General features: G+C 37.1%; 55 protein-coding genes and 1 tRNA gene (1 of these 56 running past the window's edge). 49 read left to right on the top strand and 7 right to left on the bottom strand.

What is annotated here, in order from left to right; all coding sequences use genetic code 11:
- The 8 genes from ftsA to ileS form a co-directional block, all read left to right on the top strand.
- A protein-coding gene (gene ftsA, locus ESP02_RS00280) for a cell division protein FtsA (protein ID WP_002291855.1) crosses the window boundary here: on the top strand, nucleotides 1-402 show its end. It extends 924 nt beyond the left edge of the window; the window shows 402 of its 1,326 coding nt (coding positions 925-1,326); its start codon lies beyond the left edge, outside the window; the stop codon is at nucleotides 400-402.
- A gap of 22 nt (nucleotides 403-424) precedes the next feature.
- Nucleotides 425-1,666: a cell division protein FtsZ gene (gene ftsZ / locus ESP02_RS00275; RefSeq protein ID WP_002291854.1), complete on the top strand. Its 1,242-nt coding sequence runs from the start codon at nucleotides 425-427 to the stop codon at nucleotides 1,664-1,666.
- Nucleotides 1,667-1,682: 16 nt separating this feature from the next.
- On the top strand, nucleotides 1,683-2,360 hold the full coding sequence (locus ESP02_RS00270) for a YggS family pyridoxal phosphate-dependent enzyme (protein WP_002310280.1): 678 nt from the start codon (nucleotides 1,683-1,685) through the stop codon (nucleotides 2,358-2,360).
- A 13-nt stretch (nucleotides 2,361-2,373) separates the two neighbouring features.
- Complete coding sequence (locus ESP02_RS00265; protein WP_002375266.1) at nucleotides 2,374-2,973, top strand: cell division protein SepF; 600 nt, start codon at nucleotides 2,374-2,376, stop codon at nucleotides 2,971-2,973.
- 23 nt (nucleotides 2,974-2,996) lie between these two features.
- Nucleotides 2,997-3,275, top strand: a complete 279-nt coding sequence (locus ESP02_RS00260; protein WP_033583228.1) for a YggT family protein — start codon at nucleotides 2,997-2,999, stop codon at nucleotides 3,273-3,275.
- 48 nt (nucleotides 3,276-3,323) lie between these two features.
- Complete coding sequence (locus tag ESP02_RS00255; protein ID WP_002375265.1) at nucleotides 3,324-4,106, top strand: RNA-binding protein; 783 nt, start codon at nucleotides 3,324-3,326, stop codon at nucleotides 4,104-4,106.
- 20 nt (nucleotides 4,107-4,126) lie between these two features.
- On the top strand, nucleotides 4,127-4,834 hold the full coding sequence (locus ESP02_RS00250; RefSeq protein WP_002286622.1) for a DivIVA domain-containing protein: 708 nt from the start codon (nucleotides 4,127-4,129) through the stop codon (nucleotides 4,832-4,834).
- Between the two features lie 260 nt (nucleotides 4,835-5,094).
- Entirely contained in the window at nucleotides 5,095-7,893 is a 2,799-nt protein-coding gene (gene ileS / locus ESP02_RS00245) for an isoleucine--tRNA ligase (RefSeq protein WP_002375264.1), read from the top strand.
- A 48-nt stretch (nucleotides 7,894-7,941) separates the two neighbouring features.
- Here ileS and zwf read toward each other — a convergent pair whose 3' ends face one another.
- The 3 genes from zwf to ESP02_RS00230 all read right to left on the bottom strand — a co-directional run bounded on the left by zwf (nucleotide 7,942) and on the right by ESP02_RS00230 (nucleotide 10,633).
- The gene (gene zwf, locus ESP02_RS00240) at nucleotides 7,942-9,468 is read right to left on the bottom strand and encodes a glucose-6-phosphate dehydrogenase (protein ID WP_002291842.1); all 1,527 of its coding nucleotides are present in this window, start codon (nucleotides 9,466-9,468) and stop codon (nucleotides 7,942-7,944) included.
- A 14-nt stretch (nucleotides 9,469-9,482) separates the two neighbouring features.
- Nucleotides 9,483-10,130 carry a metal-dependent transcriptional regulator gene (locus tag ESP02_RS00235; RefSeq protein ID WP_002286616.1) on the bottom strand — a complete coding sequence of 216 codons (648 nt, stop codon included), beginning with the start codon at nucleotides 10,128-10,130 and terminating at the stop codon, nucleotides 9,483-9,485.
- Between the two features lie 173 nt (nucleotides 10,131-10,303).
- Nucleotides 10,304-10,633 (bottom strand): DUF4828 domain-containing protein, encoded by a 330-nt coding sequence (locus ESP02_RS00230; protein WP_002375263.1) that lies wholly within the window; start codon nucleotides 10,631-10,633, stop codon nucleotides 10,304-10,306.
- A gap of 176 nt (nucleotides 10,634-10,809) precedes the next feature.
- Between ESP02_RS00230 and sfsA the strand changes: the two genes are divergently transcribed.
- The 11 genes from sfsA (at nucleotide 10,810) to eis (ending at nucleotide 21,215) form a co-directional block, all read left to right on the top strand.
- Nucleotides 10,810-11,538 (top strand): DNA/RNA nuclease SfsA, encoded by a 729-nt coding sequence (gene sfsA / locus ESP02_RS00225; RefSeq protein ID WP_025478575.1) that lies wholly within the window; start codon nucleotides 10,810-10,812, stop codon nucleotides 11,536-11,538.
- Between the two features lie 15 nt (nucleotides 11,539-11,553).
- On the top strand, nucleotides 11,554-12,567 hold the full coding sequence (locus ESP02_RS00220; protein WP_002375260.1) for a Gfo/Idh/MocA family protein: 1,014 nt from the start codon (nucleotides 11,554-11,556) through the stop codon (nucleotides 12,565-12,567).
- Nucleotides 12,567-13,844, top strand: coding sequence for a DEAD/DEAH box helicase (locus tag ESP02_RS00215; protein ID WP_002375258.1), 1,278 nt, complete (start codon nucleotides 12,567-12,569; stop codon nucleotides 13,842-13,844). Before ESP02_RS00220 ends, ESP02_RS00215 begins: the two co-directional genes overlap by 1 nt.
- Nucleotides 13,845-13,906: 62 nt before the next feature.
- Entirely contained in the window at nucleotides 13,907-16,618 is a 2,712-nt protein-coding gene (locus ESP02_RS00210) for a sigma 54-interacting transcriptional regulator (RefSeq protein ID WP_002375256.1), read from the top strand.
- A 141-nt stretch (nucleotides 16,619-16,759) separates the two neighbouring features.
- Nucleotides 16,760-17,077 carry a PTS sugar transporter subunit IIB gene (locus ESP02_RS00205; protein ID WP_002375255.1) on the top strand — a complete coding sequence of 106 codons (318 nt, stop codon included), beginning with the start codon at nucleotides 16,760-16,762 and terminating at the stop codon, nucleotides 17,075-17,077.
- 28 nt (nucleotides 17,078-17,105) lie between these two features.
- Entirely contained in the window at nucleotides 17,106-17,426 is a 321-nt protein-coding gene (locus ESP02_RS00200; protein ID WP_002286604.1) for a PTS lactose/cellobiose transporter subunit IIA, read from the top strand.
- Nucleotides 17,427-17,533: 107 nt separating this feature from the next.
- The gene (locus tag ESP02_RS00195; RefSeq protein WP_002375253.1) at nucleotides 17,534-18,994 is read left to right on the top strand and encodes a PTS sugar transporter subunit IIC; all 1,461 of its coding nucleotides are present in this window, start codon (nucleotides 17,534-17,536) and stop codon (nucleotides 18,992-18,994) included.
- A 67-nt stretch (nucleotides 18,995-19,061) separates the two neighbouring features.
- Nucleotides 19,062-19,283 (top strand): hypothetical protein, encoded by a 222-nt coding sequence (locus ESP02_RS00190; RefSeq protein ID WP_002292901.1) that lies wholly within the window; start codon nucleotides 19,062-19,064, stop codon nucleotides 19,281-19,283.
- Nucleotides 19,284-19,314: 31 nt separating this feature from the next.
- Nucleotides 19,315-19,497 carry a DUF3188 domain-containing protein gene (locus tag ESP02_RS00185; protein WP_002286596.1) on the top strand — a complete coding sequence of 61 codons (183 nt, stop codon included), beginning with the start codon at nucleotides 19,315-19,317 and terminating at the stop codon, nucleotides 19,495-19,497.
- A complete protein-coding gene (locus tag ESP02_RS00180; RefSeq protein ID WP_002315398.1) occupies nucleotides 19,497-19,910 on the top strand; it encodes a DUF3284 domain-containing protein in 414 nt (137 codons plus the stop codon). The genes ESP02_RS00185 and ESP02_RS00180 overlap by 1 nt, the downstream gene beginning before the upstream one ends.
- A gap of 123 nt (nucleotides 19,911-20,033) precedes the next feature.
- Nucleotides 20,034-21,215, top strand: coding sequence for an enhanced intracellular survival protein Eis (gene eis / locus ESP02_RS00175; RefSeq protein WP_002375249.1), 1,182 nt, complete (start codon nucleotides 20,034-20,036; stop codon nucleotides 21,213-21,215).
- 71 nt (nucleotides 21,216-21,286) lie between these two features.
- Here eis and ESP02_RS13240 read toward each other — a convergent pair whose 3' ends face one another.
- Nucleotides 21,287-21,451, bottom strand: a complete 165-nt coding sequence (locus ESP02_RS13240; protein ID WP_002375247.1) for a hypothetical protein — start codon at nucleotides 21,449-21,451, stop codon at nucleotides 21,287-21,289.
- Nucleotides 21,452-21,604: 153 nt separating this feature from the next.
- On the opposite strand from ESP02_RS13240, the gene ESP02_RS00170 reads away from it, so the two are divergent.
- Both ESP02_RS00170 and ESP02_RS00165 read left to right on the top strand, forming a co-directional pair.
- Nucleotides 21,605-21,678, top strand: a tRNA-Arg gene (locus tag ESP02_RS00170).
- A gap of 622 nt (nucleotides 21,679-22,300) precedes the next feature.
- The gene (locus ESP02_RS00165; protein ID WP_002375244.1) at nucleotides 22,301-22,846 is read left to right on the top strand and encodes a hypothetical protein; all 546 of its coding nucleotides are present in this window, start codon (nucleotides 22,301-22,303) and stop codon (nucleotides 22,844-22,846) included.
- A 329-nt stretch (nucleotides 22,847-23,175) separates the two neighbouring features.
- On the opposite strand, the gene ESP02_RS00155 is transcribed toward ESP02_RS00165, so the two are convergent.
- Entirely contained in the window at nucleotides 23,176-24,408 is a 1,233-nt protein-coding gene (locus ESP02_RS00155) for an aminopeptidase (protein ID WP_002375242.1), read from the bottom strand.
- A gap of 254 nt (nucleotides 24,409-24,662) precedes the next feature.
- Here ESP02_RS00155 and ESP02_RS00150 point away from each other — a divergent pair, with 254 nt between their 5' ends.
- Complete coding sequence (locus ESP02_RS00150) at nucleotides 24,663-25,232, top strand: TetR/AcrR family transcriptional regulator (protein WP_002292894.1); 570 nt, start codon at nucleotides 24,663-24,665, stop codon at nucleotides 25,230-25,232.
- Nucleotides 25,233-25,407: 175 nt separating this feature from the next.
- Here the strand turns inward: ESP02_RS00150 and ESP02_RS00145 are convergent, their stop codons facing one another.
- Nucleotides 25,408-25,848 carry a flavodoxin gene (locus ESP02_RS00145; RefSeq protein WP_002292892.1) on the bottom strand — a complete coding sequence of 147 codons (441 nt, stop codon included), beginning with the start codon at nucleotides 25,846-25,848 and terminating at the stop codon, nucleotides 25,408-25,410.
- Between the two features lie 157 nt (nucleotides 25,849-26,005).
- Between ESP02_RS00145 and map the strand changes: the two genes are divergently transcribed.
- The 27 genes from map (at nucleotide 26,006) to ESP02_RS00010 (ending at nucleotide 56,396) form a co-directional block, all read left to right on the top strand.
- Complete coding sequence (map, locus tag ESP02_RS00140; RefSeq protein WP_002292891.1) at nucleotides 26,006-26,770, top strand: type I methionyl aminopeptidase; 765 nt, start codon at nucleotides 26,006-26,008, stop codon at nucleotides 26,768-26,770.
- A gap of 31 nt (nucleotides 26,771-26,801) precedes the next feature.
- Nucleotides 26,802-27,725: a YihY/virulence factor BrkB family protein gene (locus tag ESP02_RS00135; RefSeq protein WP_002292890.1), complete on the top strand. Its 924-nt coding sequence runs from the start codon at nucleotides 26,802-26,804 to the stop codon at nucleotides 27,723-27,725.
- Between the two features lie 75 nt (nucleotides 27,726-27,800).
- A complete protein-coding gene (locus tag ESP02_RS00130; protein WP_002329034.1) occupies nucleotides 27,801-28,940 on the top strand; it encodes an MraY family glycosyltransferase in 1,140 nt (379 codons plus the stop codon).
- Complete coding sequence (locus tag ESP02_RS00125) at nucleotides 28,933-29,733, top strand: glycosyltransferase (RefSeq protein ID WP_002375235.1); 801 nt, start codon at nucleotides 28,933-28,935, stop codon at nucleotides 29,731-29,733. Before ESP02_RS00130 ends, ESP02_RS00125 begins: the two co-directional genes overlap by 8 nt.
- Nucleotides 29,733-30,560: a glycosyltransferase gene (locus ESP02_RS00120; RefSeq protein ID WP_002375232.1), complete on the top strand. Its 828-nt coding sequence runs from the start codon at nucleotides 29,733-29,735 to the stop codon at nucleotides 30,558-30,560. Before ESP02_RS00125 ends, ESP02_RS00120 begins: the two co-directional genes overlap by 1 nt.
- 4 nt (nucleotides 30,561-30,564) lie before the next feature.
- A complete protein-coding gene (locus tag ESP02_RS00115) occupies nucleotides 30,565-31,272 on the top strand; it encodes a glycosyltransferase family 2 protein (RefSeq protein ID WP_002292885.1) in 708 nt (235 codons plus the stop codon).
- Nucleotides 31,273-31,371: 99 nt separating this feature from the next.
- Entirely contained in the window at nucleotides 31,372-32,238 is an 867-nt protein-coding gene (rfbA, locus tag ESP02_RS00110) for a glucose-1-phosphate thymidylyltransferase RfbA (RefSeq protein WP_002292884.1), read from the top strand.
- Nucleotides 32,239-32,251: 13 nt separating this feature from the next.
- A complete protein-coding gene (gene rfbC, locus ESP02_RS00105) occupies nucleotides 32,252-32,824 on the top strand; it encodes a dTDP-4-dehydrorhamnose 3,5-epimerase (protein ID WP_002292883.1) in 573 nt (190 codons plus the stop codon).
- Nucleotides 32,825-32,845: 21 nt separating this feature from the next.
- Entirely contained in the window at nucleotides 32,846-33,874 is a 1,029-nt protein-coding gene (gene rfbB, locus ESP02_RS00100; RefSeq protein WP_002292882.1) for a dTDP-glucose 4,6-dehydratase, read from the top strand.
- A gap of 97 nt (nucleotides 33,875-33,971) precedes the next feature.
- Nucleotides 33,972-34,823 carry a dTDP-4-dehydrorhamnose reductase gene (gene rfbD, locus ESP02_RS00095; RefSeq protein WP_002375230.1) on the top strand — a complete coding sequence of 284 codons (852 nt, stop codon included), beginning with the start codon at nucleotides 33,972-33,974 and terminating at the stop codon, nucleotides 34,821-34,823.
- Between the two features lie 34 nt (nucleotides 34,824-34,857).
- Entirely contained in the window at nucleotides 34,858-36,891 is a 2,034-nt protein-coding gene (locus ESP02_RS00090; RefSeq protein ID WP_038398977.1) for a hypothetical protein, read from the top strand.
- 43 nt (nucleotides 36,892-36,934) lie between these two features.
- Nucleotides 36,935-38,215 carry an EpaQ family protein gene (locus ESP02_RS00085; RefSeq protein WP_002375226.1) on the top strand — a complete coding sequence of 427 codons (1,281 nt, stop codon included), beginning with the start codon at nucleotides 36,935-36,937 and terminating at the stop codon, nucleotides 38,213-38,215.
- Nucleotides 38,216-38,423: 208 nt separating this feature from the next.
- Nucleotides 38,424-39,230, top strand: a complete 807-nt coding sequence (locus ESP02_RS00080; protein ID WP_002289081.1) for an ABC transporter permease — start codon at nucleotides 38,424-38,426, stop codon at nucleotides 39,228-39,230.
- Nucleotides 39,231-39,241: 11 nt separating this feature from the next.
- Nucleotides 39,242-40,462, top strand: coding sequence for an ABC transporter ATP-binding protein (locus tag ESP02_RS00075; protein ID WP_002289079.1), 1,221 nt, complete (start codon nucleotides 39,242-39,244; stop codon nucleotides 40,460-40,462).
- Nucleotides 40,452-42,038 (top strand): bifunctional 2-polyprenyl-6-hydroxyphenol methylase/3-demethylubiquinol 3-O-methyltransferase UbiG, encoded by a 1,587-nt coding sequence (locus ESP02_RS00070; RefSeq protein WP_002375224.1) that lies wholly within the window; start codon nucleotides 40,452-40,454, stop codon nucleotides 42,036-42,038. The genes ESP02_RS00075 and ESP02_RS00070 overlap by 11 nt, the downstream gene beginning before the upstream one ends.
- A 38-nt stretch (nucleotides 42,039-42,076) precedes the next feature.
- Nucleotides 42,077-44,215 (top strand): glycosyltransferase family 2 protein, encoded by a 2,139-nt coding sequence (locus tag ESP02_RS00065; protein ID WP_038398976.1) that lies wholly within the window; start codon nucleotides 42,077-42,079, stop codon nucleotides 44,213-44,215.
- A gap of 292 nt (nucleotides 44,216-44,507) precedes the next feature.
- Complete coding sequence (locus ESP02_RS00060; protein WP_002322621.1) at nucleotides 44,508-45,899, top strand: sugar transferase; 1,392 nt, start codon at nucleotides 44,508-44,510, stop codon at nucleotides 45,897-45,899.
- 19 nt (nucleotides 45,900-45,918) lie between these two features.
- Nucleotides 45,919-46,959 carry a glycosyltransferase family A protein gene (locus ESP02_RS00055; protein WP_038398974.1) on the top strand — a complete coding sequence of 347 codons (1,041 nt, stop codon included), beginning with the start codon at nucleotides 45,919-45,921 and terminating at the stop codon, nucleotides 46,957-46,959.
- A gap of 179 nt (nucleotides 46,960-47,138) precedes the next feature.
- A complete protein-coding gene (locus ESP02_RS00050; RefSeq protein WP_010733399.1) occupies nucleotides 47,139-48,011 on the top strand; it encodes a phosphorylcholine transferase LicD in 873 nt (290 codons plus the stop codon).
- The gene (locus tag ESP02_RS00045; RefSeq protein WP_002310302.1) at nucleotides 48,008-48,709 is read left to right on the top strand and encodes a 2-C-methyl-D-erythritol 4-phosphate cytidylyltransferase; all 702 of its coding nucleotides are present in this window, start codon (nucleotides 48,008-48,010) and stop codon (nucleotides 48,707-48,709) included. The genes ESP02_RS00050 and ESP02_RS00045 overlap by 4 nt, the downstream gene beginning before the upstream one ends.
- 7 nt (nucleotides 48,710-48,716) lie before the next feature.
- The gene (locus ESP02_RS00040; RefSeq protein ID WP_080283912.1) at nucleotides 48,717-49,784 is read left to right on the top strand and encodes an NAD-dependent epimerase/dehydratase family protein; all 1,068 of its coding nucleotides are present in this window, start codon (nucleotides 48,717-48,719) and stop codon (nucleotides 49,782-49,784) included.
- A complete protein-coding gene (locus ESP02_RS00035) occupies nucleotides 49,777-50,754 on the top strand; it encodes a glycosyltransferase family 2 protein (protein WP_038398972.1) in 978 nt (325 codons plus the stop codon). Before ESP02_RS00040 ends, ESP02_RS00035 begins: the two co-directional genes overlap by 8 nt.
- A 15-nt stretch (nucleotides 50,755-50,769) precedes the next feature.
- Complete coding sequence (locus tag ESP02_RS00030) at nucleotides 50,770-52,152, top strand: O-antigen ligase (protein ID WP_038398971.1); 1,383 nt, start codon at nucleotides 50,770-50,772, stop codon at nucleotides 52,150-52,152.
- Between the two features lie 8 nt (nucleotides 52,153-52,160).
- A complete protein-coding gene (locus ESP02_RS00025; RefSeq protein ID WP_038398969.1) occupies nucleotides 52,161-52,985 on the top strand; it encodes a phosphorylcholine transferase LicD in 825 nt (274 codons plus the stop codon).
- A 12-nt stretch (nucleotides 52,986-52,997) separates the two neighbouring features.
- Entirely contained in the window at nucleotides 52,998-53,933 is a 936-nt protein-coding gene (locus ESP02_RS00020) for a hypothetical protein (protein WP_038398967.1), read from the top strand.
- A gap of 33 nt (nucleotides 53,934-53,966) precedes the next feature.
- Nucleotides 53,967-55,397 (top strand): lipopolysaccharide biosynthesis protein, encoded by a 1,431-nt coding sequence (locus ESP02_RS00015; RefSeq protein WP_038398966.1) that lies wholly within the window; start codon nucleotides 53,967-53,969, stop codon nucleotides 55,395-55,397.
- Between the two features lie 51 nt (nucleotides 55,398-55,448).
- Complete coding sequence (locus tag ESP02_RS00010; protein ID WP_146925954.1) at nucleotides 55,449-56,396, top strand: NAD-dependent epimerase/dehydratase family protein; 948 nt, start codon at nucleotides 55,449-55,451, stop codon at nucleotides 56,394-56,396.
- A 38-nt stretch (nucleotides 56,397-56,434) separates the two neighbouring features.
- Here the strand turns inward: ESP02_RS00010 and ESP02_RS00005 are convergent, their stop codons facing one another.
- Entirely contained in the window at nucleotides 56,435-57,595 is a 1,161-nt protein-coding gene (locus ESP02_RS00005) for a serine hydrolase (RefSeq protein WP_038398962.1), read from the bottom strand.
- Nucleotides 57,596-57,671 lie beyond the last annotated feature (76 nt).

Below are 57,671 nucleotides of genomic sequence, written 5' to 3'. Positions count from 1 at the left end.
GCATTGGACCAAATCGAAGCATTAGAGTTGCCAGGTGGCGTCGTATTGACAGGCGGAGCTGCTAGTCTTCCAGGTGTTGTGGACTTGGCACAAGAAATCTTCGGCGTAAATGTGAAACTGTATGTTCCAAATCACATGGGACTGAGAAACCCGGTATTTACAAATGTAATAAGTATCGTTGATTATTCAGCAAACTTGAGCGAAGTGTATCAATTGGCAAAAATTGCTGTTACAGGTGAAACCTCAGCAGCTCGCCAAATGGTAGTTGAACAAGAAACAACAAACACATATGAAAGCTATGAAGCACCTGAAGAAACAGTCTACGATGAGCCGGAACCAAAAGAATCCGGAGAAAATGTAAAAAATAAAATCAAGGGTTTCTTTACAAATATTTTTGATTAATTCATCCTGGGAGGAATAAGATATGGAATTCTCAATTGATAATAATATCAATGACGGCGCAGTAATCAAAGTCATCGGAGTCGGCGGTGGCGGTGGAAATGCTGTGAACCGAATGATTGAAGAAAACGTCAAAGGTGTTGAATTCATTACAGCCAACACAGACGTGCAAGCATTAAAAAATTCAAAAGCTGAAACAGTTATCCAATTAGGACCAAAATATACTCGTGGTTTAGGTGCTGGTTCTCAACCAGAAGTTGGACAAAAAGCGGCAGAAGAAAGTGAACAATCCTTACGCGAAGCTTTAGACGGTGCAGATATGATTTTCATCACTGCAGGAATGGGTGGAGGAACTGGTACAGGTGCTGCACCAATCGTTGCAGGGATCGCTAGAGAACTGGGCGCATTGACTGTTGGTGTCGTTACACGTCCATTCACTTTTGAAGGACCTAAACGTGGCCGTTTTGCTGCAGAAGGTATCGCTCGTTTGAAAGAAAATGTGGATACATTATTGATTATCTCAAATAACCGTTTACTGGAAGTTGTAGATAAAAAGACACCAATGCTTGAAGCTTTCCGTGAAGCAGATAACGTTTTACGTCAAGGTGTACAAGGTATCTCTGACTTGATTACGGCACCAGGTTACGTTAACCTTGACTTTGCTGACGTGAAAACAGTGATGGAAAACCAAGGTACAGCATTGATGGGGATCGGTGTAGCTAGTGGAGAAGATCGCGTAGTAGAAGCAACGAAAAAAGCAATCTCCTCTCCATTGCTTGAAACATCTATTGATGGAGCGGAACAAGTACTTCTTAACATCACAGGCGGTTTGGATATGACATTGTTTGAAGCACAAGATGCTTCAGATATCGTAGCAAATGCAGCAACTGGTGATGTAAATATTATTCTAGGTACATCTATCAATGAAGAAATGGGCGATGAAATCCGCGTGACGGTCATCGCAACAGGTATCGATGAATCAAAAAAGGAGCGCAAGTCTAGCCGTCCAGCTAGACAAGCACAAATGCAATCACCTGCTCAAAAGACTGTATTAGATATGGATCAAGCTAAACCAACTTCTGCAGAAGAAGAAAACAGTTTTGGCGATTGGGATATCAGACGTGAACAAAATGTTCGTCCTAGAGTTGATGATTCCAATTTTGACAATATCGAAAAAAAAGAATTTGATACATTCAACCGCGAAGAAACAAAATCTCATGGCGATGATGAATTAAATACGCCACCGTTTTTCCGTCGTAAAAAATAAAGGAGAGGAAGAGCACATGATTGCTGACAACTTGCAGAAAATCAAGCAAGAAATTCAGGATTCGTGTGCTCTTGTTCATCGTGATCCGAAAGAAGTTACATTAGTAGCTGTAACAAAATCTGTTGAATCAGCTCAAGCTGAAGAATTGGTCAGAGCTGGCGTTATGAATTGTGCAGAAAACCGAGTAGATAAACTATTACAAAAGAAACAAGATTTATTTGATTTTCCCGAAATAAAGTGGCATTTAATTGGTAATTTACAGCGCAGAAAGGTAAAATTGATTGTAAATGAAATTGATTACTTTCATGCGTTGGACAGTTTAAGATTAGCAGAAGAAATCCAGAAGCGGTTAGAGAAAGAATTATCCTGTTTTATTGAAGTAAATGTTTCTGGTGAGGAATCAAAACATGGAATTTCACCAGATGAGCTTTTACCGTTTGTGGAATCTTTAGCTGCCTGCACAAAAATCAAGGTTGTTGGGTTAATGACTATGGCGCCTAAAGAAGCTTCTGATGAGCAAATCCATAAAGTGTTTGGTACGCTGAAAGAATTGCGTGATCTTGTTCAAGCAAAAGGTTATGCCCATGCACCATGTAATGAATTAAGCATGGGGATGAGTCAGGATTTTCAAATTGCGATTGAAGAAGGTGCAACATTTATCCGTGTAGGAACAGCGCTATTCAAAGACGAATAAAGGAGGAACAAAAATGCCGCTTTTAAACAGAGGAGCAATTGCTAATTTTTTCGGATTAGCTGATGAGGAAGAGTACGAATACCAAGATTATCCTGAAACAACAAAAAAGGCTGTACAGCCAACTAAAAAAAATACAACACAGAATCAACCATCTCATTCTGTATCTGCTGCGAATACTCATGAGAAACAAAAAACGGCGACTTCACGTCCTGTAACGCATGAAAGTATTCAGCCGGCTGAAAAGAAAAAAGTAATTGAACTACATCAATCACCTACAAAAACTGTAGCAAAAGAAAGAACAGCTTCAAGAACGGCTACACAACCTAAAGCAAATCTTGCGGGAAAAATCACTGTGATGGAACCAAGAGCTTATTCTGAAGCGATGGCGATTGCTAAACGAATCATCGCTGGTGAAGCAACCTTAGTGAATTTTCATTTAGTGGAAGAAAAGCAAGCGAGAAGAATCGTTGATTTTCTAACAGGAACAGTTTATGCATTAGATGGAGATATCAAACGCGTTGGAGATGAGATTTTTCTTTGTACACCGACAGGGATGGAGATTGACAGTTCAACCGCTCAATCTTTTGCAGATGCGAATTTGTTTGATCTGTAAGAGGAGGAACTACGATTTATATTATTGCGCTATTACTTCATTTAATTCAACGGGCAGCCTATTTCTATAGCATTATCTTGATGGTATATGCTTTGCTTTCTTGGTTTCCAGGCGGTTATCAATCAGGGTTAGGACGGTTTTTAGCTAAGATCTGTGAACCGTATATCAGTTTATTCGATCGTCTGCCTTTAAGAATCGGTCCTTTGGATTTCACGATTTTAGGGGCCATTCTAATCTTGAACTTAGCCGTACAAGGATTAGCACAGATCGTTATATGGATAACTATCCATTTAGTTTATTGATTCAAGCAACAAAATCTTTATTCTCAGAATAGATAGGAGGGGAAAGTTTTGGATGCAAATGTATACCAGCACTTTCGGGCAGATGAACGTACATTTATCGACTCAGTAGGTGATTGGATTGAACAAGTTCAAGGACAATATGCGCCATATCTGACTGAATTTCTTGACCCCAGACAATCCTATATTTTAGAAACACTGATTCGGCAAAGTAGTGATTTGCGTTTCATGTTTTATGGTGGATATGAACAGGCAGAAAGAAAAAGATGTTTGATTTTCCCCGATTATTACGAACCTGTAGAGGAAGATTTTGAAACAGCATTGTATGAAATCCATTATCCTAGCAAATTTGCCAGTCTAAGTCATGGGAAAATCCTTGGGACTTTAGTGGGAACGGGTATCAAACGCTCTTACTTTGGCGATATCATCTCAGATGGCGATCGCTGGCAAGTATTTATTGCAAATGAGGTGGATCATTTTGTTGCTACACAAGTAACAAAGATTGGAAAAGTTGCTGTACGCTTGGAACCAATCAAATACACAGAAATGATTTTGCCGAAAGACAGCTGGACACAAGAAAGAGGAACAGTTAGTTCCATGCGACTGGACAGTGTGATCTCTGAGATTTATAATATTTCCAGACAGCGGTCCAAGCAGCTAATTGAAGCTGGTAAAGTAAAAGTGAATTGGACAGAAAATACAAGACCTGATTTTGTACTTGAACTATTAGATATTATTTCAGTCAGGGGTTACGGCAGAGTCCAGATCCAAGAACTTGAGGGGAAGACGAAAAAAGAAAAGTACAGGGTGTTGTTCGGTGTATTACGTAAATAAAATAAAAAGGTGGTTTACTCATGGCTTTAACTCCATTAGATATCCAAAATAAGACATTCCCAACAAAAATGCGGGGATATAATCAAGACGAAGTAGATGATTTCTTAGATTTAGTTGTTCGTGACTACGAAGAATTGACTCAAAGAAACCGTGAATTAGAAAAAGCAGTCAAACATTCAGAAGAAAAACTTGAGTATTTCAATGAATTGAAAGATGCATTGAACCAATCGATCATCGTAGCTCAAGACACAGCGGATAAAGTAAAAACAAGTGCAAGTAAAGAATCTGAAGTGATCGTTACTTCTGCACAAAACAAAGCAGATGAGTTAGTTGCGAATGCTGAAAAACGTGCACACCAATTAACAACTGATGCAGAAGAAAAAGCAAGAAAAATCTTGACAGATGCAACAGAAAAAGCAAGACAGCTTGCGACAGAAACAGAAGATCTTAAGAAAAAGACACGAGTATTCCATCAACGTATCAGCTTGATGCTTGAATCTCAATTGGAACAAGTGAAAAGCCCAGAATGGGACGAAATTTTACAACCATTCTCTAGCTATGTGACTGACAGCCACGAAGTGATCAAAGAAGTTTTAGCAAAACAGCTTGACAACGAAAATGATACTGATGTAAACTCAGACACAGGAGTCATAGAAGCACCTATGACGGCATTTGATACACAGGCTATCGATATCTCAATCGTACCTGGTGAAAATGAAAACGAGTAGAACAGAAAAGCACTTTGTTATTCTTAAAGCGAGCCGATGAGAGTGGAAGATCGGTAAGACACTGCATCGTGAAAGATCCTCTACTTGAGACTGCTTTTCTGAAACTAGAGTAAGAAGCAGCGGCTGACCTCGTTATTGGTCACAGAGAGTTTGCATTAGATAGATGCAACTAAATTTGGGTGGTACCACGGCATGTTCGTCCCTTGCGGCTGAACATGCCTTTTTGTGTCCGGAAAATAAACGAAGGAGTGAATGGTTGAATGAAAATGAAAGAAACCTTGCAATTAGGAAAAACAAAATTCCCTATGCGTGGTAATTTGCCAAACCGAGAAGGCGAATGGCAAAAAGAATGGGAAAAAAATCAAATCTACCAAAAAAGACAAGAATTGAACGAAGGAAAACCTAGCTTTGTTCTTCATGATGGACCTCCTTATGCCAATGGTAATATCCATTTAGGGCACTCATTGAATAAAATCAGTAAAGACATTATCATTCGTTCAAAATCAATGTCTGGCTATCGCGCACCATATGTTCCAGGCTGGGATACACATGGATTGCCAATCGAACAAGTGTTGGCTAATAAAGGCGTGAAACGTAAAGAAATGTCCATGGCAGAATATTTGGAAAAATGTCGTGAATATGCACTTTCCCAAGTAGATAAGCAACGAGAAGATTTCAAACGCCTAGGGGTTGCAGGAGATTGGGAACATCCCTATGTCACATTAGACCCTTCGTATGAAGCTGCACAAGTACGCGTATTTGGTAAAATGGCTGAAAAAGGCTATATTTACAAAGGATTGAAACCCATTTACTGGTCTCCGTCAAGTGAGTCTTCTTTAGCGGAAGCTGAAATTGAATATAAAGATGTAAAATCCCCATCTATTTTTGTAGCTTTCAATGTCAAAGACGGCAAAGGCATCCTTGATGAAGATACAGCTTTCGTCATTTGGACGACAACGCCATGGACATTGCCAGCAAACCAAGGTATTGCTGTAAATCCCAAATTTACGTATGTACTGGTCGAAGCTGATGGCCGTAAGTTTGTTGTAGCAAAAGATTTGCTAGAAACAGTTCAAACAGAAATCGGTTGGGAAAATGTAACGGTTCTAAAAGAATTTGCTGGCCAAGAAATGGAATATATGACTGCAAGTCATCCATTCTATGACCGTGAATCGCTCGTAATTTTAGGTGACCATGTTACTTTAGACGCTGGTACTGGATTAGTCCATACTGCTCCAGGACACGGGGAAGATGACTATATCGCCGGTAGCAAATATAAACTATCTGTAGTGTCACCTGTAGACTCAAAAGGGTTGTTTACAGAAGAAGCTCCTGGATTTGAAGGAATCTTTTATGATAAAGCAAATCCTATGATTACTGATTTATTAAAGGAAAAAGGAGCTTTGCTGAAACTAGATTTCTTTACCCATAGTTATCCTCATGATTGGCGGACGAAAAAACCTGTGATTTATCGTGCAACTCCACAATGGTTTGCATCTATCGATAAATTCCGTCAGAATATTTTGGATGAAGTAGAAAAAGTAGATTGGGTTATTCCATGGGGAAAAACACGTTTATATAATATGATCCGTGATCGCGGCGACTGGGTCATTTCTCGTCAACGTGCATGGGGAGTGCCGCTTCCGATTTTCTATGCTGAAAATGGTGAAGCAATCATCACGCCAGAAACAATCGAACATGTAGCAAAATTATTCGCTGAACATGGATCAATCATCTGGTTTGAAAAAGAAGCAAAAGAACTTCTTCCTGAAGGATTTACTCACCCAGGTTCTCCTAATGGCGAATTTACAAAAGAAAAAGATATCATGGATGTCTGGTTTGATTCTGGTTCTTCTCATGAAGCTGTTTTACGTCAACGACCAGAATTATCATTCCCAGCAGATATGTACTTAGAAGGATCAGACCAATATCGTGGCTGGTTCAACTCAAGTATCACGACAAGTGTGGCTATCAATGGCGTAGCACCATATAAATCAGTTATTTCGCAAGGATTTGCTTTAGATGGCGAAGGCCGTAAGATGAGTAAATCTTTAGGAAATATCATTGCACCAGAAAAAGTGATCAAACAATTTGGTGCAGATATCCTTCGCTTGTGGGTATCTAGTGTCGATTATGAAGCAGATGTTCGTGTATCTATGGATATCTTAAGTCAAGTGGCAGAGGTATATCGTAAGATCAGAAATACGATGCGTTTCTTATTAGCGAATACAGAAGATTTCGATCCTAAAAAAGATACTGTTTCGTACAATGATTTACGCTCTGTAGACAAATACATGACCGTACGATTGAACCAAGTAATCAAAGAAATCAGAGAAGAAGGATATGACAAATATAATTTCATGCATATTTACCGTACAGTTATGAACTTCTTGACTGTTGATCTATCGTCCTTCTACCTGGATTTTGCTAAAGATGTGGTTTATATTGAAGCAGAAGATGATTATCAACGTCGTTGCATGCAAACTGTTTTCTATCAAACAGCTGTAGCTTTGACGAAACTATTGACGCCTATCATTCCACATACGGCGGAAGAAATCTGGTCATTCCTGAAAGAAGAAGAAGCATATGTTCAGTTAAGCGAGCTTCCTGGCTATGAAGAGTTTGCAAACCAAGAGGAATTGATGGACACTTGGGCTGCTTTCATGGATTTCCGTGACAAGGTCTTAAAATCATTGGAAGAAGCAAGAAATAGCAAATTGATTGGTAAATCATTGGAAGCAAAACTAACTGTTTATCCAAAACAACAAGTTCGTGAAATGTTAAAAGCTTTGGATGCAGATATTGCACAATTGCTGATTGTTTCCCCAGACTACTTTGAAGTAATGGAAGCAGATGTACAAGTGCCAGATAATGCTGTGGTATTTGATGATGTTGCTATTACAGTGGAAAAAGCAGACGGAGAAACGTGCGATCGCTGTCGTCAAGTTCGTAAAGATGTAGGAGTAGATGAAAAACTTCCTCATCTATGCGGTCGTTGTGCAAAAATCGTTGAAGACTTCTATCCCGAAGCTGTAGCTGAAGGATTCGAAGAAAAGTAAAATGGAAAAGGGGTTGTGACATGTTTTTTGTCACAACCCCTTTTGTTATCAATCGATTAATTTTCCACGTTCGCGATACCAGTTATCTGGTTGCCAGATCCATTCGAATCCGTCTTTTTCAAGTAGTTCGAAAGCTGCTTTAGGCCCCATTGATCCGGCTTTGTAGTTTGGAAAGTCCGGTTGTGTTTGGTCCCAAGCTTTGCGAATGACATCCACGATATGCCAAGATTGAGCGACTTCTTCCCAATGAGAGAAATTGGTTCCATCACCATTCAACGCATCTAGCAGTAATTTTTCGTAAGCTTCTGGGCTATTTTCAACCATTTCTGCACTATTTCGAAATTCTAATTTGATTGGTTCCGTTTCAAACCCCTGACCTACTTCTTTTCCATTCAGGGATAAAGAAAATCCTTCAGTTGGCTGGATATAGATCGTTAGAACATTCGGTGGGAGTGTCGTATCGTCACATGGTTCATCGACAGATGTTTTGAATACATTAACAGGAACCTGTTTGAACACGATATTGATCCGAGTACCTTTTTCAGTCAAACGTTTGCCTGTACGCACATAGAAGGGAACACCAGACCAACGGAAGTTGTCGATAGTGAATTTTCCTGCGACGAAGGTTTCGGTCTCTGATTGAGCATCCACTTTGTCTTCTTCTCGATAACCTTTGAATTGTACGCCATCTAATTCACCTTGAGCATATTGTCCACGAACGAAGTTTTCTAACACTTCTTCTTCGTTGTAGATGCGGATTGCTTTCAATGCTTTGATTTTTTCTGTACGGATTTCTTTTTCGGAAAATGCTACTGGTGGTTCCATTGCAAGTAATGCTACAACTTGCAGAATATGATTTTGCACCATGTCTTTCAGTGCGCCACTATGATCGTAGTAGCCCCCGCGATCTTCTACACCAAGGTTTTCACCAAAAGTGATTTGGATATTATCGATATAACGATTATTCCATTGAGCCTCAAAAATATTATTGGCAAAACGGATAGCTGAGATATTTTGGATCATTTCTTTCCCTAAATAATGATCGATCCTGAAAATATCTTGCTCTGGGAATACTTCTCTGATTTGCTGATTCAATTCGAAAGCAGATTGGTAATCCGATCCAAATGGTTTTTCTATAATCAAACGATTGAAGCCATTTTTTGTCATAATGTTTTGTGATTTTAAATGAGAAACGATCGTTCCAAAAAATTGAGGTGCCATGGCCAAATAATAGACGCGATTGCCGTTTAACTGATAGTGTCCATCTAATCGGTCAGACAATTCTTTTAATGTTTGATAATGTGTTGAATCATTTACATCATGGGATTGGTAGTAAAAATGACTAGCAAAAGTAGTTGCTTCTTCATCAGAAGGATTCAATGCACGGATCGTTTCTTTGACAACTTCACGGTAGTGTTCATCGCTCCAAGGACGGCGAGCGGTCCCGATCACGGCAAAATGCTCGCCTAAATTTCCTTTTCTGTAAAGGCGGAACAAAGACGGGTACAATTTACGTTGGGCTAGGTCACCTGTGCCGCCGAATATCGTAAACAATACATTTTTTTCATTAGACATGTAGATACACTCCTTTATATTTTATCGACAAAAATCGTGCTGGCCGCCTTGAAGCTGACGGGTATTTTCTTTCTATCATTTTGGATAGTGATTGGTCCTTCATAAGCTGCGATATCAACGATCTCATACTCTTCGTTGATATTCAGGTCAATTGTGACTAAGTAATCCAACAATTCTTTTTCATCAAGCACTCGTGCAATACGCACTTTTGTACCGACAGGATAGGATTCTAGTGTTTGCCGGCGTTCTTCATGGACGACTTCCTCTTTTTTAGGAATCGATCCTCCATGAGGACAATGTTCAGGATGATTCAAATAGTTTTCTAAATGATCTGCAAGATGTTCCGAAGTCACATGTTCCAATACTTCAGCATCATCGTGGACTTCATTCCAGCTATAGTCTAAATGTTCAACTAAAAAAACTTCCCATAAACGATGTTTGCGAATCAAACTGCTAGCTTTTTGCAGTCCGCTTGCAGTCAATTGTACACCTTGATAAGGGGAATGTTCTACAAGCTCTTCTTTCACAAGTTTAGAAATCATTTCACTGACAGATGCAGCTGAGACATCTAGGCTAGATACGATTTGTTTATTGTTGACTTTCGTTGTATCTCCGCCTAGTTCTAAAATGATTTTCAAATAATCTTCTCGATTTGGTGTCATATTCGATCATCCTTTCATGGTAAAAACCATCATTAGTAAGTGTAACAAAAAAAACGTTAATTGACTATTTTTCTAAATAAAAAACAAAGGATTTTTGGACGTTTTTACAACAAAAAACGAAAGATGAGAAAGAAGACTCATACTTTCGTTTATAGATATATATTGGGAGGTGTCTATTTTTCAGATGTCAACTTATACGAGACATCTGCAGATTCATCATAAAGAGTTTGTTCGGGATAAGAAAAGACAAGATAAAAACCGTATTGATCACGTACGACTAAACGCTGTTCATCTATTTCTACCACAGATGTGCCAAGTGACTGACCGTTGATCAAAAACGTGTAATCAGATGTAATCTGTAATTGTTGTTTTTGCTGGCTATCACTGAAGAACCATGTACCTTGATACCTCGAGAGTCTTTCAGATTTTTCTGCTTGTTTTTTCTTTTTCAAGTAAATCCAACTTGAGAGAACGGCAACGAGTGAACCAAGAAAATAGATCATTTTTTTTATCACCAAATCACTCCTTTATGAGAAAATCATCGTATAGAAACATTCTTCCTTCTTTATTCCATTGTACCGAATAAAAACTAAAATTTCTCTAAGACTTTCGACTGGTTTTTTTACTGTTTTTCCACAAATTATGATAGGATACATAGTAGGAAGACAGGTGACAGAATTTGAAGTATCAGCAAGTTGAAACAGCTTTTTTTATTGACCGCCCGAATCGGTTTATTGCACATTGTATGAAAAAAGACGGAGAAATGATTATCGCGCATGTCAAAAATACAGGCAGAGGAAAAGAGGTCCTGATACCGGGCGCTGAAGTGGCTATTGTATTTGCTCCTGGACCTAAAAGGAAAACCGACTATGATTTGATTGCTGTAAAAAAGAAGGGTGATTGGTTCAATATCGATAGTCAATTGCCTAATCAGTTGGCAACTGATGGTATTTTAGACGGCACGATCCTTTTACCAGGATTAACTGGTCCATTTACAGCATACAAGCGTGAAGTAACTTATCTTCACTCCAAATTTGATATTTATTTGGAGACGGCGGCCGGACAAAAAGCATTTGTTGAAGTCAAAGGTATGACGCTTGAAAATAAAGCAATTGGTGCTTTTCCTGATGCGCCTACACTCAGAGGATTGAAACATGTTGGAGAATTAGCGTATGCCGCACAAGATGGTTATGCCGCTTATGTCTTGTTTATTGCTCAATTCGAACATCTTCATTTCGCAACGATCCATGAAGAAATGCAACCAGCGCTAGCTGATATGGTTCGACATGCGCAGCAAAGTGGAGTTCAAATCCTCGCCTATAATTGTCAAGTAACGGCAGATGAGGTAACTGTCAAGCAAGCTATCCCGTTTGATGTAGCTATCCCGTTTGAAGATCCTATACAATAGAAAGAAGGTAAAAAAATGATCAACTTAGGTATTATTGGAACAAATTGGATCACTCATCAATTTGTCCAAGCAGCTTTGAGCACAAAAAAATATGAATTGACAGCGGTATATTCTAGACATTTGGAAAAAGCACAGGAATTTGGTTCTCATTATGAAGGGGATATCGAATTTGCAACAGATTTGAAGACTTTTTTCAATATTGCTCATATGGACACTATTTATATTGCTTCTCCAAATAGTCTTCATTTTAGTCAGACTAAGCAAGCAATTTTGGCAGGTAAAAATGTGATAGTGGAAAAGCCAGCTTTTTCGACGCCAAAAGAAATGGATGAAATCATCCATTTAGCAAATGAACACAATGTGTATTTTTTTGAAGCAGCAAGAAATATCCATGAATCAGGTTTTAAAAAGATTGCCGATTACTTACCATTAAAAGACGAGATAATCGGTGCAAATTTCAGCTATATGAAATATTCTTCGCGTTATGACCAAGTATTAGATGGAGAAGAACCAAATATCTTCTCGACTCATTTCTCAGGTGGTGCATTGATGGATTTAGGTGTTTACCTTGTATATGCAACTGTCGCTTGGTTTGGAATGCCAAAAGAAGTCCATTATTTTCCAAGAAAGATTTCTACTGGTGTGGATGGTCTTGGATGGGGAATCTTGCGTTATGATACTTTTGATGTATCGATCCAACCAGGTAAAATCGGTGATTCTTATCTGCCATCAGAGATCTATTTTGACTCAGGAACACTAGTGATGAATGGCGTCAATGCAATCGAACAAGCAGAGTTTCATGATCGGGTACACGAAGAAATCATTGACTTAGCAGTAACAGCTGCAGAAAATCCAATGGCAGATGAAGCAGAGGATTTTGCCAATGTCATGACTCATCCGAAAGATCCAGCGTGGGGATTATTGTATGAAGAGTGGATCGAGCTGGCTAGAAATGTGAACCAAGTGATTTATGATTTAAGAAAAAATGGTGGCATCAAATTCGATGCAGATAATGAGGAAGATTTTTAATGAACGAATTTGTACAAGTATTTCCCGAAAATTGGCAGAAAAATTATGAGAATAAAGGATTTATTACACCTTCTCTTATTCAACAGGCAGTTTTTCAGCCATTAAGCAATAAACAAAGCATAGTAGCTATCTCTCCAACAGGTTCAGGTAAAACACTGGCTTATCTTTGGCCGTTACTACTAAACGTGAAACCAGGTGAAGCAAGTGCGTTGGTTATCTTTGCATCTTCTCAAGAACTAGCTATTCAAGTAGCAGATGTTGCACGTGAATGGGGAAAAGACAAAGAATTGAAAGTCCAATCTTTGGTGGGCGGAGCAAACGTTAAACGACAAATTGAAGGTTTGAAGAAAAAACCAGAAATCTTGATTGGTACACCAGGAAGAATATTGGAATTGATGAAAGCTAAAAAAATAAAAGCACATCAAGTGAAAACAATGGTATTTGATGAAGCAGACCAGCTATTTGATGCGGGTAACAGCCAAATCATTGATCAGATTCTTCATCAAGCTCCGACAGAATATCAGCTAGCCTTTTTTTCAGCAACAGCAGATCGTTCCCTTGAAAGCATTGAAAAAATCACTGGGAAAACGTTTGAGACGATCGACGTGACAGCAGAAGATGATTCTCGAAAAGGCTTGAGACATTACTTTTTACGAGTGCCAATACGAAAGAAAGATGAATATTTAAGACGTCTCACTCACATAGAAGATTTTCAAGGTCTGATTTTCTTTAATCAACTGACTGAATTAGGTGTGATGGAAGAAAAATTGCTGTATAGAGGGGTACCGGTAGGAAGCCTGGCCTCTGATCAAAACAAGCTGCTCCGAAAAGCGGCGTTGGAACAATTCAAAAAGAAAAAGATCAGCGCACTTTTGACCACAGATGTGGCGGCTAGAGGTTTAGATATTACAGGACTTCCTTATGTCGTGAATGCAGAAGTGCCGTTAAGTGAAGAAGCTTACTTGCATCGTTCTGGAAGAACTGGTCGAATGGGCAATGAAGGAACAGTGATCACACTCGTACAAGATAACAATTTAAGAGATTTGAAACGACTTTTACGTCCGACAAACATAACACTTGAAGAGATTTTTCTGCACGGAGGAAAGTTACAGACGGATCAACCAATCAAAGAAGATGTAGCTACTGCAGCGAATAACAAGTATACGAAATCTTTTCCTGGGAAAGAACAAAATCCAGAGCATAACAAAAACAAATCAAGAAAAAAAGTTAAAAATAAATCAAAAAAAGAGAGAAATAAAGGAGCAAGGCGCAAATAAGCGCCTTTTTATGCTATGATTATGAAAACGGGAACAAAATTGGTTGCCAGAGGAGGGATTATGTGAAAGAACGTCAAGAAGAGATCTTGCATCTATTGACAGAAAACCAACAAGGATTGACAGCAAGCGATGTAGCTGAGCGTTTGAATATTGATCGAAGCAATGCAAGCCGATATTTAAGCGAACTGTATAAGGCTCATCATATTGTAAAAACCGCTGGCCGACCAGTCGTTTACTCCTTGCCAACGGAAAAATCAAAATCTGATGAAGTACATGTCGACTCTTCTACGCAAGTGACTTTTGAAACGCTCGTTGGAGAAAATGATTCTTTAAAAGTCAGCATACAGCAGGCAAAAGCAGCGATTCTTTATCCGCCGCGGGGGCTGCATACCATTATTTTTGGAGAAACTGGTACAGGGAAGTCGATGTTTGCGGAATGTATGTATCATTTTGCAATCGAATCTGAAATGCTTTCAGCCGATGCGCCATTTGTTTCTTTCAATTGTGCGGATTATGCTCAAAATCCGCAACTGCTCTTTGGACACATCTTTGGGATCAAAAAAGGGGCTTACACAGGAGCAGCGCAAGATAATCCTGGTCTAATCGCCAAAGCAGACGGCGGTATATTGTTTTTAGATGAGATCCACCGTTTACCACCGGAAGGGCAGGAAATGCTGTTTACTTTCATCGATAAAGGTATCTATCGTCCACTTGGAGAAAGTGCACAAGTACATGAAGCATCAGTTCAGATCATTGGGGCAACGACTGAATCTTCAGAAAGCTTCTTGACTACCTTCAACCGACGGATCCCTATGGCTATCACCTTGCCAAACCTTGCTTCTCGATCATTGGATGAGCGTTATGAGATCATCTCTCTTTTCATCAAACAAGAAGCGAACCGTTTGAATCAACGTATCGATATCGAAAAAGAAGCGATTCTTGCCTTCATGCTTTATGATGCGGAAGGGAATATCGGTCAAGTGAAACGAGACCTGAAATTAGTCTGTGCAAAATCTTTTTTACATTACCGAACGCATCATGAGAAAAAGCTGATCATTCGAAAAGAAGAACTTTCCCTTCAAGTACAAAAAGGACTACTGAAAATCAAAGAAATACCAGAACGCCTCGACCGATTCATGGACAGCAAGAGCCAGTATTTGACATTTGAACCAGGATTTGCTGATGTTGTCTGGTCACAAGATCCAGAAAGAAACATGCAAGTCTACAACGATATTGAGGAAAAAGTTACTTCTCTTTCTGAAACCGGTGTGGAGAACATCGATTTGGAGACGCTCATTTCAAAAGATGTGGATGCTTATTTTCAGACATATGTCAAAGAATTGACTAAAAGTTCAATCCCAAAAGATCTTTTGCCAGATGAAATCTGGCGGTTAACCAATCAATTGTATGATGTGGCTGAAAAACGGTTAGACCGTATTTATAATGAAAAAGCGCGTTTTGCTTTTGCTTTGCATCTGCAAAGTACATTGGATCGTGTGAGAGAAGGACATATGATTGTCCATCCAGATTTGAATAACGTACGAAAAAATTTTAAGAGGGAATTCCAGGTAGCAATCGATCTTTCGACAATCATTGAAGAAGAAGAACAAGTCGAGATTCCTTTTGATGAAATTGGCTTTATCAGTATGTTTCTTTCTATCAACTTAGGAGAAAGTGAGCCTGTTAAAGAAAACAAAGTAGATGTTCTCGTACTGATGCACGGCAGACAGACCGCTTCAAGTATGTTGGAGATGGCGCAAGAACTATTAGGAACAAAAGTAGGGAAAGCTTTTAATATGCCACTGGTTATGGAAGTTCAAACAATGTATGAAGAGGTCCTACAATATGTTAAAAATTATCAGGGGCATTTGACGAATGGGCTGCTTTTGTTAACAGATATGGGATCTTTAAACACCTTCAGTGATTTGATTTATGAAGAGACTGGCATTCGGACGAAAGCTATCACAATGACAAGTACGATGATTGTGATAGAAGCGATACGGATGGCAAGTGTTGGAAGAAGCTTAGAAGACATCTATCAAAATATTCAGCTCTCCTTTGAATCAATCGTACGTGATCAGTTCAAAGCGGAAAAATCTGAAACTTTACAGCGTAAAAAAGCCGTCATCGTGACATGTTTTACTGGTGAGGGAGTAGCTGCCAAATTGTATCAACGGATTATGCCGGTGATTAATCAAAACAAAGTAGAACTGATCCAGATGCAGTTTTTAGAACGCGAATCATTCAAAAAACACATTGATGCCTTATTGGAAGAATATGAGATCAAAGCAATTGCAGGAACGGTTGACGTTGATTATCAAAATATCCCATTTTTTTCCGCCTATGACGTTTTTGATGATGAAAAATTGAATGTTTTAAAGCGTATAGCTGATGATGAGGTTCCAACAGCTAAAATTGTTGATTCGCTTTCAGGATCATTAAGTGATGTCTTTTCTATTGATGAATTGATCCGCTCATTGCAAAAAACAGTTCAGCAGATCCAGACAGATTTGTCGATTATCGTAGAACCAGGAGTAGATACCGGGATCGTCATCCATTTAGCCTTCATGCTAGACGGATTGATCAAAAAAGAAACGCATCGGCAATTTGAGAAACTATCTATTTTCTCAAAAATTTACCGTTTGGAAATGGATATCGTTCGAGCAAACTTGATGGCACTGGAACGAAAATATCAGGTAAAAATTTCAGAAGATGATATCGCGTTTCTTACACAAATGTTTCTTGAAAACAAAATAAAAAAACAAACACACTAATCATACTGTTTACACACTGAATACCAGTGTGCGCACTATATAAAAGAGCTAAAAAGCATGAAAACGCTATTTTAGCTCTTTTTTTCTTGGCATGCTTCTTGCATTATATAAAAGTGTAAAAAAATAAAAGGAGTGTTAAAAATGGCAAAAAAAACAATTATGTTAGTTTGTTCAGCAGGGATGAGTACGAGTTTATTGGTCACAAAAATGCAAAAAGTAGCAGAAGAAAAAGGAATGGAAGCCGATATTTTTGCTGTCTCTGCCTCAGATGCAGATAATAATTTAGAATCTAAGAATGTCGATGTTTTATTATTAGGTCCTCAAGTACGTTTCATGAAAGCTCAATTCGAACAAAAACTTGCGCCTAAAGGTATTCCGTTAGATGTCATCAATATGCAAGACTATGGCATGATGAATGGAGAAAAAGTACTTGCACAAGCAGAAAATCTAATGAAATAAATCAAGTATGCAGTTGGGGGATAACAACGTGGAAGATCAACAAAATCTAGAAGCCATCATGGGACTAATCATGTTTGGCGGTAATGCAAAGAGCGACGCGATGGAAGCGATTGCGGCTGCTAAAATCGGTGATTTCGAGTTAGCGGATAGAAAAATCGCTGATGCAGAAGAATCACTTATACAAGCACATCATGCACAAACAGACATGTTGACACAAGAAGCACAAGGAAATCATATGCAAGTGACGTTATTGACTGTTCATAGTCAAGATCATTTAATGACGTCTATTGCGTTTACTGATTTAGCAAAAGAAATCATCGAACTTTATCGTCGCGTATACAGCGAATAAATACAACTTCTTTTTTGAACGGAAGAAGAAAAATTTTTGAACGGATTTTTTATTTTGTTATAAAGAAAACTCTCTTTATATAAAAAACTTATAGGAGGAAGTAAAAAATGAACGGACTAACAAGTTGGATGGAGAAATACATCCTGCCGGTTGCCGCAAAAATCGGAGCGCAAAAACATCTAGTTGCTTTGCGCGATGCTTTTATCGGCACACTGCCCGCAACAATGGCGGGATCAGTCGCTGTAATGATCAATGCAATTATTCGAGATTTACCGCAACAGTTTAACAGTACCTACGCTGACAGTTTAGCAGCAGACAAAGGAATCTTTGCCGTATTGAATGTCATCATCGGAATCAATGGTTTTGTCTGGAATGGTACACTAGCAATCGCCGGATTGATCTTTGCCTTTTCTTGGGGGTATAATCTTGCCCGAGCTTATGGAGTAAATGATCTAGCTGGGGGGATCGTTGGTCTAGCTACCTTGATCCAAGGTATTTCCTTTGGTCCAGCATTATCAGCAGCATTAGATGTGAATGTCCCTTCAAATGTCGCAGATGCAATCAATAGTTCTGAGATTGGTGCAACGATTGCAGATGGCACACTGTCAGTTGGATTATGGGGGTGGCTAAAACTAGATCATTTGAATGGAAACGCTTATTTTACAGTTATGATCATGGGAGCAATTTCAGTCATTATTTTTTGTAAATTGATGCTTGCTAACATTACGATCAAAATGCCTGATTCAGTACCACCAGCAGTATCTAAAGCATTTGCAGCCATTTTGCCAGCGACGATCGCTTTATACGTCATTGCTATTATCAATTATATCGTAGGTCGTGTAGCTGATGGGCAACTAATCATTGATTTGGTGCAAAAATATATTGCAGAACCATTCCTAGGATTATCCCAAGGGTTGGGAGCAGTATTGATCGTCACAGTGTTTGTTCAAGTATTCTGGTTCTTTGGTATTCATGGACCAAATGTATTGGCACCAGTGCTAGAGGGAATCTGGGGACAAGCACAACTAATCAATATTGATATTTTCCAAAAAGGTTATAACGGAAAAACTGGTACACCAGCCGTGTTAGATGCAATCGAAGATGGAAAAGCTTATATGTGGGTCCGTGGATCGTTCGATGCTTTTGCATGGTTTGGCGGATCAGGTGGAACGATCGTCTTACTGATAGCTATCTTGATTTTCTCTAAACGAGCGGATTATTTAACAGTAGCTAAATTATCCATTGGACCTGGTATTTTCAATATCAACGAGCCAGTGATGTTTGGTCTGCCGATCGTATTGAATGCAATCATGTTTATCCCATTCTTGGTTGCTCCAGTAGTAGCAACAGCAATTGGCTGGGTAGCCACTTATCTTGGTCTAGTCGCTCCAGTATCGCAACAAGTTACATGGGTAGTACCGCCGTTCTTATTGTCATTCTTAGCAACAGGAGCGGACTGGCGAGCACCAATCGTAACGTTGGTATGTATGGTCGTGACTTTCTTGATTTGGGCACCGTTTGTCATTTCTGCAAACAAAATGGACCCTGCTGCAGGCGAACAACAATAAGATGAATCTGAGGAGCGGGACGCTTTAAGTTTCGTTCCTCATAATGAATTTTCGAGGAGGAACTGAAATGATTTCAATTGCCAGTGCAATGCAACAAGATGCAATCAAAGAATTGTTAGAAGGATACAATGAAGAAGGAATGACATTTACGTTTAAAGAAAAACAAGGAATCAAAATGTTCTTTGAAACAAGTGCTGAAGATCCGGAAGCTGCGGCTAAAAAAGCAAAGGAGCTAATCAAAGCACAGCCTTGGGGAACAGTCCTTTATTTTCAGTCAACAGCTGTTTAAGAAAATGGTTCAAAAAGATAGGATGGTTGATATGATAAAAAACGGTTTATTTTTATGTAGTATTGGTTCTTTGATCGTGTTGTATAGTTTGAATCCGCATTCGCAAAGGTATGATTTGTATAGTATGGTCACGGGTCTTTTCCTAACAGGATTAGGGATCTACTTCTTCATGAAGGGGAAAAAAAGAGAAGAAGCAAAGGAGAAAAATAACTAATGGAAATCACAAAAAAATTAAATATTCCAGCGTCGTTTTTTTACGATAAAGTTATGGATTCTGTTCTTTTCGATGTACGTAAAGCGACCGGCAAATCAGTGACCAGAAAACAGCTGAAAAATTTGGAGTACGTCAAACAATTCTCGCAAAATAACCGGGCTCGTATAAAAATCGAAGAAGTCATTGAAAACCAGTCTTATAAGTTTCGTACATCGACAACGAAGAATGAATTCGTTGTTCATTATCAAATCAAACCAGTAGACGATTCGACCTGTGAGGTTCATTACACAGAAAAAATGGAGTCTTATGGCATGCTTCAAAAGTTGAATGATATGCTTTTAGGAACGATCTTGATGTACTTTAAGCGGAGACGTTTCAAAAAAATGCTAGAGATGATCGAAGCAACGTATTAAACCAGTGAAAAAATGGTACTATTTAGTTATTGAAAAATGAAGTAAGCTAGAAGAGATTTTTCAGAGGAAGCGAAGTCTTTCCTGAGATTCCTTACTAGCTTTTTTGTAGGAAGGGGCAGCAAAATGACAAAACAAGTAAGAGAGCTAGGGGGATCTTCGATTGAGGAAATGTTTGCTTTAGCCACATATGCATTTAATGGGGCAGATACACCTGAAAGGAGAGAACGTTTTCGTACACTTGCGGAGAATTCCTGGAATTACGGATTTTTTGATGAGGAGGATCGGCTAACAAGTCAAGTCATGGCGACTCCTTTTCCAGTGAATTTTTACGGACAAGAGTATTTAATGGCCGGTATTGGCTATGTTGCTTCTTATCCTGAAGCAAGGGGACAAGGCGGAATCAATCAGATCATGGAAAAGATCCTTGAAGATTGCCGTGATCGTAAAGTAAGCTTATCTTATCTGGCGCCATTCTCCTATCCCTTCTATCGGCGCTATGGCTATGAACAATCGTTTGATAAAATCAGTTATCAACTAAACAGTCGTGACGTGCCGTTTACCAAAAAAAAATCTGGCAAGATGAAGCGTATGAATTTCGAAGATGCAAAAGCTGCAATCAAACGAATTTATGAACAGATGCCTGAAAACCAACGAGCTGGTCTGAAGCGCGAAGACTGGTGGTATACGTATAAATTCAAGCAAAAAGGTAATTACCAGTTTGCTTTGTATTTTGATGATACTGGGGAAGCAATGGGCTATGTCGTTTACCAGCTTGCAGCGTCTTCCTTTATTATTGTGGAATGGGGATTTTTGAATCATGATGCCTTTTGCAGCCTTGTCCGCTTTGTAAGTTCCCATAACGGTGCTTTTGAAACATTTGAATATTCATGTGGCTACGGTGGCAATGATCAAAATTATCTATTAGCAAATCCATTTGCTTCTGTAACGATCACACCTTATATGATGGCGAGGATCGTAGATATTTCTTTGTTTTTGGAAAAATATCCATTTAGAAAGAAACAAGCTGCCTTTGCCCTTCAGATAGAAGAAGATCAGTATGCAAAATGGAATGAAGGAATCGTGGAAGTAACGATCGAAAATGGAAAAAACCATCTCTCAAAAGTAGAACAAACGGCATTACCAATCGTTCGCGGAAGTATCCAACATATCACACAGCTATTATTAGGATATCGTAAAGTTGAAGAGCTGGTATTCCAAGAGAGGATACAGGTGGCAAAAGAATATGAAGAAACGTTAAGCTCGATCTTGCCACAGCAACAGCCAATCCTTAATGACTATTTTTAATAAAAAACGGGTGATGACAATATTTTTGTCACCACCCTTTTGTTTTTTCATTTGGCATTTGAAGGAAAATGTTAAAGTAAATCCTCTTTTTTTGTAAATTTGAATTTTTTGTTTTCTTTTGTTTTAGGGTTTTCTGTTTTGTGGTCTTGGATTGCTTCTTTCGTAATCTTTTCCCGATTTTTTTTAGATGAATCTAAGCGTTCGGCATATACTTTTTCTTTTGGCTTCTCATTCATTGGAAAGAACCTCCCTGTATTATTTCATTCTACTCCTAGTTTATCATCTGTTAAGAGCTAGTGGAAACGTTTTGCCTAACTTACAAGCTGATTTTTTTAGCAGATAAGCTTGCAAGTAAAAAACAAACAAGCTACAATTGATTTATTGAAATTGTTCCTGTAGCTCAGTAGGATAGAGCAATCGCCTCCTAAGCGATAGGTCGCTGGTTCAATTCCAGTCAGGAACGTATAAATAACCCCTGTATCCTTTGTGATACAGGTTTTTTTATTTTAAAACAACGAAAATTAAATGTTTTATAATTAAAAAAACTTCATTATTTATTGATATAAGGGTATAATTGTTATTGAGGGAGGGTGATAAAAAAACATTTTCATTAAAACGGAAAGTAAAAAAATAAAAATAAAAATGAAAGAAGGAGAAAAATTAAAAAAATGGATTCTTAGCGCTACATTGATCATTTTACTTAGGGCTTTCGCAGACGCAAGGGTAATAGAACAAGGTGGTTTTACTGGTAGGCGTGTAGCTTTTCCAATGCTATGGAGCTAGAGCCTTTCTAGTGGGCATAAGTATGTTTAACTTCTTATGCTAATCTGGACACATAATGTACAGGTGCACTACATAGAGAATCACGAAAGTGGGAGAGTACTAAGTATAGTTGATACAAACAGCACTTCACAGCTAGAATAATTGGAAGATCTGAAGTTTTTTGTTCGATTTGGAATATCTAGTTAGTTTGAATAAGTACATAAAGAATCTTCTTATTTAGTACCTTAATAAAAAATATAAAAAAATTTAAAGTAGGAATCAAAGGTTTTCTCAATCTTTGATAAAAAAGGAGGAAGTAGAAAATGAAAAAAGCAAAATTAATACTTAGTACGATCGTCTTGACATCTTTATGTAGTGGGTTTTTAGGGACTGGGACGGTGGATGCTAGCGAACATGCTAGAAATACATATAATAATAAAGTTGTTTCACTTCTTGCTGCTAGTGACCCAACGCTTGCTATGACGCATACAGAACCAGATCCTTATTTATGGAATGAATTGTTTATGGAAACATATGCCCCATCAAATGCAGCACAACGTTGGGTAATGGAATACAATGAAAATTCGGGTGGTTATTATATACGGGAAGAGACACCGTTATTTTCCTCTAGACCTTTTTATCTTGTATATAGTGGGGGATGGTTTATAAACCCGAATTTGTCAAAAGGGGATGAAGGGTCGCTGTGGCAATTGATTCCAGCAGGTAATGCGTATTTTGTGAGAAATATGGCACGTGACGAATATCTAACTTGGCACTTGGGAGGAAGTGGATTATTAGATGTAGGTGTAACTGCTTTTAATTGGGATCGTGAACAAAGATTCACTGTGCAAGTTGTAGGAGAAGTTTAAAAGTTAAAAATGGAAGTACACTAATACGTTCAATCTTTTTGACTTATATCTAAAAACAATGTCCTTTATTTTAAGGACATTGTTTTTTTAGATTAAAAGAAAATTTCTATGAATACATGAAAAAGCAGACCTAGTAAAAAGAGACAGAGAAATAAGATACCACGCAAAGAAATCGATAGCAAAGCATTTCAATGAAATTCATTTTTATATAGGTTGTTATTTTATTTAAAGCAGACAGTTTGTTTGCAAAAAAACAGGATCTAAGTTGTTAACTTAGATCCATTTATCTATATTTTGTATTATTTTATACGCGCTTAGCAAGATTTCACTCAAGCCCAATCTCCATTACGGAAAATCGGTACTGTAGAACCGTCTTCGCGGATTCCATCGATATCCATCTTGTCAGATCCTACCATGAAATCTACGTGGGTTTGACTTCTATTCAAACCAGCTTCTGCTAATTCTTCGTCGGACATTTCTGTACCGCCTTTCACACTGAAGGCATAAGCAGACCCTAAGGCTAAATGGTTCGATGCGTTCTCATCAAATAATGTATTGAAGAAAATGATACCAGATTGAGAAATAGGTGAAGGGTCAGGAACAAGTGCCACTTCTCCTAGACGACGCGCACCTTCATCGGTATCAAGCAGTTTTGCTAAGACATCTTCGCCTTGTTCGGCAGAAAAATCAACTACTTTTCCATCTTTGAAAGTAAATTTCATACCAGAGATGATCGTACCAGCATAACTCAGTGGTTTTGTACTTGAAATATACCCATCTACTCGATGACTGTCAGGTGCGGTGAACACTTCTTCTGTTGGCATATTTGCCATGAATTTTTCCCCTCGAGCATTGTAGCTTCCGGCACCTTCCCAAAGGTGGTTTTTAGGCAATCCAATGATGATATCTGTACCAGGAGCAGTGTAGTGCAGGGCAGAAAATTGTTCTTGATTCAATTCTTCTGCTTTTTTTGCTAATTTCTCATCGTGTTTTTTCCATGCTAAAACAGGGTTTTCTTCGTAGACACGAGTTGTTTTGAAAATTTGATCCCATAATGCATCAACTTGTTCTTCTTCTGGCAGATCTGGAAAAACTTTTGCTGCCCATTGTTTACCAGCAGCAGCTACAACAGTCCAACTGACTTTATTTGCCTGAGTTGCCTTGCGCAAATTCATTAATGCTTTACCGGCGGCTGCTTGATAAGTTGCTACTCGGTGGCTGTCTACACCGGCAAACGCATCAGGGTCGGCAGAAACGACACTGATCCTGCTTGCTCCTTTTTCAAGCCATTCATCCGCTTGATCGATTTTAGATTGTGGCACATTCTCAATACGATCTGTTGCTGCATGTAAAAGAAATTCTCTTTGAATCTGATCATCTGTCCATTGAACAATGACTTCAGCAGCTCCTAATTTGTAAGCTTCTTGTGTGATCAAGCGAGCAAGGGGTGCTTGGTCCACACTGATCTGTAAAACGACTGTGTGACCTTTTTCTGTGGCCACGCCAGTTTCTGCAATTAAGCGTGCATATTTTTTTAGAAGTTCATTAAAATCGGATAACATAATAAAAATTCCTCCTCACCATTTTTTCTGGTAACTATTAGCATGATACCATTTAATCATGATTCAAACAATGTAGCTTTAAATAAAAAAAGGAGGTTATTTTTTTATGGTTGCGTTTCACGTTCTATGGCACAACTTGCTATTTTAGCTTGTGAAGAAAATCGAAAACTAATTTTGCATATCAAAAAAACATGTTACAATGAAATTAATCAATGGTGGAAGCGTTATAAAAAAATTGAGGAGATTAAAAAAATATGGCAAGAAAAAAGACGATTACTAAAGAACAGATTTTGGCAGCTGCTTATGAAGTAGCTGCCACCGAGGGATTTACACGATTTACTGCGAGAAACATCGCGAATAAAATGAATTGTTCCACGCAGCCGATCTATCTTGAGTTCAAAAATATGGATGACTTGAGACAAGCACTTTTTGAACAAATCTATGATTATTTGCAATACGAAGTGTTTCCAGTTGAGCATACAGGGAATACGATTATCGATCTTGCTTTTAATTATATCCATTTTGCAAGAAGAGAGAAGAAGTTGTATCGTTCACTGTACTTAGAAGAATATGGTGGAGGAAAAGAGATGCAAAATTTCTCTTATACTTACTTTGTGAATACAGTGAAACGGGACCCAGCCTATGCGGATCTTTCAGAAGAGCAGATTGAATCCTTGCATAACGGTACATGGATCATAGCTACCGGGATTGCAGCTTTGATGTCTTCAAGTATTATCCATCCAACTGATGAGCAGATTGAAAAAATGATCCAAGACAGCATTGATGCAATCTTGAATCTCAAAGAACCAATCGAAATCGATTGAATATACTCAAGAGTTTCACCAATCAGTAGATAACAAGAGATGTGTCAACATAAGGAAAATTTCGTTTTTCTTACAGCGTATACATTTTTAACTCCCGAAGAACTCTTCCATGAATACAATAAAAGAGCCGTCTAGATTGATTCAATCTGGACGGCTCTTTTATATCTCAAGCATATTAAAGTTTTGCGACTAATTCTTTAGCGAAAGCTTCTAGATTTTCGATATCTTCTTCCTCAGCATTTAAGTCTACTTTTACATTTTCTGCGCCTTTTGATGCGCCTGTTTTTCCAAAAGCAGCATCGAAGTCATCCACTGATTTACAGAATTCATCGTAAAAAGTATCTCCAGATCCGCAGACGCCGTAGATTTTCCCTGATAGATCCAACTCTTGCAAGTCTTCATAAAAATCTACAATCTCATCAGGAAGATCGCCATCATCGTATGTATAAGTAGCTACGACGCAAATATCTGCCTCCTCGAATTCATCTGCATCTACTTGGGTACATTCGTTGATTTCGACTTCGATATCCATATTTTCAAATGCTTCTGCAACAATATCGGCGATTTCTTCAGTATTTCCTGTCATGCTAGCATATACGATTTTTGCTAAAGCCATGATGTGCCTCCTTGTTTAAAATTATTTAACAATTATGAATTATACCAAAACATCGTTGAAAAGAAAATAAAACCTAGAGACACATGGGAAATGTCATTTGGCTAAATGTATGCCGCTATGTTAAAATGAGAGAGATTTGTAAAAAGGAGACGAAAATATGATTACTTTAAAATCAGCACGTGAAATTGAAATGATGGCAGAATCTGGCGCTTTATTGGCAGATGTACATAAAAATCTGCGTGATTTTATCAAACCAGGCATAACAAGTTGGGATATTGAGGTATTTGTCAGAAACTATATCGAGAGTCATGGAGGAATCGCTGCGCAAATTGGCTTCGAAGGGTATGAATATGCAACTTGTATCAGTATCAATGACGAAATTTGTCATGGATTTCCTCGGAAAAAACCTTTGAAAAGCGGCGATTTGGTAAAAGTCGATATGTGTATCGATTTGAAAGGCGGCATTTCCGATTCTTGTTGGGCTTATGTAGTAGGAGAATCTACACCTGAGATCGACCGATTGATGGAAGTAACGAAGAAAGCATTGTACATCGGTATTGAGCAAGCACAAGTAGGAAATCGAATCGGCGACATCGGTCATGCTATCCAAACGTATGTAGAAGGCGAAAATCTAGCAATCGTCCGTGACTTTATTGGTCATGGCGTTGGTCCTACGATCCATGAAGAACCAGCCGTTCCTCATTACGGAGAAGCTGGAAAAGGTTTGCGATTGAAAGAAGGTATGGTCATCACGATCGAGCCTATGGTCAATACCGGAACTTGGAAAATGAAAATGGATCCTAATGGCTGGACTGCTTATACAAGAGACGGCGGATTATCTTGCCAATATGAACATACATTGGCTATTACTAAAGATGGCCCTAGAATCTTGACATCACAAGGAGAAGAAGGTACCTATTGAACCAGCCAATCAATAGGTACGGGAGAGGTACATGAAAGTTTGGAACAAAATAAAACAAAATGAAAACCTGATGCGCTTTATTGAGACGACTCAAAAGCGCATCACTGATTCAGAAATGAGTACGACCTCGGTTGTCGTTGCTTATTATTTACTCTTGTCTTTATTTCCATTGATTATTGCTTTTGGTAATATTTTGCCGTTTCTCCACATCGATCAAGAGACTGTACTGACCTATTTACGAGAAGTGATTCCTGAGACCGTTTACCAGTTTATTGGCCCTGCAATCAAGGACCTTTTGACACAAAGTTCAGGCGGTTTGCTATCCGTTTCTGCTTTGGCGGCCTTATGGTCTGCCAGTCAAAGTATCAACGCTTTACAAATTGCGATGAATAAAGCGTATGGCGTAGAAAATAGAAAAAATTTTTTGATTGTCCGCTTCTTCTCGCTGATTGTGATCGTCTTGTTCATGATTGCCATTAGTGGAGTAACTATCGTTCTTGGTTTAGGACAGCTGATTTTAGATGCGATCCAACCGATTGTACAAATACCTGTGAACTTTATTGATCAGTTCCAAACGTTGAAATGGCCAATCACATTGGTGGCTTTATTTGTCATCATGTTCTTGATTTATTTAATTGTCCCTAATGCTCAGTTGAAGTTGAAGACGATTATTCCAGGTACGATCTTCGCTACTGTCGGCTGGATGCTGTTATCACAAGTGTTTAGTATCTATGCCAGATATTTTGCAACGAGGATCAGCGGTTATCAGATCATAGGAAGTTTTATTGTCCTCATGCTTTGGCTTAATTTTGCTGCTACGATCATCATTTTGGGCGGAATCATCAATGCAGTTGTTCAAGAATACGTGACGGGACATCAAATCAAAAAACGTCGAGATCCAAGCCGAAAATGGTTCAATAAATTGAAAGCTAAATTTTCTCATAAAAAAAAGTAGAAACAAGAGTTCTTATTGTAAATTTATATCAGTAATTTATAATAATTATGACTCTTAATTAAAGTAGGTGCCCATATGCTTGTTTCTTTTAGTATGGTTATAAGATTTTTTCTGACAATTTTATTATCACTGATATTAACACCTGTATTTAAAATCATTTCAGTACAAACGGGTATGGTCGACAAACCAAATGAAAGAAGGATAAACAAAGTTCCAATGCCTTCCGCAGGCGGACTGCCCATTTTTATTTCATTTGTTATATCGACTTTATTCTTATTCCGTAAAATCATTCCACAATCGTATATTGTGCCGATCTTGCTCGCTTCTTTGGTGATCATCGTCACAGGAGTACTCGATGATAAATTTGAGCTGACGCCTAAACAAAAGAGTGTAGGGATCTTGCTTGCCTCTCTTATTATTTATTTTGTAGCAGATATACGCATTGATTCCTTTACGCTTCCTTTTATTGGCTATATCCAATTAGGGTGGCTTAGTTTCCCTGTAACGATTTTTTGGATCTTCGGTATCACGAACGCAATCAATCTGATTGACGGTTTAGATGGGCTAGCGGCAGGGATTTCATTGATTGGTTTAATCACGATAGGCATCATTGGGTATTTTTTCCTTCATGCTTCCACAGTGTACATCCCGGTTGTTATTTTCTGTCTTGTAGCAAGCATTATCGGATTTTTCCCGTACAATTTTTATCCGGCAAAGATTTATTTAGGCGATACAGGAGCGTTATTCTTAGGGTTCATGATGGCCGTCCTTTCACTACAAGGGCTGAAGAACGTAACTTTTGTTTCGTCAATTTCTCTACTGATCGTCATGGGCGTTCCGGTAACAGACACGTTTTTTGCTATCATTAGAAGAAAAGCAAACCGTGTTTCTTTTTCTACAGCAGATAAAAAACATCTTCATCACCGACTAATCAGTTTAGGATTTACTCATAAAGGTGCCGTCTTGACGATTTATGCGATGGCTTTGATGTTTTCTTTCACAGCTATGGTCATGAATTATACTGGAAGAATCGGAACGATTGTATTGATTATTGCTATGCTATTTGCTGCAATTTTATTATTTGAATTGATTGGTCTGATTAACGAGAAACATCAGTTTATTTTAAAAACATTGCGATTTTTAGGGAATAAAGAGTATCGTACGCAAGTAAAACAGAAATATTTGAAGAAATGGAACCGTCATATAGATGAATAACAAATTAAACCAGCCAATTCTTATTAGTATTGTAACGGCGAACAGTGATAAGATTTTTCGGACACTAGATAATTTTATTTCAACTGTAAAAGATGAAACAGCGATAAAAATTCGGATTTTTGACAACAACTCCCTTCCGGAATATAAAAGCAGACTAAAAGAATATGTGACATATCCGTATATCGAAATCTATTTTCATGATGAAAATTCCGGTTTCGGTTATGGACATAATCACAATCTGCTGAACAGCAATTGCCACTATGGTATTATTTGTAATCCAGATATTTTAGTGGATGAAGAAACAGTTACAGCATTGGTGTTGTTACTGAAAGAACATCCCGAATGCGCGATGTTAGCACCTAAGATTCTTAATGAAGATGGGACCACTCAGCACCTCATCCGTGAGCGGCTGGCTGTTTTTGATTATGTTTTGCGCTTTGTGCCTTTCAAATGGGTCAAAAAAAGGTTTGATAAACGGCTAGCTGTCTTTGAATGCCGTGGCTTGCCCACTGATGTTGATAGTTATGTGCGAATGATCTCGGGCAGTTTTATGGTAGCTGATATTGATAAATTTAAAGAGATAAGGGGATTTGATGAGCGTTTCTTCATGTACTTTGAAGATAATGACTTGTGTTTGAGTTTTGAAAAAGCAGGTTACAAATTATTGTACACACCCTTTTATGCAGTCGTCCATTTTTATGGAAAGGGTGCACATCGAAATGCAAAACTTTTTCGTGTGTTTTTGACTTCTATGATGAAATTTTTCAATAAGTGGGGGTGGCGTTTTTTCTGATGAAACCAGAAATAGTAGTAGTAGTCGTGCTCTATCAGCAACTATTCAGCCAATCTCCTACTTATGAACCATTAAGCAAAGCACTTAGCGAAAAGCATATTCAGCTTGTTATTTACGATAATAGTCCTCAAAGACAGCAAAATGAGCTGTTTGAAAAAGAAAATACCATTTACTATCATGATCCGCAAAACCCTGGATTAGCGGCAGCTTATAATTATGCGTTGTCTCAAGCAAATGAAAGAACACGTTGTATCGTTACATTGGATCAGGATACGAGGCTAGTCGACGACTATTTTGAAATCTTGCGTAAAGTAGCTTTTACAGATGAATGTGTTGCTGCAGTTCCGATGATTTTTTCTGGGGGACGGCAAGTTTCTCCCGTCTATTCAAATCATTATATCAATCGCACAGCACAAGCAGTAGAAGTAGACGGTACGACAGCTGAAAGAATCATGGCAATCAATTCAGGTGTGGCATGGTCTGTCAAATTTCTAAAAAAGATTGGCGGGTTTAATCCTGCTTTTTCTTTAGATTTTTTGGATCATTGGCTGTTTTGGAAAGTGAATCAGTTGGAAAAAACGGTGGAGATACTACCAGTACGACTGGAACATGATCTTTCGGTATTAGACTATGAAAAAGTTTCAAGCAATAGATACCGTTCTATTTTACAAGCAGAAAATCTATTTTATCATGAATATGATCAAAGACATTTATCCAGTCACCGACAACAATTATTGTTAAGAACAGTTAAACAGTTTTTGACCGTCAAAAACCGGCATATCTGGCGGATGACTTTGCGCTCATATGTTAAGAATTGGAAGGTGTGAATTCGTGCGTTCGGTTTGTATAGCTACCTTTAATGGGGGCAGATATTTAAGAGAGCAGTTGGATAGTATTTTATCTCAGCTTTCAGCAGAAGATGAAGTGATTATTTCTGATGATGGGTCAGTAGATGATACATGGGATATATTGACTGAATACGCAGAAAAAGATAGACGGATAAAGCTTTTTTCAGGACCTCGTCAAGGGTTGATCGCTAATTTTGGCTATGCGATCCAGCAGACGAAAGGAGAGCTAATCTTTTTGGCAGATCAAGATGATGTTTGGTTAGAGACAAAAGTGAAAAAAATCACTGACTATTTTGAACAGCATCCGGATCAGTTAGTAGTCGTTTCAGATTTGATCATTGTGAACAGTAAGCTGCAAGAGATCCATGCCTCCTATTTTTCATTCCGAAATTCCAAAGAAGGATGGGTCAATAATGTGATACGAAGTCATTATATTGGTGCAGGTATGGCTTTTCGCTCTTCGTTGAAATCCGATATTTTGCCGATTCCCTCAGAAGTGCCTATGCATGACATGTGGATCGGTTTGTTGGGAGGAAGGAAGACTGGGTTTCTGAGAGAACCTTTGACACTGTATCGAAGACATGATTTAAATGCGAGTGAGATTGAAACGCATTCTAAATTACGCCAAAAAATTTCTTGGCGTGTTCATCTGATTACGGCGTTGATCAAACGAAAATGGTTTAAACGTTGATAAAAGATGTTTAAATCCTTAATATTTCCATGACAAATATAACGATTGATGAGATAATAGCAAAGTGAAATTTGAAATCAAAAAGGAGAGCATATATCCATGAAGGGAATCATTCTTGCTGGGGGCAGCGGAACACGTCTGTACCCTTTAACAAAGGCAACATCGAAACAATTGATGCCGATTTATGACAAACCAATGATTTATTATCCAATGTCTACTCTGATGTTGGCGGGAATCAAAGAAATTCTGATTATTTCAACGCCACAAGATACACCACGTTTCAAGGAATTATTTGGAAACGGAAATGATTTAGGACTGCAGATCGAATATGCAGTACAAGAAAGTCCAGATGGATTGGCACAAGCATTTATCATTGGAGAAGAATTTATTGGAGATGACAGTGTCTGTTTGGTATTAGGGGACAATATTTACTATGGTGGCGGTCTGTCTAAAATGTTGCAACGAGCAGCTTCAAAAGATGCAGGCGCGACAGTATTTGGCTATCATGTCAATGATCCAGAACGCTTTGGTGTAGTAGAATTTGATGAGAATATGCAAGCTTTGTCGATTGAAGAAAAGCCTGCTCAGCCAAAATCAAATTACGCAGTAACTGGCCTTTATTTTTATGACAATGAGGTGATTTCTATTGCTAAAGGAATCAAACCGTCAGAACGTGGAGAACTAGAAATCACAGATGTCAATAAAGCATATTTGGATAAAGGAAAACTATCTGTAGAACTTATGGGACGCGGATTTGCTTGGCTTGATACAGGAACACATGAATCATTGCTTGAAGCATCTACCTTTATCGAAACGATTGAAAAACGTCAGAACTTAAAAGTGGCTTGTTTGGAAGAAATTGCTTACCGTATGGGCTACATTGATAAAGAACAACTGCTAGCCCTTGCACAGCCTTTGAAAAAAAATCAATACGGTCAATATTTATTGAATTTGGCCGCTGAATAAGGAGTTCCTACAGATGAAAGTAACAGATACAAAATTAACAGATGTAAAAATCGTAGAAATGGATGTCTTTGGCGACCATCGCGGTTTTTTTACAGAAAGCTATTCAAAAGCAAAATTTGCAGAACATGGATTAGATTATGACTTTGTTCAAGACAATCATTCATTATCTGCTGAAGCTGGTGTTCTTCGGGGACTCCATTTCCAAAAAGGAGAAGCTGCACAGACAAAATTGATTCGTGTGGTTACTGGAGCAGTTTTAGACGTAGTAGTGGACATCCGCAAAGGCAGCCCGACTTATGGTCAATGGGACGGATTTATCTTATCTGAACATAATCATCGTCAGTTGCTTGTACCTAAAGGATATGCACATGGATTCGTTACTTTGACACCAAACGTGAACTTCCTTTACAAGTGTGATAATTACTATAATGCAGAAGCAGATGGAGGCATCGCATTTGATGATCCAGATTTAGCGATTGATTGGCCAATTGATCCATCAAGAGCGATTATGTCTGAAAAAGATCACCGTCATCCGACATTAAAAGAATTTGAAGCAGAAAATCCATTTGTTTACGGAGAAATCTAAGAATTAAGGAGAAATTTTCTTATGAAAAACATCATTGTTACCGGAGGTGCCGGATTCATCGGCTCTAATTTCGTTCATTACGTGGTAAACAATCATCCAGAAGTGCATGTCACTGTTTTGGATAAACTGACTTATGCAGGAAACAAAGAGAACTTGGCTGGACTTCCTAGCGATCGCGTAGAATTGGTCGTAGGAGATGTTGCAGATGCAGAATTAGTGGATCGTCTAGTAAAAGAAGCGGACGCAGTTGTTCATTACGCGGCAGAATCCCATAACGATAATTCATTAAAAGATCCTTTCCCATTTGTACAAACGAATATCATTGGTACGTATACACTTTTAGAAGCTTGCCGCAAGTATGATGTACGCTATCATCACGTATCTACTGACGAGGTTTACGGAGATCTTCCATTACGTGAAGACCTACCGGGACATGGAGAAGGCGAAGGAGAAAAATTCACTGCCGAAACACCATATAATCCTTCAAGCCCATATTCTTCTACAAAAGCTGGTTCAGATCTGTTAGTAAAAGCGTGGGTACGTTCTTTTGGCTTACGTGCAACTATTTCAAATTGTTCAAACAACTATGGTCCTTACCAGCATATTGAAAAATTTATACCTCGCCAAGTAACGAATATTTTAAGCGGTATTCGTCCAAAATTATATGGTGAAGGGAAAAATGTTCGTGACTGGATCCATACAAATGATCATTCTTCAGCAGTGTGGTTGATCTTGACAAAAGGCAGAATTGGCGAAACCTATCTGATCGGTGCGGACGGCGAAGAAGATAATAAGACCGTGATGGAATTGATCTTAGAAATGATGGGTCAACCAAAAGACGCATACGACCATGTAAACGACCGTGCAGGGCACGATTTGCGTTATGCAATCGATTCGACAAAATTGCGAGAAGAGCTAGGTTGGCAGCCTGAGTTTACGAACTTCCGTGATGGGTTGGCTGACACGATCAAATGGTACGAAGAACATGAAGACTGGTGGAAAAAAGAAAAAGAGGCCGTTGAAGCAGCATATGCCAAAAATGGACAATAATACAGAGGAAATTTCACTGTATTAATGGAAAAACACATGTGAGGCAGGCGCTCGCCTGTCTCTTTTTTAAAATAAAAATCAAGGAGCGGATAACCATATGTTTTTATTAACTGGAGGAAATGGACAATTAGGTACAGAATTGCGCCATTTATTAGATGAAAAAAATCTGCCATATGTTTCAACAGATGCAAAAGACTTGGATATCACAGATGCTGAGAAAACAATGGCTTATATTACAGAATTAAAACCGGATGTTATTTTCCATTGTGCAGCTTACACAGCAGTAGATAAAGCAGAAGAAGAAGCAAAAGAATTAGATGAGAAAATCAATGTCGATGGCACAAGAAATGTAGCACTTGCAGCAAAAGCTGTGAATGCTCAATTCGTCTATATCAGTACAGACTATGTCTTCGATGGAAAAAACAAAAATGTAGAGTACGAAGTAGATGACCAAACGAATCCGCTAAATGAATATGGTCGTACGAAATTATTAGGTGAAAAAGCAGTAGAAGAGATTTTAGAAGACTATTATATCATTCGAACTTCTTGGGTTTTCGGGATTTATGGACACAATTTCGTCTTCACGATGCAACGCCTAGCGGAAACCCGCGACAAACTGACTGTAGTAAATGACCAGTTCGGGCGGCCAACTTGGACACGTACTTTGGCAGAATTTATGGTATATGTTATCGAAGAAAAAGCACCATTCGGTATTTATCATTTGTCGAACAAAAATAGCTGTTCTTGGTATGAATTTGCAAAAGAAATATTGAAAGATACAGATGTGGAAGTAGCGCCTGTTACATCAGAAGAATTTCCACAAAAAGCAACGCGTCCGCAGTATTCAGTCATGAGCCTGAAAAAGACAGAAGCGTTAGGATTTGCCATACCAACTTGGCAAGAAGCACTTGCGCAAATGCTGGAAGCTGCCAAAAAAATGAATAAGTAATTTCCTTTTTATCAAATAGAATTTGGAGCATGATATGGAAAAACAAACAAGAAGTGCACGACGAAAAGAAAAACCAAAAGCGAATCAGGCAGATTCGAATTTGGTGCTTGACCTGTTTCTAAAACTCCGATACCTTATTGGTGTTTTAGTCATCGTGGTCATTGTTACTTTTAATTTAAACGGAAGTTCACTTGGTGTTTGGGATAAATATGTGTCGCAAAGAGACGATGGGAAAAAAACTGATGTGATTTTTGGACAGAATCGGGAAGTGCGGTCAGATGAATGGCTGGTGCAGACACCTTTTTACCTCTCACAAGCTGAAGAGGACTTTCCGTTGGTGAACGAAGATTATTCATTGAACGGACAAAATATGATCATTGCGTATAATTCTCCTGTAAAGGATATTACGGTTATCGGAAAACCATTCAACTGGGGATTCTTTTTCCTCGGAAGAGATCGAGGCCTTTCCTTTTATTGGGCGATGAAATTAGTCGTCATGGTCTTGCTTGGATTCGAAGTACTGATGATATTAACGAAGAGAAAAAAAGCTCTATCGCTGATCGGTGCATTTGCGCTGACGTTTTCTCCAGCAGTCCAGTGGTGGTTCATGCAGCATGTGGGCGATTTGATTTTCTTTACTTTGGGACTGATGACTGCTTTTTATCATTATTTCTACAATCATGATAAAAAATGGTTGCGAACGTTGATGATGTTTTTGGTGGTTATTTTCGGTATTGGGTTTATTTTAGTGATTTACCCAGCCCATCAAGTGATGCTGGCGTACTTGCTGATTTTTTATTTTGTTGGCTTGCTTATTTACTACAGCAAGAAAATTTCTTGGGATCTGTTGGATGTAGTGTTGATTGGAGGGGCAGTTTTATTTATTGGCGGAGTCATGGTTCATTTCTGGCTGACGTCAAAAGACGCATTGTTAGCTTCTTTGGATACCTTATATCCAGGAAAACGAGTCAGCACCGGTGGAAAGTGGACGATTGGCGAATTTTTTTCTTTCCTGACAAACTGGAAAATCCCTTTTGAAGACATCAACTATTCGAATAACTCTGAAGTGGCTTTGTTCTATCACTTCTTTCCAACTGTATTCCTAGCCAGTCCATTTGTGTTATTTGGCAAAAAAGATAGTGAACAAAAGTTATTGGGACGTATTTTGATGATTTTTTGTCTGTTTTCTATCTTTTGGATTACCGTTGGATTGCCAAAATGGCTAGCAGAAATTACTCTGCTGTCTTATGTTCCTCCTTTAAGAGCCATCCTTACTTTTAGTTTTGCGGCTTGCCTATTATCAATTTGGTTCATCGCTTATATTTGGAGAGAAGATGTTATTCCTATTTGGTATAAATTCATTTTACTGGCAGTAAACGCATGGTCTTATTTCTATGCAATTACTCATTCGAAGATGGATAATTATTTTTCAGATTTCGAAACCATCGCAGTTGCTGTGTTGGGAACAGTGATTTTAGCTTTTGCATTATTTGGCTGGAGACGCTTGTTTTATCTTGCTTTTGCCGGCGTGATCATCGCATCTGGTTTTTTTGTCAATCCAGTCGTAGAAGGTACTGGAGCGATTTTTGAAAAAACACTGGCAAAAGAAATCCGAAAAATCGATCAACAAGACCCTGGCAAAGTCTGGTTGACTGAAGATGAACTGTATAACTTCACCCCAACTTTGGGTGTGAAATCTTTCAATACAGTCCGCTTTTATCCAGATATGGCTGCATGGAAGAAAATCGATCCAAAAGAAGAATATGAGAAGTATTATAATCGGTATGCTCACACAAGAGCTTTTATCGCTAAGGAAGATACAAAGTTCATTTTAGATCGTCCAGATATGTTCTCAGTCACGTTGAATTTTGAAGACGCAGAAAAATTAGGGATCAACTATGTAATCAGTAAACGACCGTTAACTGATTACAATCAGTTATACGAAGCTCAATTCACACAACTATATGGACCGGATAAAGATGGTTATATGATTTTTAAAGTAGAATATCCGGATTATCCAGATGTACCACAAACACAAACTCAGGAAAATCAGCTAGTCTTACAGTAATGGGCTAGCTGAGAATAACCCTGAAGTATTATTAGAAAGGAGAGTGGAGATAATTCAAGCAATCGTACAAAAATTTGTCAACAAAATGAGTGCTGGTTTCTTGCTTTTGTTGCTGACGCTGGTCTTTTTTGTTTGGACAGCAGGATTAAGCTTCCCAGCCACTTTGTTTATATATAACAACAGTTCGCTACTTATCACTTTTAGTGTGGCTATTTTGCTCATTTTAAATGTTTATAAAGCAAAAGGCGTCGATTTTCTTTATCTAGGTGTTGCGCTTGCACTTTTCATTTTCTTTTCTTACTTTCGGGAATTAAGAAATGAGTCTTTATTTGGAGATTTACTGTTTCCTTTGATTATTTTATTTTGTTTAGTAATTAAATGGATTGAGTGGACAAAATGGGATCGCGGGATTTATCTGCTTGTCTTTACGGTCTTCCTCGGAATCACGTTATATCGTGTATTTACAGAGATCCAAGTACCAGAAGGACAAAGCATCTGGACGCCAGGCAATTCGCTTTCTGATATTTGGATCAATACGAATACAATCGGAAGTTCTTTGATGACTCTTGCTTTATTGATCAGCGGATTTGCAAGTTCTTTTGAACGATGGTATGTTCGAATCATCGGTGGGATAGCAGTCGTTGCTGCCTTTTTAGGTATTTGGGTCTGCCAATCAAGAGGCGCATTAGTTGCATTGATTGTTTTTGCAATATTGGATCTTTTACCTAAATCATTGATGCGTGTCATTCGTGCACCGTTTATTGCCTATACGGTTACGATTCTTTTGGCTTTACCGATTTCTTATCTAGCCGCTGTTTCCGAAAAAGTCAATTTGTTTACCGGTCGAGAAGATATTTGGCATAAATTCTATCAGACGCTAGGAGAAAAATCTGAGCAAGTTTTACTAGGGATGAAAACATTCATCTTCCAACGAGGAAACCAATTTTTAGGAAACCACAATAGTTATAATTCTATTTTGAATATCTATGGGTTAATAGGGTTTGGAGTTGCTGCTTTACTGCTTATCCTTTTTATTGGTCGCTTAACGTTGAAAGCAGATTTATCCAACGGGCAGATGACTTTTATCTGGGCCTTTTTTGCGGTGATGATGCAGTCATTTATGGAGGATACATTGACTTCATACCCATGGGTTCCGATTATTTATATCCTGTTGGCTATGTCCGTTCATCGCTATGATGAAACGAAAGTTGTGGAAGAATACTATGACATAGAAGAGCCATATGACGACATGAATGCTGGGGATCCAAGTTATGAGGAACAACCAGATAGCGCTCATTCTTCTAGGATCCAACGCTATCATTGATAGGCGCAAAATACGAGAGAGGCTGTGACAACCGTCGCAGCCTTTTTTGGTTTATTGCAATTGTCTAGCATCTTCTGTAAAATAGAAACGTTAGAGAAAATCTTGTATCATAGAAAATTAAGAAATAAATAAGAACGCAGCTCGGTACCAAAAATATGGTAAAATGGCACTTGACTGTAATTCACTGAAATCGCTTGGAGGAACACAAATGTTTAAAGATTTGTATTTATTTATGAAGGACATTTATCAGAACAGAAAATTACTGCTACAGTTTTCGATCAATGACTTCAAATCAAGATATGCAGGATCGTTTTTAGGGATCTTATGGGCGTTTATCAATCCGTTATTTACTGTATTGATTTATTGGCTGGTATTTGGCGTTGGATTGAAAGCACAAATGATCGATGCAAAATACCCATTTATCGTATATTTAGTTACAGGGATGATTCCTTGGTTCTTCTTCTCTGATGCCTTTGCATCAACTACGGTTGTTTTTCGGGAATATACTTATTTAGTAAAGAAAGTCGTATTCAATATTCGTATCTTGCCCACGACGAAAATCCTATCCAATCTGTACACCCATTTATTCTTCATTCTGATTGGCATAGCTGTTGCGCTTATAAATGGTATATATCCTTCAGCCATGTCTTTACAGCTGATTTACTATCTATTTTGTATGTGTGCTTTCTTGACAGGATTGACTTGGCTGACAGCATCCATCCAACCATTTTTACCAGACATCATGCAATTGATTACGATTGTCCTGCAGTTGATCATGTGGACATTGCCGATATTATGGAGCCCGAACCAGTTTGACTCAGGTCTTGTAAGCATATTGAAATTAAATCCGCTGTACTATGTTGTTCAAGGCTATCGTGAGTCGTTTTTAAGTGAAGCTTGGTTCTGGGAGCATGGAACATATACTTTGTATTTCTGGGTGTTCACATTAGTAATGTTCGTAATCGGCTCTGCAGTGTTCCGTAGATTGAAACCACATTTTTCAGATGTGCTGTAAGGAGAATAGCTATGACAGAATATGCAATTAGACTAAAAGATATCACAAAATCTTATAATATGTACGCAAAACCGTCGGATCGATTTCGTGAAGCACTTAATCCTTTTAAGAAATCCTATCATGATGTGTTTTATGCGTTGAAAAACGTGAATGTAGAAATAAAAAAAGGTGAGATGATCGGTTTCGTTGGAGAAAACGGATCCGGAAAATCTACGATGTTGAAAATCATTACAGGAGTACTGACACCAACATCCGGTACGATGGAAATCGAAGGGAAAATCTCTGCTTTGCTAGAACTAGGTTCAGGATTCAATCCTGAGTATTCTGGCTATGAAAATATCTATTTAAATGGAATGGTACTAGGCTTCTCAAGAGAAGAAGTCGATGAAATGGTCGATGATATCATTGAATTTGCTGACATCGGCGACCATATTTATCAACCTGTAAAAACTTATTCAAGCGGGATGTTCGTTCGTCTAGCTTTTGCTGTAGCAATCAATGTGAATCCTGATATTTTGATTGTGGATGAAGCATTGGCAGTAGGAGACCTTGAATTTCAACTAAAATGTATGGAAAAATTTACAGAAATCAAGAACTCGGGAAAGACGATTTTATTCGTTTCTCATGATATCAGTTCGATTCGCCGTTTTTGTGATCGTTCCTATTGGTTGAAAAACGGAGAAGTCGTCGAATATGGCGATACGATGGAAGTAACGACGAATTATGAAAACTTTTTAAAGAAAAAATCAGTTAAAACAGTGGATCGGAATAAAAACCAAGTAGAACGGTTCGCCGCTCCAGATATCGTCGACGTGACGAAAGCGGAATTGTTGGATAAAGACAAAAATCCGGTAGATATGCTGGAACAAGGAGAAAAACTATACGTTAAAGTAACTTATGAAGTAAAAGATGATACAATCAAAAATCCGGTTTTAGGAATTGCGCTACGAACAGTCGACAATTTTTATGTGTGCGGACTTAATACTCTACTAGATGGTATCAAGATTCCTTGGAAAAAAGGAGAGAATATCTTTTATCTGGAGTATGAAAAGTTAGGTTTGTTAGCTGGTGAATATTATTTTGACGTTGCGGTCTTTGAAGAAAATGCAACGGTTCCTTTGGTATATAAGACAAAGTACATGAACTTGTTTGTCAGCGGTTCTTATATCGGAGAAGGCATCGTGGTCTTAGACCATAAATGGGAAGAAGGGACTCATAGCAATGAAATATGATTTTGAAATGGACCTAGATGAACAAAGCAGTGTGGGGAAAATTGCCGCACAGATCAAACCAGGAAGTAAAGTTTTAGAGTTTGGTCCCGGAAACGGCCGATTAACGAAACATTTAATCGGAGCAAAACAATGTGAAGTGAGCATTGTTGAGTTAGATAAGGAATTGTTCGATTTTGTCAGCGAATTTGCTCAAGATGGATTTTATGGTGATATCGAAAGTTTTGAGTGGGCAAACTATTATGCTGGACAGACATTTGATTACGTCTTGTTTGCGGATGTTTTAGAACATTTGGTAGATCCTGGAAAAACATTGAAGAAAGTCAGAGAATTTTTGAATGAAGAAGGAGAAATCCTGATTACATTCCCTAACTTGGCGCATAATTCTGTCATGATCGATTTGTTCAATAACCAATTGCCGTGGGCTTCTTATGGTCTCTTAGATGAAACCCATAATTCTTTTTATACTCATGATGGCTTCCAAAAAGTTTTTGAAAAAGCGGGATTATTCATTAATATTGAAGATTATTTGTACTTAGCTGTAGGTGATACAGAATTAAAATCAACTTATGAAGAATTGCCGGAAGCTGTACGCTATGATTTCAAAATGCGACCATTTGGTGAAGTCTACCAATACTTTTTCTCATTGATGAAACATCCAGTAGCACAAAGTTCCATTGCACAGCCACAAAATTCTAATTATGTAAAAGTGTTAGAAGTAACCCAGCAAACGAAACAAGATGAAACAATCCAACAAATACCATTCAATAATTTCACAGGGGAAAATGAGACACTAAGTTTCCCCGTATCAGAAACAACGGAAAGAATGGTATTTCGCTTCGCGCAACAACCTAGCTTTATCGAATTCAGCGCAGAAGCTGCTGGAGAAAAACTCACATTTATTGATTCAAATGCTGTAGTCAAAACAGTAAATGATTGTTATTTGTTTGATGGGAAAGAATTACCAGAGTTCGTTCTAACGGATATTTCTGGGAAAGAAGTGACTATCCATTGTCACTATCGCTTTATCGGGGAATTGACACCAACAATGAAAGAATTGTTGGAAACGATTCGTCCCATGGCTGAAGTCACAAAGCAGCTTTCTGAGAAAAATGATGAATTAGAAAGAGAAAATCATCATCTTCTTGAGGAAAATACAAGACTAGTCCATACGTTAAAAACAACCACAAATCGCTATTGCACATTGTTGGAAAGTGATGAATGGACAATCAAACATAGACTAGGACGACGTAAGAAAGAAACATCGAAAAAAATTCAAGAAAAAGAGCTTTCTATATGTATTGACGAGAAAATCTGGGATGCAGAAACAAAAATATTAAAAATTATCGGATGGGGAATCGCTAATTCGGATCGCCAGCCATTGTCCTATAAGTTATCAGCTGACCAATCGCCATTTTTCGAAGCAATTCCTGTTTCACGAGAAGAAGTCAATCAAGCAGAACAGCTCGCAAAAGGAACAGAAGCGGGATTTGAATTACGAATCCTTTGCGAGCAAGAACGTTCATTCTTAGTGGAAGCAGTGGCTCAAAATGGTCAATCATGGATCATTGAAATGTAAATAATGATTAACTTATAAAGATAAGGAGTAAACGAATCGTGCAAAAAAAAGAAATTGCCGTATTTATCGATCAAATCACTCGTGAACGGGCCACTGGCGATTTGCTTATTGTGGGCTGGGCAATTGATGAAGTGACCAAAGAAATCCCTACGATAAAGGTAGAAAAAGAAAATGTGATTGCTGAAGCAACACATGTCGTAAGATTGGATATCAATCATTTATATAATCTTGATGTTAAGACCCAAAGTGGTTTTAAGGTACGTTTATCAGGGAAAATGAGAGGAAAAGCAATCTTAGACTTCCAAACAGCGAGACATCAAAATGGCATAGCTGTGAAATTAAACGGTAAATACCCTTATGATGACGGCATTGAATCTTCATGGGAAAGAAAAAAAAGATTACTGAAAAAAGGGATAAATTATGCAAGGACTCATGGCGTAAAAAAAGCGATCCGCCGAGTCAAATTGGAATTGAAGCCAGGATCGATCGACTATGCAGAATGGATCAGTCGTCATGAGAAACCAGATCTGAAAGAGCAAAGGAAAGAAGCACAAGGATTTGCGTACCGTCCATTGATTTCCATACTTATGCCTGTCTATAACGTTGAAATCAAATGGCTCGAAAAATGCATTGATTCGGTACTGGATCAAACGTATGATCATTGGGAACTATGTATCAGTGATGATGCTTCTACTGATCCAGCTATCCGAAAGTGTCTGGAATCCTATCAAGCAAAAGATGATAGAATCAAAGTCGTTTTCCGACAAGAAAATGGACACATCAGTCTGGCAACTAATTCTGCATTGGAAATGGCAGAAGGAGAGTTTATAGCACTCTTAGATAATGATGATGAATTACCGCCATTTGCATTATATGAAGTGGCAAAAGTGCTAAACGTACATCCAGAACTGGATTTGATCTACAGTGACGAAGATAAAATCGATGCAGATGGCAATCGCTTTGACCCGCACTTCAAAGCAGACTGGTCTCCTGATACATTGATGGGAAATAATTATATCTCTCACTTAGGCGTATATCGAACAAGCATTGTTAAAGAACTTGGCGGTTTCCGTAAAGGCTATGAAGGTTCTCAAGATTATGATTTGGTCCTTCGTGTGACAGAACAAATCCCTGCAGATCATATTTACCACATTGACCGAGTCTTGTATCATTGGCGGACGATCCCAGGGTCAACTGCAAGTAATGGCGAAGCCAAAAGTTATATCTATGATTCCGGAGTGAAAGCATTGACAGATGCCCTGTTTAGAAGGAACATCAAAGGAAGCGTACGTCCTGGCAGAATTTCTGGATTTTATGAGATTACTTATGACGTCTTGCAAGAGGATTTGGTCAGTGTGATCATTCCAACGAAGAATGGCTATGAAGATCTAAAAACTTGTGTGGATTCGATCATCGAAAAAACGTCTTATTCAAATTATGAAATCATTATTGCGGATAATGGAAGTACAGATCCAAAAATGCAAGAATTATTTGCAGAATACAAGCATCAGCTGAAAGATCGCTTTATCGTAGAATTGATTGACATTCCATTCAATTATTCTCGAATCAACAATTTAGCAGCAGAAAAAGCAAACGGCAAATACTTTTTATTCTTGAATAACGATACAGAAGTGATTGAGCCAGATTGGATGACGGCGATGGTTTCTTATGCACAGTTTGATCGAATCGGCTGTGTAGGAGCAAAACTGTTTTATCCAGATGATACAACGCAGCATGCAGGAGTATTATTAGGAATCGGTGGTGTTGCAGGGCATGCATTGAATAACTATGATCGAACACATTGTGGTTATTTCGGCCGATTGGTCATTGACGTCAATTACTTAGCAGTCACTGCAGCTTGTATGATGGTCAAGGCAGCTGACTTCAATGCTGTCAATGGATTTGATGAAACATTAGAAGTAGCATTCAACGATGTTGATTTGTGCTTGAAAGTTTATGAACTGGGTCGTTACAATGTCTATGCACATCAAGCAGAATTGTACCATTTCGAATCTAAATCAAGAGGTTATGAAGATACACCAGAAAAACAAAGACGTTTTGCTGGGGAAATCAAAAAAATGCAAGATAAGTGGCCTTCTTATATTGCTCATGACCCATTTTATAACGATAATCTAACTAAAGAAGGAATCGGCGATTTTTCGTTGAGACCTGATTGATTAAAGAACTGTATTTTCATTTTTATTGATGAAAATACAGTTCTTTTAATTTAATTATATGAATATTGTAACTTGTGACCGAAGAGATGATAGGAAGAACACCCATTCAGTAGGAAGCGTGTGATACGGTTTTTGTACAACTCTCTGTTAGGCAGAAATACACATATAAGCCTACAATAGTTGCCTTTTCTAGTTTCTTTTAATTTCCTTTACAATTTGGTTATTCACTAGGTTTTTAAACTTTGCTATGGTAAGATGATAGAGGCATTATTTTATGGTTAGGAGTGTATATATGAATAAAAATGGGGAGTGGAATGCGGCACGTAGGATATTCATTATCATCATGGATGTACTTGTATTGAATGTGTCGATCTATCTTAGCTTTTTGCTGAAGTTCCAAGGAGAAGTCCCAGCAAGAAACTTAGAGACCTTTCAGCATTCAGCAGTTTTTATTTCCATTATCTTTATTGCGTTGAATATTTTGTTAGGAGCTTATGTATTCTATAACCGAATGATCAGTGATATCGTCTTCATTACTGTTATTGGACAGGTGCTGATAGCATTGGGGATCATGGTGGTTACTTTTGCTGGACGTTGGTTTGCATTTCCGCGTGGCGTCATCGTGCTCTCGTTTATACTTGGCACGATATTACTTAGCGTTTATCGGATAGTCGTTTACAAACTATACTTAAGAGTCAGTCGTGATAAGAAAGTACTTATCGTAGGTTTGGAGAAAGATGTCGCACCAGCGATCCAAAACTTTCAATCTAAGAAAAACAACAAACATAAGGTTGAAGCAGTAGTCATCGACAATTATTACGAAAACACAAAAAAATTGATTGATGACATCGATATTGTCTACTTGGCTTCAAAAATCCCAGAAGATGAAAAAATCAATATTTATCAATTAGTGACTAAAAAAGAGAAAAAGCTATTTTTAAATACAACTTTTGAAAATTTAACGATGATCAATCCGAACATCATGAATTTCGAAGATGAAAGTATCATTGAAGCTTCCGGTTTCAAAATTCAGCCGGAATATGAATTATTCAAACGTCTCTTTGATATCATCGTTTCGCTTATTTTACTGATCCTCGCTTCACCCTTTATGCTAATCACAGCGATTTTGGTAAAAACAACTTCACCTGGACCAATTATTTATAAACAAGTACGTATTACGAAAAATCAAAAGGAATTTTCAATCTATAAATTTCGTTCCATGAGTGCAACAGCTGAAGCAAAATCAGGACCAGTCTTGGCAAAGAGCAATGATGCCCGTGTGACACCAGTAGGCAAATTTATCCGTGCTGTACGTTTTGACGAATTACCTCAAATCTTTAATGTATTGAAAGGCGATATGTCGATCGTCGGACCACGTCCAGAAAGACCATTTTTCGTTGATCAGTTCAATGAAGAAAATCCTTATTATTATTTAAGACACAATGTACGTGCAGGGATTACCGGATATGCACAAGTATACGGAAAATATGTATCAGATTATAATAGTAAACTACGTTTTGATTTGTTATATATCAAAAAGTATTCCTTACTATTAGATTTGAAGATTTTACTTCAAACAATCAAAATCTTATTTGATAAGATGTCCTCACAAGGACTAGATGAAGATGAAAATATCAGTTCATTAGCAGAAATCGACTTTTCACAAGAGAAAATTTATCGCTAAGCTGGAGGAAAGAAATGAAATGAGCCATCCGATATTTAGTATAATTGTTCCAGTTTATAATGCCGAAGACACGATCGTTCATACAATAGAAGTTTTAAAAAATCTGGCATTTGAAGAATATGAAGTGATTTTGGTCAATGATGGGTCAACTGACAAAACAGAGCAGCTGATTCAGTCAGCTATCCAAGGAGATAGTCATTTTCAACTTTTTACAACCGAAAATCAAGGACCTGGACTTGCTCGAAATGAAGGCATCAAGCAATCTACAGGGAAATATGTATTATTTTTCGATGCAGACGATGAGCCAGTCAAGGAAATTTTAGCAGATTATCAGCAGTTGTTTGAACAGTATCCTGAAGCAGATTTGCTTATCAGTTCTTTTACATTCCGCACGCTAAGCGGGGAAGAAATCATTTCGGAAAAGGACTATCTTGTTCCAGAATACCAATATACAAATCATGAACAGTTCGTGGATGATATGTATCATCTAATGAATCAGCAACTGATGTATGTGGTTTGGAACAAATGTTACAAGAGGGAACTCTTGATGGAAAAACAGATTCTATTCAAAAATTACAGCAGTTGTGAAGACCGTATCTTCAATTTGAACTATTATGAACATTGTCAGCAAGTAATATTGAATCCAAGAATCGAGTATATCTATCATTTTGAAGGTGGAAAAGGGATAACCAACCAATACAAACCGAATAAATTTGAAACCTTTAAAGAATTTTATGAATTAGCAAATGTCGTGACAAGTGATAAAGACAAACCAGGTATGGCTTCTCTTCTTTTAAAAGGAATAACCTCTGTCATTTTTTCTATTTATGAGAATTCTGAGCGAACTGCCAAAGAAAAAAGAGAAGAAGCTATGCATATCTTGAATGATCCAGCCATCCAAGAAGCTAAAAAGGTTGCATTGACTGATTCCAGCGCGAAAAAAGTAACAAAATGGCTGTATAATTTGCCAGCTCCTCTCTTATTATCTGCGGTGAAAGCCGGCAGCTTTGTGGAAGTGAAAATGCCAAGCATCATGGCATTGTTGAAGAGAGTTTATTAAAAAAGTCGGAATAAGGGGTTGTGACTGTCTTTTGTCACAACCCTTTTAAAAACAAAAAATAGCTGTTTATCTATCCGTTTTCAGTCAGTAAAGAAAGAACCACTTGCATAAGATTGAAAACCGCCTCTATTTATGAGAAAATAGGGAAGATTAATAAAAGAATGGTTGAGGCAACTATAATGTACAGTACAGATCCTGAATTAAAAAAAATTCAAAAAGTAAATCTCGAAATGGCACAATACTTTGTAGATTTTTGTAAAAGTCACGATTTGTTGTGTTATTTTTGTGGTGGCGGCGCAATCGGAGCAATTCGACATAAAGGTTTTATCCCATGGGATGATGATTTAGATTTTTTCATGCCTAGAAGGGATTATGATCGCTTAGCTGAATTATGGGAAACCGGCCCACAAAAAGATAAATTTGTTTTATTAAGACCAACTCTGACGAATCACGATCGGAACTCCTTTACAACTATCCGTAACGTCCAAACGACCTTTATCAAAACGTATCAGGAAGATTTAGATATCCCTCATGGTATCCAATTAGATATTTTTCCGTTAGATACTGCACCTGAAAAGCAAGCAGAACGGAAAAAGCAAAAGATATGGGCAATGATCTATGCGATTTATCGAAGTCAGCAAGTACCCCAAAACCATGGGAAAGCAATGGAATTAGCTGGAAAGTTATTGTTAAATAGCGTACCCGCAAAAACGAAGTATAAAATATGGAGATATGCTGAAAAGCAGATGACCAAATACAATGATAACCCGACGAATTTCGTTACAGAACTTTGTGTCGGTCCACGATATATGGGAAATGTTTATCCTGCAAAAGACTTTGAATCTGCTGTGTGGGTACCATTCGAAGATACAGAGATGCCAGTACCAATTGGCTATGATCATTATTTAAGTCAAGTTTTTGGCGACTATATGCAGCTTCCACCTGAAAAAGATCAGGTTTCTCACCATGAAGCAGTTTATATTGACCCAGAACATTCATACAAAATGTACAAAGGAAAATATTATTTAACTAAAGGAGCAGAAAAAAAATGATTACAGCTATTATTATTGCCGGCGGTGTCGGTAAACGTATGGGACAAGATATCCCAAAACAGTTCATTACAATTGAAGGTAAACCTATTATTATCTATACTTTAGAATCATTTCAAAAACATCCACAGGTCGATCGGATTTTAGTCGTTTGTAAATCTGGCTGGGAAGAAACGATGTGGGCGTATATCAAAGAATTCAACATTAGCAAAGTCCAATGGGTCATTACAGGGGGATCAAAAGGACAAGAGTCGATCAATAATGGTGTCCAGTTTTTGAAAGATTACTCTGAAGACGATGATACGATCATCATCCATGATGGTATCCGTCCACTAGTAGACGAACTAGTATTGTCAGATGTAATCGTTAAATGTAAAGAATTTGGTAATGGCGTAACCTCTCTACCTTACAATGAACAAATTTTTATCAAGAAAACAGAAGAAACGACGGAACAGTATGTCGATCGTAACACATTGCGGCGTGTCTCAACTCCACAAGCTTATCAATACGGAAAACTACGGGCAGCATATGACCGAGCAGTGAAAGAAGACATTGGTATGACTGATTCTTCCTATACGAATACCATGATGGTAGATTTAGGAGAAACTTTATATTTTGCTGCTGGTTCTGATAAAAATATCAAATTGACAACAACAGATGATCTAGAATTGTTCAAAGCATATTTAAAAATGAAAGACTAGGAGAAAGATGATGACGTTGATTAAACAACCAATGTACCAAAAAGATTTGGCAAAAGTGATCAATCATACACCAAAAATAAAACAGCTACATGGCAAATCCGTTCTGATGATTGGCGCTTCGGGAATGATCGGTTCTTTTTTGATTGATACGTTGATGGCTGCTAATGAACAACTAGACATCAAAATCAAAGTATATGCTATGGGCAGAAACCGTCAGAAGCTTGAAAAAAGGTTTGCCAGTTATCTTTCCTTAGATACTTTCGAAATTGTTGAAGGTGACGTCACAGAACCCTTACCAAAAGAAATTCAAGCTGACTATTTGATACACGGTGCAAGTAACACACATCCTAAGGCTTACGCAACTGATCCAATCGGTACGATCATGACTAATCTTGCAGGTACAGAGCAAGTATTGAAACATGCAGTAGCAACCCAGCCTGAGAGAGTATTATTTTTATCAACGGTAGAAATTTATGGCGAAAATCGAGGCGATATAGAAAAATTCACAGAAGATTACTGCGGGTATATCGATTGTAATACACTGAGAGCAGGCTATCCTGAAGGAAAAAGAGTCAGTGAATCATTATGCCAAGCCTACATCGCAAAACACGACCTCGACATCGTGATTCCAAGGCTTTGCCGTACGTTTGGTCCGACGATGCTTTTATCTGATACGAAAGCATCCTCACAATTTATTTTAAATGCAGTCGAACAAAAGGATATTGTTTTAAAAAGTGAAGGAAATCAGTATTTTTCGTATGTTTATGTTGGAGATGCTGTTTCTGCTATTCTTCATTTACTGCTTGAAGGAGAAAAAGGAGAGGCGTACAATGTTTCTTCAGAAAACTTTGATTTACGACTAAAAGAATTAGCACAACAGCTAGCTGATATCAGCGGCAAACAAGTAATTTTTGAATTGCCGGATGAGATTGAACAAAAAGGTTTTTCAAAAGCTAGCATAGCGATACTTGATAACAAGAAAATCAAAGAAAATGGTTGGTATCCAATATTTGAATTGAAAGAATCATTGATACACACAGTAGAATTAGTTAAAGGTGAGAAGCAAAATGTGTGAGATTAGTATTATTGTTCCTGTTTATAAAGTAGAACCCTATTTAAGAAAATGTGTAGATTCAATCTTAGCACAAACATTTACTGATTTCGAAGTGATATTAGTAGATGACGGTTCTCCCGACAACAGTGGTAAAATATGTGATGAATATGCATCAAAAGACAGTCGTGTCCGTGTCATCCATAAAGAAAACGGAGGATTAAGTAGCGCAAGAAATGCCGGGATTGATGTGGCACGAGGAAAGTATTTAGGTTTTGTTGACAGTGATGATTATATCGAAAAAGATATGTATGAACTTTTGTATGACAACATTGTCAAAGAACAAGCAGATCTTTCTATTTGTGGGATTTACGATATATATGCTGGTAAAAAAGTAAGAGTTCTTCCAGAAGAATATAAAGTATTAGACAAAGTTTCGGCGATGAAGATTGTATTAGAAGCACAATCATTCTCAGTACATGCAGTAAACAAGTTGTATAAAAAAGAATTGTTTAATAAAATTAGATATCCAGAAAATATAATCACAGAAGATGCAGCTGTGATTTTAGATATACTAGAACAAACGAACAAAGTTGTAGCAGATAGTCGACAAAAATATTATTACTTTCATAGAGAGAATAGCATATCTACAAATTATTTTAGTGAAAAAAATATTGATACTATTAATGTATGGAAAAACAATGAAAAATGGATTCTAAGTAAGTATCCTAGCTTATCACAAATTGTTCATACGAGAGTCTGTTGGGCTCATTATATTGTCTTAGATAAAATTTTAGTCAGCAATTCTGAAAACAAATATGAAGGCACTAAAGACATAGTAACCTATTTAAAGAGAAACTATATTTTTGTGTTACGTAATCCCTACTTCACTAAAAACAGAAAAATAGCTGCAACTGTATTGCAGTTGAATGTGAGATTGTATAAGAAACTTGCAATTTTGGAAGATGAGAAATACAAAAGTAAAAATAGTTAGGTGAGTGTGTAAAAAATGGATTCTGTTAAGTTTCATAAATACTCAGAATATAGTAAAAAAGGGTTTATTTTAATATTTGGGATAGCACTGATTATTCGTATCATCAATTACTACAGTCTGATTCCCTCAAAATATGATACCTTGCTGTTTACACTGATTACGGTATGGGCAGCATTAATTACTGCAGTAGATATATTTACTAAGAATTTTAGCTTGAAAAAAGCAGATTACCTGCTTCTAGCTTTCATACTAGCCATACTATTATCCACATTTTTAAACGGTCCTGCCGGAATCGTCGATAATATCAAGTTAGTAATTTGGCAGTTTATTTATCTCTTTGTGGTTTTTCGTATAGGTAGGGAGGACCATTTCAAACAAATCATTCCTATGTTTGAAAAAATATTGCTTGCTTGTTGGAATCTCTTAGCTCTTATCTCTTTAGGAATGTTTGCGTTAAATTATTCCTACGTACAGGAGTTAGATAAATTCTATAATGGGTTTAGAGCAGGATTTGTCGAGAACCGTTTGTATGGTGTTTTTTCTGACCCTAATTTTGCCGGTGCAACTTCTGTAGCAGTTATTTTTCTTGCTGTAAAGCTATTAATGACGAATAAAAACAAAATGGCAAAAATATATAGCATAGTTACGATCCTTCTTCAATTTGCTTACATCATTTTGTCTGGATCAAGAACAGCAGAGATTGCTTTGGTATTGTGTGCTTATTTTGCTATCTTCTTTATTGTCTATAACCGATTTGGGAAGACGATTGCTTCTAAATTATTATTGGCAGTAATCTGTGGGATTATTGGAACTGGAGCTGTTTTAGGAATTGCTGAAGCAGGGAAATATGCTGCCCCTAAATTGATCAATATAACAGCAAGATATGTTCCTAGAAAGTCTGAAAGTCCGGATAAAGATCAGAATTCTATCAGTTTAAAACGGGATGATGTTGTAAATAAGGACGATGTATCTAATAATCGTTTTGCTTTATGGAAAAGTTCGTTTGAGATTTTTCAAAGTAGTCCGCTTGTCGGGAGTTCACCTCGTAATTTGGTTAATTATGCTCAAAAAGAATTACCGAATACGTTCATTGCAACAAAAAAACAAACTTCCCATAATTTTATCTTCTATTTATTAGCAACAACAGGTCTGTTAGGGACTATACCGCTATTTGTATTTCTTGGAATTAAGATTTGGAATACATTGCGACAACTATTTATGCGTACTATAAAAGACTACGATTCGTATGTATTAAATACCATGGCAGTACTTGCAATTTTGATTTCAGCTATGTTTTTAACAGAACTCGTTTTAGTAAATAAAATAGGAAGTTTTATTTTCTGGTTGTATTTAGGCGGAATTTCTGCATTTGAATACACTAAAGTAAAAGGTGAGTGAATAATAAAATGGAAAAACTAACGAATGAAGATATCCAGCGTATAAGCGTAGATATCTTAGTATATATTGACAAATTATGTAGAGAACACAATATTGATTATTCTATCTTTTACGGGAGTCTGATTGGTGTTGAACGACATAAGGGATATATTCCGTGGGATGATGATTTAGACATCGTCTTAACAAGGCCCAACTATGAACGACTACTTGAGTTGCTTAAAAAACAAGAAGACTATCTTCTTTTAAGCCCGGAAAATACTGATAATTATCGCTATACTTTTGCTAAGTTAATAGATAAACGCACAAAAGCAGTAAGTAAACAATATTATAGTAGTGAAGACAAAAATATGGGGGTTTTTGTTGATATCTTCCCCATTGATGGGTTCCCAACAGATTTGAATGAGCGTAAAAAATTTGGTGAACTTTGTGAATTATATCGAGCGAATATGGTTTTTTCTTTGAATCACTCTTATGCTATTTCACGTTCTTGGCTGAAAGCTAAAGCTAAAAGAATTTTATACTACCCAAAATATCGTAAATTACTTCGCCAAGGGGATTATAACTACTGGAAAAATAAATATGAATCTCTAGTAACAAAATATCCGTTTGAAGAAGCAGAATTTTGTGGATATATGGAATTCATTAATGAAAAATGGGGAGTATTTCCAACGGATTGGTTCAAAGAATATGAAGATGTAGAATTTGAAGGACATAAATTTAGGGCAATTAAAGATAGAAAAAAATTCTTAACTTTAAGATATAACAACTATATGGAACTTCCACCAGAAGATGAACAAGTTACACATCATCCATATCAATTTTACAAAATATAGGAATGATAAAAAATGATTAATTACAAGAATATCATGATTGTTACGTTAGACAAAAAATCTGTTCTTTATTCTACGGAAGCAATGGATTTAGGAATTGATGTTAATAGTTATTTTAAAAAGAGGAATTTTTTTATTAAATGTTTAAATCATATTGATAAATCCTTAAATACAACATATTCTAGTGTTGCTTACGGTGATTGGAAAAAAAGATTAGGCGACGTAGAATTATTAATACTAAATTCACATTTTTTTTCAAAATCAGTTATCAAGTATGTAAATAAACATTATCCACATGTTCGTATTATTATTTGGTATAGTAATCCTGTTTCAGTAGATACACCTATTGACTTCTTTGATGGACTAAATTGCGAAATCTGGTCATTTGATAAAAAAGATGTTGAAGAATTCTCTTTAAACTATAATAATCAATTTATCGATACTAGCAAACTAAAAATTACTTCACACGAAAAAAAATATGTAAAAGATATTTGTTTTATTGGAGTTGATAAAGGACGTTTGTCATATCTACAAGAACTAAAAGTTTTTTTTGAAAAATTAGAGTTAAATTCAATGATTTATGTGGTGGATTCCAATCGTAATTCTTCAACTACGTATAATTATGAAACTCCTTTAAGTTATGAGAAGCTAATAAACTATGAAGGAAATTCGAAAGCGATATTAGATATTGTTCAAGAAAATCAAACAGGACTGTCTCTTAGACCTATTGAGTCGATTTTTTTGGGAGTAAAATTAATAACCAATAATAATATGGTAAAATATCAGGATTTCTATAATGAGCAGAATTGTTTTTTACTAACAGAACGACCTTTATCTGAACTAAAACAATTTTTAAATACCCCATATATTCCGGTACCAGATAAAATATTAGAAAAATACACTCTAAAGAATTGGATCAACAACTTTATACGATTTGATTCAGATAAATGATTATAGTTTTTTAGAAAGATGATGTGATAAAACTTGAACACGAAGGCAAAAATGGTTTTTCGTAACTTATATTATACGGTTGGAGCAAATTTCATAACTTTAGCAATTTCCGTACTATTGAATTTATTTGTGCCTAAATTGCTTGGAGTAAGGGAATATAGTTACTGGCAACTGTATGTGTTTTATTCTTCTTATGTTGGTTTTTTGCATTTAGGATGGATAGATGGTATCTATTTAAAAATTGGCGGTGAAGAATATGAAAATCTAGATAAAGATAATCTAGGCTCGCAGTTTTGGTATTTATGCCTTTTTGAGACCCTATTATCTGTAGGTGTTATTATCTTTAGTCAGTTCTTCATGCCTCCATCGTATAAGAAAATGATTTTGACTTTAACAGCAGTAGTTTCTGTTATTACGATAATGAAAACATTTATATTATATGTATTACAATCAACAAACAGAATAAAAGAGTATGCTCAATTATCTCGTGGCGACAGATATTTATATGTAATAATGATAGGAATTTATTTTTTTATAGGCGGACGAAACTTTTTTTGGCTGATTATATTAGATATCATTTCAAAACTAATCATCACTTTATGGGGAATGATGCAAATTTCTGATATGGTTTGGCAAAGAAATATACTTAAATTTAAATCTGTTTTAAGAGAAATTGTTGATAATATCAATATTGGTAGTAAATTGATGTTATCAAGTATTGCAGGTATGCTTATTATTGGTTCAATTCGTTTTTTTGTAGAACAAAGATGGACAATTGAAATTTTCGGTAAACTATCTTTTACTTTGAGTATCTCTAATATGTTTTTGACGTTTATTAATGCAATAGGTATAGTAATGTTTCCACTGCTACGTCGTTCGAATAAAGAGAAACTTCCATGGTTATTTAAAACAATAAGAGATTTGTTTGTACCAATTACGTATAGTTTTTTAATTTTTTATGTTCCAGCTAGATATATTTTAAGCATGTGGTTACCAGAATATGCTGATAGTCTTCAATATATGGGAATTCTATTTCCTATTGTTATTTACGAGGGAAGAATGTCTTTATTGATAAATACCTATTTAAAAACAATACGTAAGGAAAAAACAATTTTGTTTGTAAATATACTTACTTTATCATTAACATTGTTGTTTGCTATAGTTATTATTTTCTTAGTTGGAAATATAATGCTTGCAGTAGGACTAATTTTATTTAGTTTAGCATTAAGATGTAATCTTGCAGAATTTTTCTTATGCAAATACTTAGATGTAAAAGTAGGAAGTAAAATTATATTAGAAACCGTATTAACAATCTTGTTTATTATTGGTAACATAGTATTCAACGGTGGGTTCTTAAGTATGGTTGTTTATTTAATTAGTTTTTTAGTATATATATTTATTATTAGAAAAAATTTGGTAAAAAGTGCCAAAGAATTTTGGCATCTAATGAAAGCCGATAATTAGTTTGATATTTAAGTTAATAGAAAATAAATATGTGCAATTGGAGTGAAACTTGTGGATACTATATTGATTACTGGCGGAGCTGGTTTTATCGGTTCAACGCTAGCGAATTATTTGGGAAAAGAAAACAAAATCGTAGTAGTCGACGATTTATCAATGGGAAAAAAAGAAAACTTGGATATGGATAAACAAGTGACTTTCATTGAGGGGAATGTATCAGATCCTCAATTGATGGAAAGAATCATGAAAGAATATCAGTTTGCCTATATTTTTCATCTAGCTGCTGTAGCTAGTGTGGCAGATTCTGTAGAACGGCCTGTAGAAACACATCGTGTAAATTTTGACAGTGCGCTTTTATTGCTTGAATTAGCACGGAAATATCAATCTGATTTAAAACGATTAGTATTTAGTTCATCAGCTGCAGTTTATGGTGATGAACCAACACTGCCAAAAAAAGAACAATCGGTCATCCGTCCTTTAACACCATATGCTATCGATAAATTTGCAGCAGAGCAGTATTTTTTAGATTATCATCATTTGTATGATGTTCCAACAAGTGCTGTCCGATTTTTTAACGTTTATGGTCCAAATCAAAATCCGAACTCTCCATATAGCGGAGTCATTTCGATTCTAGTGGACCGATACAAAAAACAATTGGTAGGAGAAAAAGCAGAATTTACTTTATTTGGTGATGGGAGCCAATCTAGAGACTTCGTTTATATAGAAGATGTTATACAAGCACTTTTACTTGTTGCCAAGGAAGAAAAAGCTTTAGGACAGCAATTCAATGTCGGTACAGGAAAAAGCACTACGCTACTTGAATTGATTCATTCAATTGATCAAATCTTAGGAACTGAGCTAGCGCTTAAATATGAAGCGGAGCGTTCAGGGGATATTCGTGATTCTTTAGCAGATATTTCAAAAATTCGTTCTTTAGGCTATCAGCCTAAATTTGATATATTGAGCGGAATGGAACGGTATTTAAAGTCAGAAATCAACTAAAACAAAAACCAGCAAGATGCTGGTTTTTTTGTTTCGACTTAGCTTTTTAAATTAACACCTTCCATCAGTTCATAAATCTGATTTCTTAAATCAGTGGCCGGCAATTTGATGTTCTTATCCGATTGGATATTACTTTCCATGACGATTGCATCTTTAGTGTCTTTTTTCATCGCTACTACTGCATGGAATCGATTGATATTTCCCTGAGCAAGGATATAATCATTTCCACTGTAAACACCGCCGCTGTAAGGATGTTTATCACCATTATTTTGCCACAAGGAGAAAAGTAGTTCTTTTGGTATGATACCGCCAGAAAGAATACTGGTAAAGAATTTGTTCAAGTCATAAACAGACATACTTATGTTTCCTGTGCCTAATTCATTTCGGATGTCGGTTTCAGGTTCGATCAATGCTTTTGAATAATCGTCAGTTGCAGACATCTGGTAAGATACAGCATGTTGAGGCGAATTTTTTACATTGTCATAAAAATCTGTATGTTCTAGATGGAGAGGACGAATGATTTCTTTCTTTAGAAGAGTTTCATAAGGCTGATTCGTTAGTTTGATCAATATCCCTGTAAGCAATGTATAATTCAATGGTTCATAATGATACGTATCATAATCAGTAAGTTTCAAATGATGTAGGGCGAACTGAATGATTTCACTATCCGACATAGGTTTGTCGGGAGAAGCAGTTCGATGAAGACCAGAGCGCATATAAAGCATATTTTTGATTGTGATTTGCTGACTTCCAGGAACCTGAGGATAAAATTCAGCTAACTTTGTGTCAAAAGTTAACTTACCAGCTTGGATTTGTTTTAATATCAGTAAAGCAGTCATTGCTTTTTGAATCGAACCGATTTGATAGTAAATAGAAGGTGAATTCGGTTCTTTTATGCGCAGATTTGCGTATCCATATCCTTTTTCTAATAGTACGCGATTATTTTTGCGTACATAAATCGAACCGATATAATCTGATTTTTGCAGTAATTGATCAATTTTGCTAGCAAGCATCTGCTCATCGGGCGTTAAATTGGAAGTAAGTTGTGCTGGCCCCGTTTCATAAGTTTGGGACTGAGGTATTTTTGTTAATTGACCTCCTATAATGATGCCTGTTGAAAAGAAGCTGACAGACAATAATAAAATTACAAGAAAAGAAATAGAAATTTTTTGTTTTTTTCGATGTTTTCCTTTTGACATGTTAATTCCTTTCTATCCATTTTTAACTATTTTTCATTGTAATCCTCAAAAAGAGTATTTGCCACTTACAATTTGA

Origin of the sequence: Enterococcus sp. NBRC 3427 (genome assembly GCF_007996925.1) — a bacterium.
GTDB lineage: Bacteria > Bacillota > Bacilli > Lactobacillales > Enterococcaceae > Enterococcus_B > Enterococcus_B lactis.
Note: the sequence above shows the minus strand (reverse complement) of the source record. Positions and strands in the feature narration are given on the sequence as shown.

What these genes read in the sequence shown, in the direction of transcription:
- ESP02_RS00030 (WP_038398971.1), top strand. Translation starts at nt 50,770, where the DNA reads ATGGATTCTGTTAAGTTTCATAAATACTCAGAATATAGTAAAAAAGGG.
- rfbA (WP_002292884.1), top strand. Translation starts at nt 31,372, where the DNA reads ATGAAGGGAATCATTCTTGCTGGGGGCAGCGGAACACGTCTGTACCCT.
- ESP02_RS00005 (WP_038398962.1), bottom strand. Translation starts at nt 57,595, where the DNA reads ATGTCAAAAGGAAAACATCGAAAAAAACAAAAAATTTCTATTTCTTTT.
- ESP02_RS00035 (WP_038398972.1), top strand. Translation starts at nt 49,777, where the DNA reads ATGTGTGAGATTAGTATTATTGTTCCTGTTTATAAAGTAGAACCCTAT.
- ESP02_RS00060 (WP_002322621.1), top strand. Translation starts at nt 44,508, where the DNA reads ATGAATAAAAATGGGGAGTGGAATGCGGCACGTAGGATATTCATTATC.
- ESP02_RS00215 (WP_002375258.1), top strand. Translation starts at nt 12,567, where the DNA reads ATGAACGAATTTGTACAAGTATTTCCCGAAAATTGGCAGAAAAATTAT.
- ESP02_RS00125 (WP_002375235.1), top strand. Translation starts at nt 28,933, where the DNA reads ATGAATAACAAATTAAACCAGCCAATTCTTATTAGTATTGTAACGGCG.
- ESP02_RS00120 (WP_002375232.1), top strand. Translation starts at nt 29,733, where the DNA reads ATGAAACCAGAAATAGTAGTAGTAGTCGTGCTCTATCAGCAACTATTC.
- ftsZ (WP_002291854.1), top strand. Translation starts at nt 425, where the DNA reads ATGGAATTCTCAATTGATAATAATATCAATGACGGCGCAGTAATCAAA.
- rfbC (WP_002292883.1), top strand. Translation starts at nt 32,252, where the DNA reads ATGAAAGTAACAGATACAAAATTAACAGATGTAAAAATCGTAGAAATG.
- map (WP_002292891.1), top strand. Translation starts at nt 26,006, where the DNA reads ATGATTACTTTAAAATCAGCACGTGAAATTGAAATGATGGCAGAATCT.
- ESP02_RS00145 (WP_002292892.1), bottom strand. Translation starts at nt 25,848, where the DNA reads ATGGCTTTAGCAAAAATCGTATATGCTAGCATGACAGGAAATACTGAA.
- ESP02_RS00075 (WP_002289079.1), top strand. Translation starts at nt 39,242, where the DNA reads ATGACAGAATATGCAATTAGACTAAAAGATATCACAAAATCTTATAAT.
- ESP02_RS00190 (WP_002292901.1), top strand. Translation starts at nt 19,062, where the DNA reads ATGATTTCAATTGCCAGTGCAATGCAACAAGATGCAATCAAAGAATTG.
- ESP02_RS00020 (WP_038398967.1), top strand. Translation starts at nt 52,998, where the DNA reads ATGATTAATTACAAGAATATCATGATTGTTACGTTAGACAAAAAATCT.
- ileS (WP_002375264.1), top strand. Translation starts at nt 5,095, where the DNA reads ATGAAAATGAAAGAAACCTTGCAATTAGGAAAAACAAAATTCCCTATG.
- ESP02_RS00250 (WP_002286622.1), top strand. Translation starts at nt 4,127, where the DNA reads ATGGCTTTAACTCCATTAGATATCCAAAATAAGACATTCCCAACAAAA.
- ESP02_RS00090 (WP_038398977.1), top strand. Translation starts at nt 34,858, where the DNA reads ATGGAAAAACAAACAAGAAGTGCACGACGAAAAGAAAAACCAAAAGCG.
- ESP02_RS00135 (WP_002292890.1), top strand. Translation starts at nt 26,802, where the DNA reads ATGAAAGTTTGGAACAAAATAAAACAAAATGAAAACCTGATGCGCTTT.
- ESP02_RS00130 (WP_002329034.1), top strand. Translation starts at nt 27,801, where the DNA reads ATGCTTGTTTCTTTTAGTATGGTTATAAGATTTTTTCTGACAATTTTA.
- ESP02_RS00050 (WP_010733399.1), top strand. Translation starts at nt 47,139, where the DNA reads ATGTACAGTACAGATCCTGAATTAAAAAAAATTCAAAAAGTAAATCTC.
- ESP02_RS00195 (WP_002375253.1), top strand. Translation starts at nt 17,534, where the DNA reads ATGAACGGACTAACAAGTTGGATGGAGAAATACATCCTGCCGGTTGCC.
- ESP02_RS00180 (WP_002315398.1), top strand. Translation starts at nt 19,497, where the DNA reads ATGGAAATCACAAAAAAATTAAATATTCCAGCGTCGTTTTTTTACGAT.
- ESP02_RS00080 (WP_002289081.1), top strand. Translation starts at nt 38,424, where the DNA reads ATGTTTAAAGATTTGTATTTATTTATGAAGGACATTTATCAGAACAGA.
- ESP02_RS00025 (WP_038398969.1), top strand. Translation starts at nt 52,161, where the DNA reads ATGGAAAAACTAACGAATGAAGATATCCAGCGTATAAGCGTAGATATC.
- ESP02_RS00045 (WP_002310302.1), top strand. Translation starts at nt 48,008, where the DNA reads ATGATTACAGCTATTATTATTGCCGGCGGTGTCGGTAAACGTATGGGA.
- ESP02_RS00185 (WP_002286596.1), top strand. Translation starts at nt 19,315, where the DNA reads ATGATAAAAAACGGTTTATTTTTATGTAGTATTGGTTCTTTGATCGTG.
- ESP02_RS13240 (WP_002375247.1), bottom strand. Translation starts at nt 21,451, where the DNA reads ATGAATGAGAAGCCAAAAGAAAAAGTATATGCCGAACGCTTAGATTCA.
- ESP02_RS00040 (WP_080283912.1), top strand. Translation starts at nt 48,717, where the DNA reads ATGATGACGTTGATTAAACAACCAATGTACCAAAAAGATTTGGCAAAA.
- ESP02_RS00230 (WP_002375263.1), bottom strand. Translation starts at nt 10,633, where the DNA reads ATGATCTATTTTCTTGGTTCACTCGTTGCCGTTCTCTCAAGTTGGATT.
- eis (WP_002375249.1), top strand. Translation starts at nt 20,034, where the DNA reads ATGACAAAACAAGTAAGAGAGCTAGGGGGATCTTCGATTGAGGAAATG.
- ESP02_RS00265 (WP_002375266.1), top strand. Translation starts at nt 2,374, where the DNA reads ATGCCGCTTTTAAACAGAGGAGCAATTGCTAATTTTTTCGGATTAGCT.
- ESP02_RS00235 (WP_002286616.1), bottom strand. Translation starts at nt 10,130, where the DNA reads ATGACACCAAATCGAGAAGATTATTTGAAAATCATTTTAGAACTAGGC.
- ESP02_RS00055 (WP_038398974.1), top strand. Translation starts at nt 45,919, where the DNA reads ATGAGCCATCCGATATTTAGTATAATTGTTCCAGTTTATAATGCCGAA.
- ESP02_RS00220 (WP_002375260.1), top strand. Translation starts at nt 11,554, where the DNA reads ATGATCAACTTAGGTATTATTGGAACAAATTGGATCACTCATCAATTT.
- rfbD (WP_002375230.1), top strand. Translation starts at nt 33,972, where the DNA reads ATGTTTTTATTAACTGGAGGAAATGGACAATTAGGTACAGAATTGCGC.
- ESP02_RS00150 (WP_002292894.1), top strand. Translation starts at nt 24,663, where the DNA reads ATGGCAAGAAAAAAGACGATTACTAAAGAACAGATTTTGGCAGCTGCT.
- zwf (WP_002291842.1), bottom strand. Translation starts at nt 9,468, where the DNA reads ATGTCTAATGAAAAAAATGTATTGTTTACGATATTCGGCGGCACAGGT.
- ESP02_RS00205 (WP_002375255.1), top strand. Translation starts at nt 16,760, where the DNA reads ATGGCAAAAAAAACAATTATGTTAGTTTGTTCAGCAGGGATGAGTACG.
- ESP02_RS00270 (WP_002310280.1), top strand. Translation starts at nt 1,683, where the DNA reads ATGATTGCTGACAACTTGCAGAAAATCAAGCAAGAAATTCAGGATTCG.
- ESP02_RS00155 (WP_002375242.1), bottom strand. Translation starts at nt 24,408, where the DNA reads ATGTTATCCGATTTTAATGAACTTCTAAAAAAATATGCACGCTTAATT.
- ESP02_RS00070 (WP_002375224.1), top strand. Translation starts at nt 40,452, where the DNA reads ATGAAATATGATTTTGAAATGGACCTAGATGAACAAAGCAGTGTGGGG.
- rfbB (WP_002292882.1), top strand. Translation starts at nt 32,846, where the DNA reads ATGAAAAACATCATTGTTACCGGAGGTGCCGGATTCATCGGCTCTAAT.
- ESP02_RS00165 (WP_002375244.1), top strand. Translation starts at nt 22,301, where the DNA reads ATGAAAAAAGCAAAATTAATACTTAGTACGATCGTCTTGACATCTTTA.